General features: G+C 64.6%; 54 protein-coding genes (1 of these 54 running past the window's edge). 32 read left to right on the top strand and 22 right to left on the bottom strand.

The features are described from left to right. On the bottom strand, positions 1-693 hold the 5' portion of the coding sequence (locus HCA61_RS06930; protein WP_169687486.1) for a phosphotransferase family protein. 300 nt of this gene lie to the left of the window's left edge; the window shows 693 of its 993 coding nt (coding positions 1-693); it begins with the start codon at positions 691-693; the stop codon falls past the left edge of the window. A 26-nt stretch (positions 694-719) separates the two neighbouring features. Continuing rightward, complete coding sequence (locus tag HCA61_RS06925) at positions 720-2021, bottom strand: acyl-CoA dehydrogenase family protein (RefSeq protein WP_169687404.1); 1302 nt, start codon at positions 2019-2021, stop codon at positions 720-722. A gap of 130 nt (positions 2022-2151) precedes the next feature. Here HCA61_RS06925 and HCA61_RS06920 point away from each other — a divergent pair, with 130 nt between their 5' ends. From HCA61_RS06920 to HCA61_RS06910, 3 genes are read left to right on the top strand one after another with little or no spacing between them, the layout of a single operon-like run. Next, positions 2152-2571: a VOC family protein gene (locus HCA61_RS06920; RefSeq protein WP_240958973.1), complete on the top strand. Its 420-nt coding sequence runs from the start codon at positions 2152-2154 to the stop codon at positions 2569-2571. 43 nt (positions 2572-2614) lie between these two features. Beyond that, positions 2615-3451 carry an SDR family oxidoreductase gene (locus HCA61_RS06915; protein ID WP_169687402.1) on the top strand — a complete coding sequence of 279 codons (837 nt, stop codon included), beginning with the start codon at positions 2615-2617 and terminating at the stop codon, positions 3449-3451. Next, positions 3448-4302, top strand: coding sequence for an LLM class F420-dependent oxidoreductase (locus tag HCA61_RS06910; protein ID WP_169687401.1), 855 nt, complete (start codon positions 3448-3450; stop codon positions 4300-4302). The genes HCA61_RS06915 and HCA61_RS06910 overlap by 4 nt, the downstream gene beginning before the upstream one ends. On the opposite strand, the gene HCA61_RS06905 is transcribed toward HCA61_RS06910, so the two are convergent. After that, complete coding sequence (locus HCA61_RS06905; protein WP_169687400.1) at positions 4293-4976, bottom strand: TetR/AcrR family transcriptional regulator; 684 nt, start codon at positions 4974-4976, stop codon at positions 4293-4295. The two genes, HCA61_RS06910 and HCA61_RS06905, sit on opposite strands and share 10 nt — an antisense overlap. A gap of 135 nt (positions 4977-5111) precedes the next feature. On the opposite strand from HCA61_RS06905, the gene HCA61_RS06900 reads away from it, so the two are divergent. From HCA61_RS06900 to HCA61_RS06875, 6 genes are read left to right on the top strand one after another with little or no spacing between them, the layout of a single operon-like run. Further along, positions 5112-6410: a hypothetical protein gene (locus HCA61_RS06900; protein ID WP_169687399.1), complete on the top strand. Its 1299-nt coding sequence runs from the start codon at positions 5112-5114 to the stop codon at positions 6408-6410. Positions 6411-6415: 5 nt separating this feature from the next. After that, complete coding sequence (locus HCA61_RS06895) at positions 6416-7825, top strand: acyl-CoA reductase (RefSeq protein WP_206039690.1); 1410 nt, start codon at positions 6416-6418, stop codon at positions 7823-7825. 22 nt (positions 7826-7847) lie between these two features. Beyond that, entirely contained in the window at positions 7848-8825 is a 978-nt protein-coding gene (locus tag HCA61_RS06890) for an aldo/keto reductase (protein WP_240958972.1), read from the top strand. Between the two features lie 25 nt (positions 8826-8850). Then, positions 8851-10269, top strand: coding sequence for an aldehyde dehydrogenase family protein (locus HCA61_RS06885; protein ID WP_169687397.1), 1419 nt, complete (start codon positions 8851-8853; stop codon positions 10267-10269). Between the two features lie 43 nt (positions 10270-10312). Next, positions 10313-10759, top strand: coding sequence for a carboxymuconolactone decarboxylase family protein (locus tag HCA61_RS06880; protein WP_169687396.1), 447 nt, complete (start codon positions 10313-10315; stop codon positions 10757-10759). Beyond that, the gene (locus HCA61_RS06875) at positions 10756-11709 is read left to right on the top strand and encodes an NAD(P)-dependent oxidoreductase (RefSeq protein ID WP_169687395.1); all 954 of its coding nucleotides are present in this window, start codon (positions 10756-10758) and stop codon (positions 11707-11709) included. The genes HCA61_RS06880 and HCA61_RS06875 overlap by 4 nt, the downstream gene beginning before the upstream one ends. Before the next feature lie 81 nt (positions 11710-11790). Here HCA61_RS06875 and HCA61_RS06870 read toward each other — a convergent pair whose 3' ends face one another. The 10 genes from HCA61_RS06870 to HCA61_RS06825 form a co-directional block, all read right to left on the bottom strand. Continuing rightward, complete coding sequence (locus tag HCA61_RS06870; RefSeq protein ID WP_346777501.1) at positions 11791-12558, bottom strand: SDR family NAD(P)-dependent oxidoreductase; 768 nt, start codon at positions 12556-12558, stop codon at positions 11791-11793. Positions 12559-12690: 132 nt separating this feature from the next. Continuing rightward, entirely contained in the window at positions 12691-13485 is a 795-nt protein-coding gene (locus HCA61_RS06865; protein WP_169687394.1) for an NAD(P)-dependent oxidoreductase, read from the bottom strand. Continuing rightward, positions 13482-14297 (bottom strand): NAD(P)-dependent oxidoreductase, encoded by an 816-nt coding sequence (locus HCA61_RS06860; protein ID WP_169687483.1) that lies wholly within the window; start codon positions 14295-14297, stop codon positions 13482-13484. The genes HCA61_RS06865 and HCA61_RS06860 overlap by 4 nt, the downstream gene beginning before the upstream one ends. After that, positions 14297-15235 carry an alpha/beta fold hydrolase gene (locus HCA61_RS06855; RefSeq protein ID WP_169687393.1) on the bottom strand — a complete coding sequence of 313 codons (939 nt, stop codon included), beginning with the start codon at positions 15233-15235 and terminating at the stop codon, positions 14297-14299. The genes HCA61_RS06860 and HCA61_RS06855 overlap by 1 nt, the downstream gene beginning before the upstream one ends. Further along, positions 15232-16893 (bottom strand): OB-fold domain-containing protein, encoded by a 1662-nt coding sequence (locus tag HCA61_RS06850; protein ID WP_169687482.1) that lies wholly within the window; start codon positions 16891-16893, stop codon positions 15232-15234. The genes HCA61_RS06855 and HCA61_RS06850 overlap by 4 nt, the downstream gene beginning before the upstream one ends. A gap of 129 nt (positions 16894-17022) precedes the next feature. Next, positions 17023-18387 carry a cytochrome P450 gene (locus HCA61_RS06845; RefSeq protein ID WP_169687392.1) on the bottom strand — a complete coding sequence of 455 codons (1365 nt, stop codon included), beginning with the start codon at positions 18385-18387 and terminating at the stop codon, positions 17023-17025. Between the two features lie 19 nt (positions 18388-18406). Continuing rightward, the gene (locus HCA61_RS06840; protein ID WP_169687391.1) at positions 18407-18598 is read right to left on the bottom strand and encodes a ferredoxin; all 192 of its coding nucleotides are present in this window, start codon (positions 18596-18598) and stop codon (positions 18407-18409) included. 85 nt (positions 18599-18683) lie between these two features. Further along, entirely contained in the window at positions 18684-19544 is an 861-nt protein-coding gene (locus tag HCA61_RS06835) for a mycofactocin-coupled SDR family oxidoreductase (protein ID WP_169687390.1), read from the bottom strand. Positions 19545-19649: 105 nt separating this feature from the next. Continuing rightward, the gene (locus tag HCA61_RS06830) at positions 19650-20354 is read right to left on the bottom strand and encodes an SDR family NAD(P)-dependent oxidoreductase (RefSeq protein ID WP_169687481.1); all 705 of its coding nucleotides are present in this window, start codon (positions 20352-20354) and stop codon (positions 19650-19652) included. Further along, positions 20351-21166 carry a TauD/TfdA family dioxygenase gene (locus HCA61_RS06825; RefSeq protein ID WP_169687389.1) on the bottom strand — a complete coding sequence of 272 codons (816 nt, stop codon included), beginning with the start codon at positions 21164-21166 and terminating at the stop codon, positions 20351-20353. Before HCA61_RS06825 ends, HCA61_RS06830 begins: the two co-directional genes overlap by 4 nt. A gap of 218 nt (positions 21167-21384) precedes the next feature. Here HCA61_RS06825 and HCA61_RS06820 point away from each other — a divergent pair, with 218 nt between their 5' ends. The 11 genes from HCA61_RS06820 (at position 21385) to HCA61_RS06770 (ending at position 34245) form a co-directional block, all read left to right on the top strand. Continuing rightward, positions 21385-22884, top strand: coding sequence for an aldehyde dehydrogenase family protein (locus tag HCA61_RS06820; protein WP_169687388.1), 1500 nt, complete (start codon positions 21385-21387; stop codon positions 22882-22884). Continuing rightward, positions 22881-24086 carry a CoA transferase gene (locus HCA61_RS06815; protein WP_169687387.1) on the top strand — a complete coding sequence of 402 codons (1206 nt, stop codon included), beginning with the start codon at positions 22881-22883 and terminating at the stop codon, positions 24084-24086. The genes HCA61_RS06820 and HCA61_RS06815 overlap by 4 nt, the downstream gene beginning before the upstream one ends. Before the next feature lie 16 nt (positions 24087-24102). After that, entirely contained in the window at positions 24103-25302 is a 1200-nt protein-coding gene (locus HCA61_RS06810; RefSeq protein ID WP_169687386.1) for an OB-fold domain-containing protein, read from the top strand. After that, complete coding sequence (locus HCA61_RS06805; RefSeq protein ID WP_169687385.1) at positions 25299-26456, top strand: beta-ketoacyl synthase N-terminal-like domain-containing protein; 1158 nt, start codon at positions 25299-25301, stop codon at positions 26454-26456. Before HCA61_RS06810 ends, HCA61_RS06805 begins: the two co-directional genes overlap by 4 nt. A 270-nt stretch (positions 26457-26726) precedes the next feature. Continuing rightward, positions 26727-27680 (top strand): ABC transporter permease, encoded by a 954-nt coding sequence (locus HCA61_RS06800; RefSeq protein WP_169687384.1) that lies wholly within the window; start codon positions 26727-26729, stop codon positions 27678-27680. Continuing rightward, entirely contained in the window at positions 27677-28579 is a 903-nt protein-coding gene (locus HCA61_RS06795) for an ABC transporter permease (RefSeq protein WP_169687383.1), read from the top strand. Before HCA61_RS06800 ends, HCA61_RS06795 begins: the two co-directional genes overlap by 4 nt. Before the next feature lie 75 nt (positions 28580-28654). Then, positions 28655-30226 carry an ABC transporter substrate-binding protein gene (locus HCA61_RS06790; protein ID WP_206039771.1) on the top strand — a complete coding sequence of 524 codons (1572 nt, stop codon included), beginning with the start codon at positions 28655-28657 and terminating at the stop codon, positions 30224-30226. 103 nt (positions 30227-30329) lie between these two features. Next, the gene (locus tag HCA61_RS06785) at positions 30330-31268 is read left to right on the top strand and encodes an ABC transporter ATP-binding protein (RefSeq protein WP_346777500.1); all 939 of its coding nucleotides are present in this window, start codon (positions 30330-30332) and stop codon (positions 31266-31268) included. Next, the gene (locus HCA61_RS06780) at positions 31258-32304 is read left to right on the top strand and encodes an ABC transporter ATP-binding protein (RefSeq protein WP_169687380.1); all 1047 of its coding nucleotides are present in this window, start codon (positions 31258-31260) and stop codon (positions 32302-32304) included. Before HCA61_RS06785 ends, HCA61_RS06780 begins: the two co-directional genes overlap by 11 nt. 11 nt (positions 32305-32315) lie before the next feature. Further along, on the top strand, positions 32316-33767 hold the full coding sequence (locus HCA61_RS06775) for an MFS transporter (RefSeq protein ID WP_169686883.1): 1452 nt from the start codon (positions 32316-32318) through the stop codon (positions 33765-33767). Positions 33768-33783: 16 nt separating this feature from the next. Beyond that, positions 33784-34245, top strand: coding sequence for a pyridoxamine 5'-phosphate oxidase family protein (locus tag HCA61_RS06770; RefSeq protein ID WP_169687379.1), 462 nt, complete (start codon positions 33784-33786; stop codon positions 34243-34245). 84 nt (positions 34246-34329) lie between these two features. Here the strand turns inward: HCA61_RS06770 and HCA61_RS06765 are convergent, their stop codons facing one another. The 4 genes from HCA61_RS06765 to HCA61_RS06750 are packed head-to-tail and all read right to left on the bottom strand — an operon-like array spanning position 34330 to position 38842. After that, positions 34330-34620 (bottom strand): DUF3263 domain-containing protein, encoded by a 291-nt coding sequence (locus tag HCA61_RS06765; protein ID WP_169687378.1) that lies wholly within the window; start codon positions 34618-34620, stop codon positions 34330-34332. Between the two features lie 34 nt (positions 34621-34654). Next, the gene (locus HCA61_RS06760) at positions 34655-36082 is read right to left on the bottom strand and encodes a FadD3 family acyl-CoA ligase (RefSeq protein ID WP_169687377.1); all 1428 of its coding nucleotides are present in this window, start codon (positions 36080-36082) and stop codon (positions 34655-34657) included. Further along, a complete protein-coding gene (locus HCA61_RS06755) occupies positions 36079-37260 on the bottom strand; it encodes an amidohydrolase family protein (protein WP_169687376.1) in 1182 nt (393 codons plus the stop codon). Before HCA61_RS06755 ends, HCA61_RS06760 begins: the two co-directional genes overlap by 4 nt. 31 nt (positions 37261-37291) lie before the next feature. Continuing rightward, entirely contained in the window at positions 37292-38842 is a 1551-nt protein-coding gene (locus HCA61_RS06750) for an AMP-binding protein (protein ID WP_169687375.1), read from the bottom strand. A 164-nt stretch (positions 38843-39006) separates the two neighbouring features. Here HCA61_RS06750 and HCA61_RS06745 point away from each other — a divergent pair, with 164 nt between their 5' ends. Both HCA61_RS06745 and HCA61_RS06740 read left to right on the top strand, forming a co-directional pair. Beyond that, entirely contained in the window at positions 39007-39723 is a 717-nt protein-coding gene (locus HCA61_RS06745; RefSeq protein ID WP_169687374.1) for an enoyl-CoA hydratase/isomerase family protein, read from the top strand. Positions 39724-40011: 288 nt separating this feature from the next. Continuing rightward, positions 40012-40722, top strand: coding sequence for a M23 family metallopeptidase (locus HCA61_RS06740; RefSeq protein WP_169687480.1), 711 nt, complete (start codon positions 40012-40014; stop codon positions 40720-40722). A 64-nt stretch (positions 40723-40786) separates the two neighbouring features. On the opposite strand, the gene HCA61_RS06735 is transcribed toward HCA61_RS06740, so the two are convergent. Next, positions 40787-42754, bottom strand: a complete 1968-nt coding sequence (locus HCA61_RS06735) for a M13 family metallopeptidase (protein WP_169687373.1) — start codon at positions 42752-42754, stop codon at positions 40787-40789. A 180-nt stretch (positions 42755-42934) separates the two neighbouring features. Between HCA61_RS06735 and HCA61_RS06730 the strand changes: the two genes are divergently transcribed. Continuing rightward, entirely contained in the window at positions 42935-44107 is a 1173-nt protein-coding gene (locus HCA61_RS06730; RefSeq protein ID WP_169687479.1) for a serine hydrolase domain-containing protein, read from the top strand. Here HCA61_RS06730 and HCA61_RS06725 read toward each other — a convergent pair. From HCA61_RS06725 to HCA61_RS06715, 3 genes are read right to left on the bottom strand one after another with little or no spacing between them, the layout of a single operon-like run. Beyond that, positions 44085-45020: a PaaI family thioesterase gene (locus HCA61_RS06725; RefSeq protein WP_169687372.1), complete on the bottom strand. Its 936-nt coding sequence runs from the start codon at positions 45018-45020 to the stop codon at positions 44085-44087. The two genes, HCA61_RS06730 and HCA61_RS06725, sit on opposite strands and share 23 nt — an antisense overlap. Positions 45021-45053: 33 nt before the next feature. Further along, the gene (locus HCA61_RS06720) at positions 45054-45692 is read right to left on the bottom strand and encodes a response regulator transcription factor (RefSeq protein ID WP_169687371.1); all 639 of its coding nucleotides are present in this window, start codon (positions 45690-45692) and stop codon (positions 45054-45056) included. Next, positions 45689-46942, bottom strand: coding sequence for a histidine kinase (locus HCA61_RS06715; protein ID WP_346777499.1), 1254 nt, complete (start codon positions 46940-46942; stop codon positions 45689-45691). The genes HCA61_RS06720 and HCA61_RS06715 overlap by 4 nt, the downstream gene beginning before the upstream one ends. Positions 46943-47057: 115 nt before the next feature. Here HCA61_RS06715 and HCA61_RS06710 point away from each other — a divergent pair, with 115 nt between their 5' ends. Next, positions 47058-47594 (top strand): hypothetical protein, encoded by a 537-nt coding sequence (locus HCA61_RS06710; RefSeq protein ID WP_169687370.1) that lies wholly within the window; start codon positions 47058-47060, stop codon positions 47592-47594. Between the two features lie 87 nt (positions 47595-47681). After that, on the top strand, positions 47682-48140 hold the full coding sequence (locus HCA61_RS06705; protein ID WP_169687369.1) for a glyoxalase: 459 nt from the start codon (positions 47682-47684) through the stop codon (positions 48138-48140). A 3-nt stretch (positions 48141-48143) separates the two neighbouring features. On the opposite strand, the gene HCA61_RS06700 is transcribed toward HCA61_RS06705, so the two are convergent. Next, positions 48144-49193: a sigma-70 family RNA polymerase sigma factor gene (locus HCA61_RS06700; RefSeq protein ID WP_169687368.1), complete on the bottom strand. Its 1050-nt coding sequence runs from the start codon at positions 49191-49193 to the stop codon at positions 48144-48146. Positions 49194-49269: 76 nt separating this feature from the next. Here HCA61_RS06700 and HCA61_RS06695 point away from each other — a divergent pair, with 76 nt between their 5' ends. The 7 genes from HCA61_RS06695 (at position 49270) to HCA61_RS06665 (ending at position 57284) form a co-directional block, all read left to right on the top strand. Continuing rightward, entirely contained in the window at positions 49270-50823 is a 1554-nt protein-coding gene (locus HCA61_RS06695; RefSeq protein WP_169687367.1) for an AarF/ABC1/UbiB kinase family protein, read from the top strand. Positions 50824-50940: 117 nt separating this feature from the next. Beyond that, the gene (locus HCA61_RS06690; protein WP_169687366.1) at positions 50941-51750 is read left to right on the top strand and encodes a crotonase/enoyl-CoA hydratase family protein; all 810 of its coding nucleotides are present in this window, start codon (positions 50941-50943) and stop codon (positions 51748-51750) included. A 24-nt stretch (positions 51751-51774) separates the two neighbouring features. Continuing rightward, positions 51775-52932 (top strand): acyl-CoA dehydrogenase family protein, encoded by a 1158-nt coding sequence (locus HCA61_RS06685; RefSeq protein ID WP_169687365.1) that lies wholly within the window; start codon positions 51775-51777, stop codon positions 52930-52932. 2 nt (positions 52933-52934) lie between these two features. Then, the gene (locus tag HCA61_RS06680) at positions 52935-54503 is read left to right on the top strand and encodes an acyl-CoA synthetase (protein ID WP_169687364.1); all 1569 of its coding nucleotides are present in this window, start codon (positions 52935-52937) and stop codon (positions 54501-54503) included. Then, the gene (locus HCA61_RS06675) at positions 54500-55117 is read left to right on the top strand and encodes a TetR/AcrR family transcriptional regulator (RefSeq protein WP_169687363.1); all 618 of its coding nucleotides are present in this window, start codon (positions 54500-54502) and stop codon (positions 55115-55117) included. Before HCA61_RS06680 ends, HCA61_RS06675 begins: the two co-directional genes overlap by 4 nt. Beyond that, positions 55114-56259 carry an acyl-CoA dehydrogenase family protein gene (locus HCA61_RS06670; protein ID WP_169687362.1) on the top strand — a complete coding sequence of 382 codons (1146 nt, stop codon included), beginning with the start codon at positions 55114-55116 and terminating at the stop codon, positions 56257-56259. The genes HCA61_RS06675 and HCA61_RS06670 overlap by 4 nt, the downstream gene beginning before the upstream one ends. Beyond that, positions 56256-57284, top strand: a complete 1029-nt coding sequence (locus HCA61_RS06665) for an acyl-CoA dehydrogenase family protein (protein WP_169687361.1) — start codon at positions 56256-56258, stop codon at positions 57282-57284. The genes HCA61_RS06670 and HCA61_RS06665 overlap by 4 nt, the downstream gene beginning before the upstream one ends. Positions 57285-57335: the final 51 nt, after the last annotated feature.

Genomic DNA, 57335 nt, shown 5'->3' with positions numbered 1-57335 from the left:
CCAGCCGAGGTCGAGCTTCGGATCGCCGACGGTGCCCATCTCCCAGTCGACGAGGGCAGCGAGCTTCGCGGGTGCGCCGTGCTCGAACATCACGTTCGCGAATTGGTAGTCGCCGTGCATCAGACCCGGGACGTAGTCGAGTGGGCGATGCGCCTGCAGCCACTTGGTGGCGACATCGATTCCGTCGAGCTCGCGGGCTTTGATGCGGTCGAAGAAGCGGGTCCAGCGGTCGACCTGACGGTCGTGGAATCCGTCGGGACGCCCGAGGTCATGCAGGCCCTGCGCCTTCCAGTCGACCTTGGACAGCAGCGCGATGCCCTCGGCGAGCTGGTACGCGAGACCCGGACGTGTGGACAGATCGCTGTTGTACGGCTCGGGCCACACGCCGTGTTGATCCATCGGCGACCAGCCGTCGACGTATCCCATGAGGTAGAACGAACGGCCCAGAACCGAAGTGTCCTCACAGGCTGCGACCGCAGCGGTATGGGGGACGTCTGTGCCGTCGAGTGCCTGGATGATCCGCCATTCACGAATGATTCCGCTGTCGCGGTCGGCGGGCGCACCGGTGGGCGGGATCCGGATGACGCAGGTGAAGCCGTCGCGGTCGAGTTTGTAGATCTCGTTCTGGGTGCCGCCGGAAAGGTACTTGGCTTCGAGCGGTGCCCCCTTGCCGGGCAGGCCCTGATCGTCCATCCATGCGGCGAGTCGATCGGTGTCGATCACAGGTTCCCCACTTCCAGTTCGAGGTATTCGGCGTATTTGGCGCGGGCTTCGTCCTGCTTGCGCGGAAGCCACTGCGTGGGCCACAGGTCGTCGGTTGCGCTGTAGTCGCGCAGGACCTGTTTTGCGACGGTCGTCTTGTGGACCTCGGTCGGGCCGTCGGCCAGACCCATCACGGCCGCGCCGTGGATCATCTTGAAGAACGGCATCTCGTTGGTGACACCGAGTGCTCCATGGACCTGCATTGCGCGCCAGGCGATGTCGTGCAACACGGTCGGCATCACGATCTTTGCCGTAGCGATGTCCTTGCGGAGCTTCTTGTAGTCGTTGTACTTGTCGATCTTCCACGCGGTATGGAGCACGAATAGGCGGAACTGCGTCAGCTGCGCGTAGGAGTCGGCGATGTAACCCTGGATCGTCTGTTTGTCGGCGAGTCGGCTGCCTGCGGTCTCGCGACTCAGCGCCCGCTCGCACATCATGTCGAGGGCCTTCTGGGCGAGTCCGATCGTCCGCATCGCGTGGTGGATGCGGCCGCCACCGAGACGGGTCTGGGCGACGGCGAACGCCTGACCTTCGCCGCCGAGAAGGGCGTCGGCGGGTACCCGCACGTCCTGGTAGTGGATGAGCGCGTGGCTGCCACCATTCATCGGTTCGCCGTACAGGCCGACGTTACGCACGATCTCGATGCCCGGGGTGTCGGCCGGCACGAGGAACATCGACATGCCCTTGTGCACCGGTACCTCGGTGTCGGTCACGGCCATCACGATCAGGAACGAGGCTGTCTTGGCGTTGGAGGAGAAGTACTTCCAGCCGTTGATGACCCAGTCGGTGCCGTCCTTGACCGCTCGCGTGCGGAACTGCGCGACGTCGGCGCCGCCTTGCGGCTCGGTCATCGAGTAGGTGGAGAAGAGTTCGCCGTCGAGCAGTGGCTGCAGGTACTTCCTCTTCTGCTCGGGTGTGCCGTAGTGCGCGATGATCTCGGCGTTGCCGGTGTCGGGTGCCTGGCATCCGAAGACGATCGGTGCCCACGACGAGCGTCCGAGGATCTCGTTGAGCAGTGCGAGTTTGAGCTGTCCGTAGCCCTGCCCGCCGAGCTCGGGGCCGAGGTGTGTGGCCCACAGGCCCTGTTTGCGAACCCGTTGCTTGAGCGGATCGATGGCCTTGCGTCGCAGGCCGTCGAGGGGTACGAACTGCTCGTGTTCCCACACCAGGTCCAGCGGCTCGACCTCGTCGCGCACGAAGGCGTCGGCCCAGTCCAGTTTTTCCTGGTATTCGGGGTCGGTTTCGAAGTCCCACGCCATTGCCCGGCTCCTCTCTGATTCCAAGAATCTTAATTCGTAGTTTTCAGAATGCTATTCTTACACGACTGAAGTCGGTTTGGAACAGCCCGCGACGAAAGGCGCCGAATTGAAAGCCCAAGACCTATTCCACATGGGTGTCGTGACCGATGATCCGGTCGCGGCCAAGGCAGAGTTCTCCCAGCTCTTCGGTTACGAATGGGGCCCCGAGGTCGGTGGGGAAGTGGCGGTGACGCTGCCCACCGGCGATCATGTGGTCGACCTGAGATGCGCGTTCTCGATCACAGAACCGCGCATCGAACTCGTCCGGAGTGTGTCGGCACCCCTGTGGGAGGCGGTCCCGGGTATCCACCACCTCGGCTACTGGTCCGACGACGTCGATGCCGATCGCGACGAGTTCGCCGCCCAGGGCTACAGCACGGAAGCAACCCGACGAGCGGCCGACGGCAGCCTCTTCTTCGCTTTCATGCGAAGCCCATCCGGACTCCTCCTCGAATTCGTGACCCGCGCAGCGGAACCGGGGATGTCGCAGTGCTGGATGGCGCCGCAGTGACCCCGCAGGTCGACACGCCGACGAGGACGGAGAGAGGGAAGTAATGGGCAACGTAGGAATCGTGACCGGTGGTGGCCGGGGTATGGGGTTCACATGCGCGCAGCGGATGGTCGGCACCGTCGACACAATGCTGCTCGTCGACATCGACGAAACCTCCGCGAAGGAGGCGGCAGCGCAGCTGTCGTCGGACTCGACGGTGGTCGAACCGTTCGCCGCCGATGTCGGTGACGCCGATGCGCTGGGCAGGCTCGCCGACCGCGCGGACGAACTCGGAACGCTCCGCTCGGTCGCTCACGCGGCGGGGATCTCGCCGACCATGGCCGACTGGCGGAAGATCGTGTCGGTCGATCTCGTCGGTACGGCGTTGCTGGCGGAGGCGCTCCGTCCGCTGGCGACAGCCGGTACCGCCATGGTCTATTTCGCGTCGATGGCACCGTTGGTCGGCCGGATGGATCCGGGGTCGGAGCTGGGTGCGGTCCTGGACGATCCGCTCGACGGGGAGTTCCTGGACAAACTCCGGGAGACCGTCGGCGAATCGATCGAGCAACCCGGGATCGCCTACTCGTGGGCAAAGCATGGGGTACAGCGATTCGCGCGTGCCGAGGCCATCCGCCTCGGGCGGGTGGGGGCGCGGGCGAACTCCGTGTCACCGGGGCTGATCGACACTCCGCAGGGACGCCAGGAAGCGGCGAGCAATCCGCGCATCGCCGACATGCAACGCGCGACGCCGCTCGGCCGACTCGGCCAGGCCGACGAACTCGCGACGGTCGTGGCGTTCCTGCTGTCGGACGGCGCGAGCTTCGTCAACGGCATCGACATCCTGGTCGACGGTGGTGTCATGGCAGCAATTGCTGCCCGACGCGAAGAGTCCGCGACATGACCGACTCCATGGGAGTCGGGCTGCACTACGGCGGAACCGATACGTCTATGCCCTTGGTCGACCTCGCGCGTGCCGCGGAGGAACGTGGGTTCGAATCACTGTTCGTGCCGGAGCATTCACATATTCCGAGTGCCCGCGAAACACCCTTCCCCGGCGGCGGAGTTCTACCCGACCGTTATTTCCGCCTGTGGGACCCGCTCGTGAGCTTGTCGTTCGTCTCTGCGGCGACGGGCCTGACCGTTGGAACCTGCACGGCGCTTCCCGGTGGGCACGACCCGATTTCCTACGCAAAGGCTGTGGCCACGCTCGATGTCATGTCGGGTGGTCGCCTCGTGCTGGGCGTCGGTTTCGGCTGGAACAACGACGAGTTCGAAGATCATGGGTTCGACGCTCGCGACAAGTATGCGGTGGTCGAAGAAAAGATCGCGCTGATGAAAAACCTCTGGACCGAGGAAGAAGCGTCGTACGACGGCAAGCACGTGCGGTTGTCGCCCAGTAGGGTGTGGCCGAAACCTCTGCAACGCCCGCACCCTCCGCTCCTGCTGGGAGTGCGGTCCGGTCCGATCGGATTCCGCAGAATCGCGAAGTGGGCGGATGGGTGGATTCCCATGGGGCATCATCCCGTCGACACGCTCGAGGCAGATCTGTTGCAACTCGCTGTCGAATTCGAGCGGGTGGACCGCGATCCGGACAGTATCCGGGTGACGGTCCTGCAGGGGCTTCGCCCCGACCTCGCCGATGTGCTGGACAGGTTTCGGCAGATGCCTGTCGAGCGGGTGATCGTCGACGTCCCGACTGCGGACGACGATGTTGTGTTACCGATCTTGGACGAGATCGCGGCCTACTTGTAGGGCGCCGGACTGTCCGTCTCCGGTCGCACGCTGCGCAGGAACAAGGCGACTGCGGCACGGATGTGCTCGTCGAGATTGTCGCGGATGATCCCGAACGATGCGAGGCGCGCCGGTGCGCCGGCCGCCATGCCGAGAAACAGTTCGGCGAGGGTGTCCGGGTCTTCGGCGACGATGGCGCCGGTGGCTGCGTGCCGGCGGAGGAGTTCGGCGACCTGTTTCGTGCGCGGCCAGTACCCGGAACCGAGTGCCTTGCGGGCGATATCGGGGTAGCGGGATGCATAGGCGACCGCTACCTGTTGGAGCTTGATCATCGACGGATCGAGGGCGCGCCGCACCGCGGTCTCGGCGATCGCGGTCAGCGCCTTCTCCAGGTCGTCGAAATCTGGGAGCTCGGGCTCGGGCCAGGGCCAGTCGCTGCGCGACATCGCCCACCCGAGTACCGACCGGAATACGTCTTCCTTGGTGGGGAAGCGTGCGTACAGAGACGGTTTCGTCGTTCCCGCGGCGGAGGCGATGGCATTCATCGTCGTGCCTTCGTAACCGTTTTCGAGGAACAACCGGAGGGCAGACTCGCGGACGGCTTCGTCGAGTCGGCCCGCTTCCTCTTTGGTCGGTCGGCCACCCCGCCGCCGGCCCGCGCCCACGGCCCGCGGCGGCTCGTTCACCGATGTCATAGCTGAAGAGTGTGCCAAACAAAATTGCCTATGGACATAAAACTTTTCCGGTGAGTATGGTTATCGGTATTCGCGAACTATACCCGCAAGTCTAGTTATCTCGGACTTCCCGAAACTCAACGGCCGGAGGGCACAGTGACAGAAGCGACGATGCAGAAGGACGTCATCGGGACGCTGAACGCGTACTTCCAGGAACGGCGGGACCAAGTTCCCGTCCTGACCCAGCGCGCGAACGATCAGGGGATCACCGAGATCCGTTCCCGCGAGGACATCGTTCCGCTCCTCTTTCCCCACACCACCTACAAGAGCTACCCGGAAACACTTATTGCCAAGGGTAAGTGGGAACAGATGAATCGGTGGCTGGGATCCCTGTCCACCCGCCGACTCGACGACGTCGACGTCTCCGAAGTCACCGACGTCGACGGCTGGATCGGTGCGCTGGAGAAGGCCGGCCACATGGTGTCGAGTTCGAGCGGAACCAGTGGAAAGGGTTCGTTCCTCAACAAGTCCTACCGCGACTTCGACGTCAACAAGCAGAACCTGCTCGATTGCTTCGTATCGCTGGGAATGCCGCCCGAAAAGGTATGGCACGTCATCCCGGTCGGGCCCGACACCGGGCAGACCCAGCATGCCGCTGTGCGCGACCTGATCATCGATTCATTCTCCCGGCCCGACGCGCTTCCCCTGTTCGACGGGCCCGCACCCGAAGGGTTCCATCGCTACCTGTCCCGGTTGTCGGCGATGCGTCGCGCGATGGCCGACGGCACTGCCGCCCCCGACGACATCGCGTCGTTCGAGGCAGAGGCAGCCGAGCGTGCGGCGCTCCAGGAGCAGAAGCTGAACCACTACGCCGACCAGATCATGGCCCGACGCAACGAGAACATCCTGTTCAGTTCGCAGTTCCCGCAGCTGTACCGACTCGTCGAGGTGCTCCGCGAACGGGGTGTCAAGGACGGCGACATCACCGGAATCAACGGTCTCACCAGCGGCGGTGGCCTCAAGGGCACGAACCTGCCCGACGACTACCAGGACCAGATCTACCGGATGCTCAATATCGCTCCGGAACGCTTCCTGCACTACTACTCCATGCAGGAACTCAACAATCGCATGTTCAAGTGCCCGGAAGAGGGGCGCTACCACGTGCCGGAGGAGATCGTTCTCCTTGTCCTGAACAAGGACGGCGACGCACTCGCCGAAGCATCGGGCAACCTGGTCGAAGGGCGGGCCGCATTCGTCGACACCACCGTCGACGGGCGTTGGGGCGGCACGATCTCGGGTGACAAGATCACCGTGGATCAGGGGCGCTGCCCGTGCGGGCGCGACGGCGAGACCGTTCTGCCGAACATCGTGCGCTACTCCGACCTCGGAGACGACGACAAGATCACCTGTGCCGGAACGATGGACGCATACGTCCGCGGAATCGTCGGGGAGTGAACATCATGACCACGACTGCGCCTGCCCCCACCCGCACCAAGATCCAGGTACCGCATTTCGTCCGCGGGAAGTTGATCTGGGGCGAGGACAACGAGTATCTCTCGCGCGATTTCGGAGTCCCCTTCGTGACTCCCAAGATCGAGTACAACGAGCTGTTCGTCCCGCGCACCGAGCCGGGACCCGCCTTCGACGTCCCGGTCTCGGAGATCATCGACTTCCTCGTCGAGACCGCCGGGCAGCTGTCCCTGGAGAAGAACCCCTATCTTCAGGAATCTCTCGAGATGACGCTGCAGGTCAGCGCGTTGCCTCGCCGGATCATCGAGAACACGTTCCGTCGACCGGGACAGTTCCTGACGAAGGAGGCTCTCGAGTTCCGCCTCGAGCGCACCTTCGGAAGTCTCGATGTACTCGACGGCTGGGTCGAGAACACCGACCCCAACGGCAACGTCAGCAAGATCCGCGCGTTCCCGCCGCGATTGGTCCACATGCTCGCGGGCAACTCACCGAGCGCTGCCATGACGTCGATCGCTGATGCTGCACTCCTCAAGGCCGTCAACGTGTTCAAGATGCCGTCGGCCGATCCGTTCACCACGGTCGCGGTACTGCGGACGATGTCGGACATCGCGCCCGATCATCCGGTGCTGAAATCGATCTCCGCAGTCTACTGGCGCGGCGGCGACGAATCGGTCGAAGGTGTGCTGTATCGCTCGCAGTACTTCGACAAGCTCGTTGCGTGGGGCGGCGGCGCCGCGATCGAGAACGCCGCGAAGTATGCGGGGCCGGGCTTCAGCCTGATCTCGTTCGACCCCAAGGTCTCGATGGCAGTCATCGGCAGAGAAGCATTCGAGTCGGAGGAGACGCTGCGGGAGGTCGCCGAACTCGCGGCGGCCGACGCCACGATCTTCAACCAGGACGCATGCCTCGCAGCGCGTCACATCTGTGTGGAAGGCGATGTCGACCAGGTCGACCGATTCTGCGCACTGCTGCACGAGCGTCTCGGCGTCGACCGGGATTTCGCCTCCGCAGTGGGCCCGAAGCCGGATGCAGACATCCGCGAAGCAGTGGAAGGAATGCGCTACCTCGAACCCGACTACCGGGTGTGGGGCAAGTTCGACGGAACCGGGCTCGTCGTCCGCTCTCCCGAGATGGTCGACTTCCATCCCAATTTCAAGACAGTCAATGTCATTCCGATCGCGCAGCTCCGCGATGCTGCGTCGTACGCGACCGTCGCGACGCAGACGGTCGGTGTGTACCCACCTCACCGCAAGGCCGAGATCCGCGATCATCTCGCCACCGCCGGCGTACAGCGCCTCGTCAAGCTCGGCGGTGCATTGCGCGGCACGATGGGCAACCCCCACGACGGCATGTACCCGCTGCACCGCATGGTGAACTGGGTGGCTGATGACGATGCCTGAGCAGAATCGAAGCGGAATACCCATGCGTGTTCTCGGGCGGTCCGGTATCCGAGTGAGCGACCTGTGTCTCGGCACCATGACGTTCGGTACGGAATGGGGATTCGGTACCGACGAATCGACCAGCCGGAAGATCTACGAGACCTACCGGGAAGCGGGCGGCAACTTCGTCGACACCGCGAACAACTACACGAACGGGTCGAGCGAGGAGATCCTCGGGCGGCTCGTGGCACCGGAACGCGACTCGATCGTCGTGAGCACCAAGTACTCCTTCCCCACCGACTCCGCGGATCCCAATACCGGCGGAAACCACCGGAAGAGCCTGCGCCGCAGCGTCGAGACGAGCCTTCGGCGACTGGGCACCGATTACATCGATCTGCTGTGGGTCCATGCGTGGGATCAGTGCACCCCCGTGGACGAGACCCTGCGAGCTCTCGATGACCTGGTGCGGTCGGGAAAGGTGCTCGCGATCGGGGTGTCGAACACGCCGGCCTGGGTGGTGTCGCAGTCCGTTGCCATCGCCGAACTACGTGGATGGAACTCCTTCTGCACGATGCAGGTCGAGTACGCGCTCACTGCGCGCACTGCTGAGCGCGAACTCCTTCCGATGGCGCGGGCACTGGGGATCGAGGTCTCTGCATGGAGTCCACTCGGCCGCGGAACCCTCGCTCGACCCATGTCGGAGGAGGCCTTCGCGAAGTTGCCCGCGCCCGTGCAGCGCATCCTCACCGTCACGCGGGAGGTCGCCGGCGAACTCGGTGTCTCACCCGCGCGGGTCGCGCTCGCATGGGTTCGCAGCCAAGGGCTTATGCTGTCGATCGGTGCACGTACCGTCGACCAGATCAACGACAATTTGGCGGCATCGGACGTCGAACTCGATGACTCTCACTTGGCGCGACTCGACGAGGCATCGAAGATTCGCCTCGGCTATCCGCACGAGTTCCTGCACGAGCGCCGGGCGATGTTCACACCGGATGCTCTTCGGGCTCCGGCCCACGGGTAGCCCGCGACCGAGGAAGGCAAACACGATGGAGACCCTCGAACACTGGATCGACGGATCTGCCGCCGCACCACACGGCGGTGGATACTTGCCGGTGACCGATCCCGCGACCGGTCGCACAGTGCGACAGATCGCGGACGGCGACAGCGACGACATCGATGCAGCAGTGCGCGCTGCGTCGAGGGCGACATCGGAATGGCTGAGCATCCCGGCACTGGCACGTGGTCGCCTGATCACCGATCTCGGTCGGGCGATCCGGGCGAACAAGTCGGAACTCGCAGAGCTCGAGGTCAGCGAGACCGGCAAACCGGTCGCCGTTGCGCTCGGCGAGATCGAGAACTCCGCCGTGTATTTCGAGTTCTACGGTGGATTGGTCGGGATTCCTGTCGGCGAAACCATCGACGTGGCACCGGATCAGCACGTGTTCACCAAACGTGAGCCGTACGGCGTCATCGGCGTAATCACGCCGTGGAATGTGCCGCTCAACCAGGCGTCGCGAGCGTGTGCGCCCGCGCTCGCTGCGGGTAACACGGTGGTGCTCAAGCCGTCCGAGAACACGTCGGCAACCAGCGTGCGGCTTGCGCAACTCGCCACGGAAGTCGGGCTGCCCGATGGAGTGATCAACATCGTGCTGGGAAACGGGCGCGATGCGGGGGCCGCGCTGGCACAGCACCCGATGGTCGCGAAGGTTGCATTCACCGGCTCGGTGCCCACCGGGCGGGCAGTTGCGGGGATCGCAGCGGAACGGATCGTTCCGGTCACTCTCGAGCTGGGCGGCAAATCGGCGAACATCATCTTCGCCGACGCCGATCTCGATGCCGCCGTTGCCGGAGCGCTGGCGGCGTTCACCGGGAATGCCGGGCAGGTATGTTCTGCGGGCACCCGATTGCTCGTGCAGCGCGACGTGCACGACGAGGTGGTGCGTCGACTGGTCGAGGCCGTCTCTGCGATCCAGGTGGGACGCGATATGGGGCCCATCATCACCCGCGAGCAGTTCGGACGCGTCCAGGACTACTTCAAGGTCGCCGAATCGGAGGGCGTACGGGCGGAGACGGGCGGTACCATCTCGGCGCTCTCCGAGAAGACCGGCGGCTTCTACGTCGATCCCACCGTGTACACCGGGGTGGACAACACGATGCGCATTGCGCGGGAAGAGATCTTCGGTCCCGTCGTCGTGGTGATCCCGTTCGACACCGACGATGATGCAGTCGCGATCGCGGACGACTCGGAGTACGGTTTGATCGCCGGTGTGTGGACAAGAACCGTATCCAGGGCGCTCGCGGTCAGCGACCGATTGCGCACCGGCCAGGTTTTCGTCAACACCTGGTCGACGGCATCGGTGCAGACCCCGTTCGGTGGGTGGAAGAACAGCGGCTACGGGCGCGAGAAGGGCGTCGAAGCGCTGCACCACTACGGACAGGTCAAATGCGTGACCGTCAAGCTCTGAACACGCACTCGATGCTGCCGGCCATTTTCGGAAGGAACTTTTGATGACCCAGGACTCAGCGGTGAGCGGAGCGTCCGTCGACGACGCGCACCGCGCCCTCTTCGATGCCGGACTCGCGGTTCGCAGGGAAGTGCTCGGCGACTCTTATGTCGATGCAGCCCTCGAACGCAACGCGGGTTCCGACGGGGAGTCGCTACAGGAGTATGTCAGCGAATTCGTCTGGGGCGGTGTGTGGACGCGTGAGGGGCTCGAACGCCGCGACCGATCTCTTTCGACGATCAGCATTCTCATCGCGCTCGGCCACCTCCAGGAACTCGCGACGCATGTGCGCGCCGGGCTCGGCAACGGCCTGACCCGCGAGGAGATCACCGAGACCGTTGTCCACGCGACCGCGTATGTGGGTTGCCCCGCCGGTATTTCGGCGATGCGGGTAGTGCAGGACGTGCTGGTCGCCGAGCTCGGCCCGCGCGCTGCCGGAGACAACGCATGACCGCCGGCGCGCAGACCACATCGACTTCGGTGGTGCCGCTGCCCGGCAAGGTGGTCGGCCACATCGGGCTCGGTGCGATGGGGCGGCCCATCGCACAGAATTTCGTTGCCAGCGGACAGGCCACGGTGGTGTTCGACGCCGATTCGGCGTCCCAGGGCCGATTCCTCGACGACCACGCCGGTGTCGGCGGTGCCGCGGGCTTCGCGGATTTCGCAGCCTGCGATGTCGTGGTTCTGGTGCTCCCGACCAGCGACATCGTCGACAGCGTCGTGCTCTCGGAGGACGGATTGCTGGCGCATCTGCGGCCGGGAAGCACGATCGTCGATATGGGATCGAGCATCCCCACCCGCACGCAGGCACTTGCCGAAGCCGCCGCAGTAAAGGGCATTTCGGTTGTCGATGCGCCGGTCAGCGGTGGGGTTGCGCGTGCCGAGCAGGCCGCGCTCGCCGTGATGGTCGGCGGCGATGTCGCGGCGGTCGAAGCGGTGATTCCGCTGCTGAAGGCAACGGGCAGCGACATCATCCATGTCGGCCCCGTCGGATCCGGCCATGCAGCAAAGGCTCTCAACAACCTGATGGCCGCCAACAACATGCTCATCGCCGCCGAGGCTCTGCTCGTCGGACGCAAGTTCGGTATCGAGCCCGCCACGCTGCTGGGCGTGATCAACGCGAGCAGCGGGCGCAATCAGGCAACCGAAGCGAAGTACGAGAAGTTCGTGTTGTCGCGGACCTTCGACTCCGGTTTCGCTGCGCGTCTGATGCGCAAAGACATCGGGATCGCCCTCGATCTCGCGCACGATCAGGAGATCTCACCACTCCTCGGGGAGGCGGTGGGCCGGTTGTGGAACGCGGCGGTCGACGGACTCGACCCGGCCGCAGACCAAACGGATGTGGTGCGGTATCTGGAGGAATACCACCGGGTGTCGCTGGCGGACCCGGCCGGCCGGTGAACGAACACTGAACGACCGCTGATCGAAGAAGCCTCGCTCCCCACGGAGCGAGGCTTTTCCGGTCGAGCATGCGCGACTGTGTCAGCGCAGCACGGTTCCACCGTCGACATTGACCACCTGTCCGGTGATCCACGAACCTTCGTCGGACATCAGGTAGGCCACCATGCTCGAGACGTCCCGAGGCTCGCCGTGGCGCGTAGTGCGGTTGCGGGCCATTCCCGATTCGAGGATCTCGGCGGGTGCGCCCTCGCGGATCTCGGGTGTCACGATCAGCCCGGGTGTGATCGCGTTGGCCCGGATACCTTCTTTTCCCCATCGTGAGGCCACGTGCCGAGCGAGGGCATTGATGCCTGCCTTGGTGGCCGAATATGCAGGACGGTGCGCTTCTCCGGTGAACGAGGCGATCGACGACGTGTAGACGATCGCTCCACCGCCACTGTCGAGCAGTTTCGGGACGCTGTGGCGAGTGACGAGCATATGGCCGCGCAGATTCACGGCCACGGTGCGGTCCCAGACCTCGAGGTCGATGTCGACGACGTCGCTGTCCTTGCTGACCGACCCCATATCGCCCGCGTTGATATGAACCGCGTCGAGTCCGCCGTATGCGTCGACGGTCGCTGCGACGAGAGCCTGCACGGATGTGTCGTCGGAGATGTCCACGTGCACGGCGATCGCGGTGCCACCGCTTGCGGTGATCGCCTCAGCAGTGCGCTGTGCCCCTTGCAGGTTGATGTCGCCGACGACGACCCGCGCTCCTTCGCGGGCCAGGCGCGTTGCCGAATCGGCGCCGAGACCGGTTGCTGCCCCGGCGATCAGGATGGATTTGTTCTTCAGACCTTCCACAAGCACCTCTCAAGAATCACGATTCTGGAACCAGGAATGACATTCTGAAATCCAGGTTATCCGACCTCGGCGACGCCGTCGAGACCGACATGATGTCGAGACATTGTGATGGGAAGCGATATTCGCGAGACCGGCCGGTCAAGCTCGCGCGTCGATCGCGGTGTCCAACACACCGAGGTCGGCGCCGAGTTCGGCGACAGTGTTGCGCACCACCGATACATCCTTCGAAATGAATTCACCGACCGAGCTGCGGAACGCTTCGACTGAGCCCCGCATCGCGACGTTGCCCATGATCTTGCACGCCGAACTGCCGTGTGGAAGAGCCTCGAACAACGTCTCCGGCGCGACACCGAGTTGCCGTCCGAGCGCTTCGGCCTCTGCCAGAAGCCCGATCTGCGCGGCGAACAGCGCGTTGTTCACGAGCTTGACACGAAGGCCGCTTCCGCTCCCGCCGACATGGAGGAGCGGAGTTCCGTAGCTCTTCAGCGCGGGTTCGATGCGTCCGACAGCTTCCTCGGTGCCGCCGACGAAGAGCGCGAGGTTTCCCGCCGCGATATTGTGCGGCCCTCCGCTCACCGCCGCATCGACGACATCGATTCCCAGCGGTTCGGCCACCGAGACAAGATCTTCGATCGTCTTCGGGCTGATGGTGGTGTGAACCACGAGGGCTGATCCCCGCGGCATCGCCTTCAGGAGGCCGCGTTCGAAGCAGACCTCACGGACTTGCGCGTCCGTGAAGACACACACCGTCACGAGATCGACGTCGATGCCGACCTCGGAGACGTCGGCTACCGCCTTCGCCCCGGCAGCTTCGATCGCGGCGCGCGACTCGACAGACCGACCGAGCACCCGAACATCGTGTCCTGCACCGAGAAGACGCTCGACCATGGGCATGCCCATGCGGCCCGCGCCGACGAACCCGACCCGGCTCATCGTCGGTACCCCATCATGTCGAGCGTGGCGTCGGCAGTGCTCAGGGACACTCCCGCGGACGCTCCGGCATTGTCGGCGAGACTTGCAACGAGGGTGACGTCCTTGCGCAGGAGCTCGCCGGCATGACCTGCGATCCGTTCGAGGCCGCCGGCGGAGACGACACGGCCGAGGGCGAAACTGTTCGCTGTGCCGTGTGAGACGACCTCACCGAGCTTGGCCGGGTCGACGCCGAGCGCTTTGCCGAGGTCGAGCGTGCTTGCGGCAGTCGACAGATTTGCGGTGAAAAGCAGGTTGTTGAGGAGCTTCGCGACCTGCCCGGCACCCAGGTCGCCGAGATGGACGACGGGGTTGCCGTACGTCTCGAACACCGGCCGTGCCGACTCGACGGTCTTCTCGTCGCCACCGAGCATGACGAGAAGCGTGCCTGCGGCCGCGCCCATGCCGCCGCCGCTGACCGGGGCGTCGATGATCGACACACCCTGCGCGCGGGCAACCTCGGCGAGTTCTTTGCAGGTATCGGGATGGATGGTGCTGTGGATCGCGATGATCCCGCCTTCGCGGAGCCCTTCGAGGATCCCGTTCTCACCGGTGATCACGGCGCGGACGTCGTCGTCGCTCACCACACACAGGCACACGAGGTCGCTGGCCCGAGCGAGTTGCGCCGGAGTGTCGGCGTATCTTGCAGCTGTATCGGCGTAGGGCTCCAGCGACTCTTTCCTGCGGGCCCACAATGTCACTTCGTAGCCGGCTTCGACGATGCGGCGCGCCATGGGGCCGCCCTGACTACCGAGTCCGATGAATCCGACGCGCATCATGTGTCCTTACCCTGGTGGCCCCGCTGAGCGAGGCAGTCATCGATGAAGTTCATGACCGTCCGGTGGTATTCCGGTGCGGCATTGCAGATGCTGAGGTTGTGTCCGCCCCTGGCAATCCGGGCGGTGACGACCCGGGGGGATGCGGTGAACATCGAGGCGACGTCGTCGATGGCTTCCGGGTCGCTGCGCCACACACGCTCGTGCTCGGCCGCGGTGTAGTGGACGGGGACACGCACTCGCGCTGCCAGCGAAGGAAAAGTTTCCGTGGGCCAGATCGCGGTGACATCGGCCTCGTAATCCGGTGTGCGAGAAGAGATTGCCGATCCGCCCATTACGTCGGGTGGATAGAGGCCTTCGGCCGGAGTCCAGATCAGTTCGCCCACACCTTTTGCCTGAGCGTAGCGCTCGCGCGTGCCGAGGATCCCGGCCGCCAGTGCGTGGTGCTCGCGGCCGGTGCCGGAAATTGCGAGGCCGAGAAGGACGTGGCCGTGGTCGTCTGTAGCCATCCGAACCGCCAGTTCGCTACCGACCGAGTGGCCCCACAGGAACAGTCCGCTCTGACAGGCACCCGAGCCGAGAACGGCGTCCACCGCGGCGTAGGCGAGGTCGGCCCGGCGCTGCGAGTCGCGCAGTTCATCGGCGAACGGTCTGGACGTGCCGTAGCCCGGACGGTCGAGCGCGAGCACCGTGTATCCGTGCAGCGCGGCGGAGCGCATCATCGACAGTTCGGGGTGACCGGGGCAATCCCAGTAGGCGGAAAATGAGGCACCTCCGTGAAGGGCAACGATCACCGCCCGCGGTTCGGGGGCCTCGAGGAGCAGTCCGGAGATCGGAATGCCCTCGATATCGACGACGCGGGAGACGGGTGAGGAACTCCACGCGCCGCCGACACCGGCCTCCTCGATCGGTGAGGACTGTGGGGATGCGAAAGTCATGAGTCGGTCCGCAGAAGCATCGCGCCGCCGGGGGAGAGTCCGCCGGTCGCGGCTACAGCGACGCGCGCACCGGCAACCTGCCGCGCACCGGCTTCGCCACGTAGTTGGGTCACGGCCTCGTGAATCAGTCCCATGCCGTGTGTGCGGCCGTGTGACAGCTGGCCACCGTGCGTGTTGAGAGGGAGGATTCCGTCGCGGGCGATGTTCTTACCGCCTGCGAGGAAGTCCTTGGCTTCGCCGATACCGCAGAATCCGAGCCCTTCGAGCCACGACAGGCAGTTGAAGCTGAAGCCGTCGTAGAGCTCGGCCACGTCGACATCCTCGGGCTTCATCGAGGTGCGCGACCACATGTGGGCAGACGGCCCGAGCGAATGAGGCTCGTGGGTCAGCGTGCTCTGATCCCAGTCCATTCGTTCGATGATCTGGGTGCCGACGGCCTCGACGAGTACCGGAGTCTTCGGGAGATCATGCGCGGCGTCGATGGCCGAGACGATGACCGCGATCGAACCATCGCACGGGACGTCGCAGTCGTAAAGGCCGAACGGCGTGGTGATCGGACGGGCCGACATGTAGTCGTCCATCGTCATCGGGTCGCGGTAGATCGCGGTGGGGTTCAGCGCGGCGTTGGCGCGTTGGTTGAGCGCGATCCACCCGAGTGTTTCGCGGTCGGTTCCGTAGCGATGGAAATGCCGCTGCGCGTTCTGCGCGAGGGTATGGGCAGCAGATGTGGCACCGAACGGCATGAACCAGTTCGGGGTGCGCCCACCGGACGGGGGTGCGATCTCCCCGCGCTTCATCAGTTCGGCGTACGTCGCCTCCCACAGCGTGCGGTAACACAGCACATGCCGTGCGGCTCCACTGGCGACCGCGATCATCGCGGCGATCACCGATCCGCCGGGGCCGAATGTCTCGATACCGCCGTTGTGCCAGGTAGGGCGCAAGCCGAGCGCCGCTTCGACCTGCGTGATGCCGCCTTCGCCGAAGCCCCCGACGTTTCCTCCACCGGGGTAGCTGGCGATGCCGTCGATGTCATCCATGGTCAGACCGGCATCGGCGACCGCTCGTTCACACGCCTCGATGGTCAGATCGATGGGCGACCGCATCAGCCGCCGACCGATATCGGACATGCCGATACCGGTGAGCGCGACCTTGTCCTCGTACTTGTCCTGTGTGGCCGGAGGGCGGACGTGGAACCGGAACTGGTCCGGCTCGATCTCCTCCTGCGGGAGCGGCGAAAGCTCCCCCTGCTCTTGTGCAGGTCGGAAGAGCGGAAGCCACACATCCGCGTCCTGCTGGAACACGACCTCCATGCGCATACCGAGTTCGAGAGTTTCGGGATCGCACTCGACGATGTTGGTCGTCAGCCGCACCCGCGGATCTTCCTCGATCGCAACCTGCGCGACGACATACGGTGCGGGCATGCCAGGAGCGGCGAAGCGATGATTGACCGTGAACCCCGCGAGGGTCGCGAAGCCCGACACCTCACGAACCCCCATCCGGTGCTCCCTGCAGTACCGGCAGACCGGCTGTGGCGGATGGATGAGAGCCGAGCACGACTCACATTCCTGTATCCGCAGCACACCGTCAGTGCCTGCCGTCCAGAAGAATCGGTTCGAAGAGGTGAGTTGGGGGAGAGGACGTCCCGAGGCTTTCGCCACGGGTGTGCCTCCGGTCTGATCGACCACCGCTGTCTCGGCCACGTGCGTCGAGTTCCTTACTGTCTGAGCCGGGGACGCCGCTGCACATCGAGCTGCGGCGTCCCCGGGGCGAAAACGGTTGCTGTCGGATCAATTACCGATGTTCGCCGAATCCTTCTTCCGCGTGATCGGATCTGCGAGCCGCTGGTCGTCGCAGATCGTCTGCAGCTTCTTCAGCGTGTCGTCGAGGTTGTCGCCGAGACGCGGTCCGGGGGTGAACGTTGCAGGCAGGTGCCGCATACCCTGGATCACACCGATGGTGTCGTAGTGCACCGTGTTCTCGACGTCGACCTTGTAGTCAGGCATACGATCGAGAACCGCGAGCAGCATCCTCTTGAACACCATACGCGCCATGTTCGACCCGACGCACCGATGGATTCCGAGTCCGAAGCTGAAGTGGCGGTTGCCCCTTCGTTCGAGATCGATGTTGTTCGGGTCGTCGAACAGTTCAGGGTCGCGGTTGGCCATCGCCCAGGACAGCCACAGTCGTTCGCCTTCCTTGAACTCGACACCGTCGAGCTCGTAGTCGGCCGAGAAAGTGCGCCCGTCGCCCGGCGCCGGGGTGAAGTAGCGCAGGAACTCCTCGGTAGCGGGGTTGAGGAGCGTGTCGCGCTCCTCACTCAGGCGAGTCCGCTCATCCGGGTTGAGGCCCAGCCATTCGAGGGAATGAGCGGTGAGTGCGGTGGTCGTGTCGAATCCACCGCCGATCAGGAGACTGAGGATACCCAGAAGTTCCATGTCGCTGGGCTTCTCGCCGAGAACCTCGACGTCTGCAATCGCATTGATCAGGCCCGGGCGAGGATTCTCCCGGATCTCGAGGAGGTTCATGAGCAGGTCGAGGCCCATCGCGCGGTGCATCTCACCGATGCGCGGGATGTCCGGGGAGTCCGGCGGGGTGTAGACGGCTGCGTGCACCGGCTCGTTGTAGATCACCCACTTCTCGATGGGAATGCCCATCATGGCCAGGGTCAGGACGGCAGGCACGACGTTGGCGAGATCGTCGACGAAATCGATCTTCCCGCTCTCGATCTTCTCGTCGATCGCTGCCCGAACGACCTCGTCGACGAAAGGGATCCACCGCTCGACAGCGGCGGGGGAGAGATAAGGGTTGAGAAGGGCCCGGAACTCGTGGTGTTCAGGGTCGTCCATCTCCAGGATTCCGCCTCGCACACCGGACGCGCGCTCCATGGTCGGAATCGCGATGCCCTTGTAACCCTTGCGCTCGTTGTGGAGGTCGTGGTCGTTGGATACGTCGGCCGACCGCGCGAGGTCGAAGACCTGTCGGCTACCCGCGGCGACCCAATGGCCACCGTGGGTGTCGGACCACGCCATCGGGCACTTCGACTGCATTTCCTCGGTGACGTCGAGGAAGCGATCCCGGTAGTCCGGGGCGTGCCGATCGAAATCGTATTTGGGGGACCTGTGGGTTGCGTCGGCAACTGGGTCGACACTCATGACTGTCCTCTCGGCAAATTCAGAGAATGGTGATCGCTTGCTCAGGACACGAGCGCACGGCCTCGCGCACGTTCTCCTCGAGATCTGCAGGGATTTCGGAGTCGATGGCCGTGGCGTGGCCGTCGATATCGCTCAGCTCGAAGACATCCGGTGCTGCCATTGCGCACAGCGTATGGCCCTGGCAGCGATCGGGGTCGACTCGCACCTTCATGATGTTCCTCCCGTTCGAATGGGGATTTGTTGATGGGCTGTACATTTCGGGGAGTCGGTCCCGGCCCGAGGGCGGGGTCCCGTCATCAGATGTGGTAGTCGTACCACTTGAGATAGCCGCCGCCGTCCACACGCATCTGCATGCCGGTGACGTACCGGGACTCGTCGGAGGCGAGGAAGAGCACCATGTTGCTGCTGTCTTCGGGTTCGATGAACGGAATGCGCATGGCCTGCTGTACGCCGAAAGCGGGCTCGGCATCCGCGCGGGTCGGGTGCTCGAGATCCGGACGGAACGACCGATACATCGGCTCACTCTGCAGCATGTCGGTGTTGCAGTTGGTGGGGTGCAGCACGTTTGCACGGACACCGGCAGGTGCGAGATGGGTGGCCAAGTCGTGGATGTACTGCGACAGGGCGCGCTTCGAGAACACGTAGGCGGCACCGCCGAGGTCCTTGCCCGGCTGGTCGACCTTCGACACATCCATGAGCGCGGCGGTCGAACCGGTTGCGATGATCGATGCGCCGTCACCGAGGTGCGGCAGCGCGGCCTGCACGGCGTTGATGGTGCCGACCAGGTTGGTATCGACCACGTCGGCCCACGCCTGTCGCTGAGGCTCGCCCTTCATGCCTGCGACACCGGCCTGTGCGACGACGATGTCGATCTTGCCCAGCTCATCGATGCCCTGCTGGACCGCTGCGCGCATCTGCGCGGCGTCGCGGACGTCGGCCTTGACCGTCACGATGCGACGGCCTTCCTTCTCGACGAGCCGAGCGGTCTCGTCGAGATCCTCCTGCGACGCCATCGGGTATCCGATGGTCGAGAAGTCCTCGCACCGATCGACGGCGATGATGTCCGCGCCTTCGGATGCGAGCTTGACTGCGTGGCTGCGGCCCTGGCCCCGCGCCGCGCCGGTGATGAATGCAACCTTGCCTTGTACGCGCCCCACTGTTCGTCCCTTTCGATCGAGTTCGTGGTGTTCATAGGCCCGGTGGTGGGCCGGCAGTGTCTACGTATTGCGCAGTGTCCACGTATTGCGTTTAAGTACTGAGGTTTACGTGTTTCGTCCGCCGTTGACGCCGAGGATCTGGCCGGTGATGTAACCGGCTTCTTCCGAGATCAGGAACGCACACGCTGCAGCGATGTCCTCCGGCCGGCCGGCCCGACGGACCGGTGTGCGCTGTATGTGGTCTTCGATGGTGCCGCCGAGGAGACCTTTGCTCTCGGAGCGCCGGAGCATCGGGGTGTCGACGAATCCGGGCGGCACCGCGTTGACGGTGATTCCCTCGGGCCCGTATTCGAGTGCGAGCGACTTCGTGAGCCCGTTGACGGCGGCCTTGGCCGACACGTACGCGGACATGAACTGCTGGCCCGACTGGGCGCTCGAGGAAGATATGTTCACGATGCGTCCCCAGCCGGCTTCGATCATGTCGGGGAGCGCGGCCTGTACGCAGTGGAACACGCCGCCGAGATTGACATCGACGACCTTCTGCCAGGTGGCGTAGTCGATGTTCTTGAATCGCTTGTACAGCTCGAGGCCGGCACCGTTGACGAGAATCGTCACGGGACCGAGCTCCTCGCGGACCTGCGCGAACGCTGCTGCGACCTGCTCCGGATCGGAGACGTCGACCTGGTACTCGAGCTCTCCACCCGATGGGTTGAGATCGAAGACTGCGACCTGATGGCCGTCTTTGCGCAGTCGTTCTGCGATGGCCTTGCCGATTCCTGAGCTTCCGCCGGTCACGACGGCTGTTTTCACGCCCACGGTTCATCTCCCACGATCGTGGTGCGGCGCATGAGGCGCTCGGAGGACGGGTCGTACGGGAGTGCACGGTGGAGCATGCCGGTGTTCTCCCACACGACGAGGTCGCCGACGGCCCATTCGTGCGAATAAGTGAAGCGTTCCTGTGTGGTCCACGTGAGGAGCTCGTCGAGGAGCTCGCGGCTCTCCTCTGGACTCATGCCGACGATGCGGTCGGCCGTTGCGCCGATCGCGAGTGATCGCCGGCCGTCGCGGCGGTCCCATACGAGTGAGGTCTCGTGTTCGGGCAGCCGGCGCCATCCCGCAATCTGTTCGTCTGTCGGGTCCGGATTCACCAGGCGTTGCGCGGCCTCGAAGCTATGGACGACCCGAAGGCCCTCGTAACGCTTCTTCTCGTGGTCGGGCAGATTCTCGTATGCGGCGTAGGTGCTGGCGAATTCGGTTCCGCCGCCGACCATCGCCACGTGGCGTGCCGTGAGTGTCGTGGCCTTCGCCGGTACGTCGTTGGTGGTGTCGTCGATGTGCCAGCAGAACGTTCCCCTGAGATAGTCAGCGGACGGCGTCTTCGCGGGATCCAGTGAGACGGTGAAGATCTCCTGGCCCGGGGCAGGCTGTACGACCTCCCCGAGCCGACGACTGAAGGCCAACTGTGCTTCGTCGTCGAGGTTCAGGCCGCGGATGAGCAGCACCCCCCGCCATTTGAGTGCCTCGAGAAGTTGGGCCGCGACCGTGTCGTCGTTGATGTTGCTGCTGTCGAGGCCCGTGACTTCCACACCGAGCGACGGACTGAGTGCTGTTGTCTCAATCACAAGAATCTCCCTTCCGGATGCGAGAACCATACTCTCGTTCGATTCAGGGTTGCAAGACCGGATTTGTCCGGGTCTTGCAGGCGGCACCCTAGTTCATTTCCGTGGCGTGAATCACGTTCTGGGGTAGGCGTGAGCCGGTTGACTTGGTACAGTCGCGTCCAACAGATCTCTGATTCTCAGATGCGAGAATAATATTTCCACCAGTGTGAGGAGACGGAATGTCACCGCAGGACAACGGGTCGACTGCAGTAGTCGACGGCGCTACATCGACGGGCGTGACGAAACCCCTGCTCATCGACGGCGAACTGGTCATGCTCGACAAGACCTTCCCGTCCTACAATCCTGCGACCGGTGAGCTGTTCGGTCACGCTCCGGACGCCGGAGTGGACGAAGCAGAAGCTGCGGTCGCCGCTGCTCGCCGCGCATTCGATACCACCACCTGGGCAACCGACGCCGAGTTCCGTGCCAACTGTCTGGACCAGCTGTACCAGGCGCTGCAGGACAACAAGGAAGAGCTGCGCGAGCTGCTGATGGGCGAAGTCGGTGCCACCCGCGTGCTCACTCACGGCAATCAGCTCGAAGCGCCGATCGAGATCGTCAAGTACTACGCCGACCTGCTGCGGACCTACCCGTTGACCGAGACGCTCGGTGAGATCGAGATCCGCGGACAGCAGCACCGCCGGTGGATCGACAAGGAAGCGGCCGGTGTCGTTGCCGCGATCACCGCGTACAACTACCCCGTCCAGCTCGCGATGGCCAAGCTGGCACCCGCACTCGCCGCAGGTTGCACGGTCGTCCTCAAGGGCGCACCCGACACCCCGCTCGTCACCAATGCCCTCGGCGAGATCATCAAGGAACACACCGATATCCCAGCGGGCGTGGTCAACGTCCTGTCGTCGTCGGGTATCCCCGTCGGCGAGGTCATGACCACGCATCCGGAGGTGGACGTCGTCACGTTCACCGGCTCCACCCCGGTCGGTGCGCAGATCATGGCGGCTGCCGCGGCCACGATGAAGAAGGTCTTCACCGAGCTCGGCGGCAAGTCCGCTCTGATCGTGCTCGACGACGCAGATCTCGACATGGTCGCGCAGTTCGCCGCCTTCAGCATCTGCTCCCATGCCGGCCAGGGTTGCGCGTTGACCACCCGACTTGTCGTGCCGCGCGAGAAGCACGACGAGATCGTGGCGCGCGTCGCGGGGTTCATGGCCAACGTGCCGTTCGGCGATCCGACGAACCCCAAGATGTACATGGGGCCGCTCATCAGCGCGAAGCAACGCGACAAGGTCGACGGACTCGTGCAGCGCGCGATCGAGGCCGGCGCCACACTGGCAACCGGCGGCAAGGCCGTCGAGCCCGGCTACTTCTACGAGCCGACGCTTCTCGCCAACGTCGACCCGTCGAGCGAGATCGCCCAGGAAGAGGCGTTCGGCCCTGTTCTCGCGGTGATTCCGCACGATGGCGACGACGATGCCGTCCGGATCGCCAACGATTCGAAGTACGGACTGTCCGGCGGTGTGCTCACCGCCGACGACGAGCGCGGCATCGCGATCGGACGTCGCATCCGCACCGGTACCTTCAGCATCAACGGCGGCAACTACTTCACCCCCGACATGCCCTTCGGCGGATACAAGCAGTCGGGTATCGGTCGCGAGATGAGTGCGCACGGTTTGGAGGAGTTCCTCGAGACCAAGGCCTACGCAGCCGTGGTGAAGGCATGAAGCCCCTGGACGGGGTCCGCATCCTCGAGGTCGCGATGTACGGGTTCGTTCCCTCGGCGGGTGCAGTGCTCGCCGAGTGGGGCGCCGACGTCATCAAAGTCGAACACGCGGTCACCGGCGATCCGCAGCGTGGCCTTCGCCAGATCGGCCACATGCGCGTCGAGGGCGATCCGAATCCGAATGTCGAACATGCGAATCGGGGAAAGCGCAGCATCGGCGTGGATATGAGTACGCCCGAGGGCAAGGAACTCCTCCACGACCTCGCGCGCAACTGCGACGTGTTCCTGACGAGTTTCCTCCCACAGGCCCGGACGAAGTTCGGTATCGACGTCGACGATATTCGAGCCGTGAACCCGAAGGTGATCTACGCCCGCGGGAGCGCGCTCGGTCCTCGTGGCGAAGAGTCCGACAAGGGCGGCTACGACATGACCGCCTTCTGGGCGCGAGGCGGAATCGCTGCGACGCTCACCCCGCCCGGGACCGAAGGCATGATCACTCCGCCGGGGCCTGCCTTCGGCGACACCATCTCCGGTACCAACCTCGCGGGCGGAATTGCTGCGGCATTGTTCAAGCGCGAACGTACCGGTGAGCCGTCCATCGTCGACGTGTCGCTGCTCAGCAGTGGCGTGTGGGCGATGGGGCATGGGATCGCGTTGTCGGTGCACATGAACGATCACATGGTGGCTCCGGTGCCCGGCGGACACGGCGCGGTCACCAACCCTCTGTCCGGGTTGTACGAGACTGCGGACGGACGCTTCCTGTCGTTCGTGATGCTGCAGCCGATGAAGTACTGGGCCGAGGTGTGCACCCTCATCGAGCGTCCCGAGTTGATCGACGATCCCCGATTCGCCGATTCGGAACAGATTGCCGCCCACACGGCCGAAGCCGTCGAACTCCTTCGTGAGGCCATCCGCACCCGCACGCTCCCCGAGTGGACCGAGCGTTTCGGAAGTCTTTCCGGCCCGTGGGCGCCCGTGCAGGACTCTCTGCAGGTCGCGAGCGACCCGCAGGTCCGGGCGAACGAGTACATCGTGAAGGCGGGTGAACTCGAGCTGGTCAGCAATCCCGTCCAGTTCGACGTCTCCGCACCCACCACCGCAGCGGCACCTGAATTCGCCGCTCAGACAGAGGAAGTCCTGCTCGAGCTCGGACTCGACTGGGAGCGGATCATCGCCCTCAAGACAGCGGGCGCAGTCACCTGATCTACCGGGAGTCCCCATGCCATACATCGCTTCGATCGGTACGTACCTGCCATGCTGGGGTACTTCCGACTCTCGGGTACCGGGAGATGACGAGGACGCGATCACGCTTGCTGTCGAAGCAGGTCGCGCCGCACTCGAATCCGGAGGATCGGTCGAGTACGTCGTGCTCGTGAGCCGCGATCTGCCGCTCACGGAGAGCAGCAATGCCGCGGTGCTCCTCGCCGGGCTCGGGCTCGATCCGGAGCTCGAAGTCATCGAGCGATTGGGTGGGGCTCCCGCGACTCTCGACGCACTCGGTTCGGCGAGACCCAGAACGCTTGTGATCGGGGTCGACATCGACGCTGCCGGCGCGGCGGCTGCGCTCACTGCAGAACGTGGATTGCAGGTGCGTACCGCCGCGCGGGTCTCGCGGAGCCTGCCGGTTCGGACACGGAACAGCTCTGGAGACGTACACGACTACGGTGATCCGCGACTGCTCAAGAAGCGCGGCTATCTCGCGTCTCTCGCGACGGCGTGGGTGGACACGCCCGTGGTCGTGGCAGGTGTGGGTCGCAAGGACGCAGAACTGCTCGCCGGTGATCCGGTGAAGCTTCCCACGACCGGCGCGAGTGCCAGTCTGTTCGCGTTGGCGGCCATGGCCGAAGCAGGGACGGTCGGCCCACTGGTAGGGATCGAGCAGGCGAGTCTGTCCGGGATCACGGTCGCGGACGGTTCGGCTTCGGTCCTTCGCCGCGAGCCGACCGCGCAGCCATTGCCTGAATCCGGCCACCTCGCAACCGGCGACATCCCCATCTCCCTTGCCGCCTACGAGCGGGCCTTCGAAGCGAAGGTGCGCTGGGAGGCAGGGAAGTTCTCCGACAGCGACGAACTGGATTTCCCTCCCCGATACCGGGTGGACGGCGATGGAACATTGAAGACGGACTACACCTTCGTCGAACTTCCTCGCACCGGCACCGTGTACACCGAAGTGACCGTGCACGCCCCGGTGCCCGGGCTGAAGACGCCGTACACACTCGTGATCGTCGAACTCGATGACGTGGGTGTGCGGGCGCTGGTGCGGGTCACCGGTGTCGAGGCAGGCACCGTCGATATCGGTGACCGAGGCCGACTGGTGCTCAGGCGCGTGGCCGTCCGCTCGGGTGTGCCCGACTACGGCTATGCATTCGAGCCCGACACCGCGGGTGCGGTCGGTACAGGAACGGAGGATGCGGCATGAGGAACGTAGCGATTGTCGGTGCGGGAATGACGCCGTTCGCGGAGCATTTCGCATTGGGCATCAGAGACCTTCTGCCGATGGCGTTCTCCGAGTGTGCGGCGAGCATCGACAAAGGACTCGATCTCTCGGACCTGCAAGCCGCCTGGTTCGGCTCGATGGGTACCACCGACGGCTTCCCATCGGGGATCCTCGCCGACACTCTGGGCCTACGCGACATCCCCGTGACCCGAGTCGAGAACTCGTGTGCCACGGGGCACGACGCGATTCGAAATGCCATGTTCGGCATCGCATCCGGAGCCTACGACGTTGCTCTCGTGGTGGGAGCCGACAAGCTCCGAGAAACGGCGTCGAAGGGGATGCTGTGGGAGTGGGAGGCCATGTCCCGGGACATGGCGTGGGACTACCCACTCGGGCTCGCACAGGCGGGATTTGCGTTGCACGTGCGCAGATACCTGCACGAATCGCCGACGACCCGTGAACACATGGCGATGGTGGCCGTCAAGAACCATCACAATGCGATGAGCAATCCCAAGGCGTGCCGACGATTCGAGCTCACGGTCGAAGAGGCGCTCGCAGCGGACACCGTCGTCACGCCCTTCGGGGTCTACGACTGCGCACCGCAGAGTGATGGTGCTGCCGCGGTGGTCCTTGTCGCCGAGGACGTGGTTGACAGGTTCACCGATCGTCCGGTCTGGATACGTGGAAGTGGCGTCGGACTCGATTCCGTTATGCATCAGCACAAGCGAGACATGACCTCTTTCCCTGCGACAGTGCGCGCGGCGAAGCAGGCGTTTGCGATGGCCGGGATGACTCCATCCGACATCGACGTGGCGGAGGTACATGATTACTTCACGGGCATCGAGCTGATCAGTTACGAGGATCTCGGCTTCGTCGAGAAGTTCGAGGCGTTCAAGCTCATCGAGTCCGGCGGCGCGGGTGTCGGAGGAACCCTGCCGGTGAATCCAAGCGGGGGGCTCAACACCAAGGGGCACCCGCCCGGCGCCACCGGAGTGGCCCAGTGCGTAGAGCTGTTCGAGCAACTGCGTGGCGATGCAGCCAACCAGGTCGACGGAGCTCGGATCGGGCTGGCACACAATGTCGGGGGTCCCACGGCTGTTGCGGCCGTGACGATTCTGGAGGCAGCAAGAGGCTGATGGCCTGCAACGGAAACCTGCGCACACGCATTGTGTGACGCGGGTTTTCGTCGCACTGTGGGCCCTTTCGTCATACCCGATCTGCCCGGATCGATGAATTGTTGCCGGGGTGCAAGATTGCCGTTCTGTAATTTGAATACATTGGTTCTTTTTTATGTGAACTGATATTGCCGTTGACGCGAGAAGGTCCTACTGTGGGAGCCGTCACAAGTACTTCGTCTCTTGTTCTGGGCGGCACGATTCCTGTATCGCGATGAAAGTTGAGTTCGGATGATTTCCACGGTTTCCAAACGAGTGGGGCGCAGTCTCCTGGTTGTCCTGCTGGTGACGATTGCGGTCGTTGCCCTGCTCAGTTTCGCACCGGGATCGGTTGCCCAGGTCATCCTGGGCGAGAACGCGACCCCCGAAGCGGTCGCGAAGATGAATTCCGAACTCGGCCTGGACGAACCCTTCTGGGTGCGGTACATCGACTGGCTCGGCAACGCCGTCCGCGGCGATCTCGGAACCTCTCCGCTCACCGGCCAATCAGTGAGCGAGGCAATCGTCGAGCGCCTCCCCGTCACGCTGCAGCTCGCGGCCATGGGCCTGATCATCGCGCTGCTCGTGTCCCTCGTGATGGGTATCGTCTCGGCATCGCGCCCGGGTAGCAAGGTCGACCGCGGTATCAACGCCCTGTCTGCCGTCTTCCTCTCGGTGCCTGCCTTCATCGCCGGCCCGGTGCTGATCTACTACTTCGCTATCCAGCTGCAGATCTTCCCGGTGATGGGCTGGTCGCGAATCAGCGAAGGTCTCGGCGACAACCTGCGCGGTGCAATTCTCCCCGCGATCGCGATTGCGCTCACGGAGATCGCCGCATTCCATCGGCTGTTGCGAACCGACCTCATCGGCACCCTTCGCGAAGACTTCGTGGCCTCGGCGAGAGCCAAGGGGATGCCGTCCTGGTACGTGATGATGCGGCACGCGCTGCGACCCTCGTCGTTCTCACTCATCACGGTCGCAGGCATCAACCTCGGTCGCCTGATCGGTGGCACCGTAATCGTCGAAACACTCTTCGGTCTACCGGGGCTGGGCCAGCTGGTTGCCTCGTCGATCACGTCACGTGACGTAATCATGGTTCAGGGGATCGTCGTCTTCATCGCGGTCGTGTACGTCGGTATCAACACCCTCGTCGACCTCAGCTACCAAGTCATCGACCCGCGGGTCAGGAAGGTGGTCGGAGCATGACGCAGGTCGCGCTCGAGAAGCGCGGGGACGATGTCTCCGCAGGAAAGAGCGCCGCGACGTTACCCGACGTCCCGGCCGTCAAGAAGCAGCGTTCGATCCTGGTCTACCTGTCCATCGTCTGGCTGGTGGTCATCATCGGCGCGGCGATCCTCGCGGGCGTGCTTCCCATCGCGCCGTACGATGTCCCGATCGGATCGCCCCGCCAGCCACCGTCGTTCGAATCCCTCGACATGCTTATGGGAACCGACACGCTCGGACGATCGATGCTCTCGCGCATCATCTACGGCGCGCAGGTCTCGCTGGTCATCGGTGCCGTCGCCGGATTGACCGGCTTCGTGATCGGCTCCTTCTTCGGCCTGATCTCGGGCTACTTCGGTAAGAAGCTCGACTCCGTGATCACCCTGATCACCGATGCCATGCTTGCGTTCCCCCCGCTGATCCTGCTCCTCGCGCTTGCTTCGATCCTGACCCCGAGCGTGCCGACCATGTTGCTCGGCCTGGGATTGATGGCTGTTCCATCGTTCATCAGGTTGTCCCGCGCAAACACGCTCGCATGGTCCTCGCGCGAATTCGTAAGGGCCGCCAAGAACATGGGAGCCGGGAACGGCCGCATACTGTTCCGGGAGATCATGCCCAACGTGATTGCGCCCCTGGCCTCCTACCTACCCATCGTGATGGCGGCACTCATCGTCGCCGAGGGCTCCCTGAGCTTCCTCGGTCTCGGTATTCCGCCGCCGCAGCCCAGCTGGGGCGGGATGATCAACGACGGCAAGGACGCGCTGTCCACCTCCCCGCACCTGGTGATGGTCCCCTCACTCGTCATTTTCCTCACGGTGTTCGGCCTCAACCAGGTAGGCGATCACCTCCGCACGAAGTACGACCGCACGCTGCACGACTGAACACGTTCAGCGCGCACCGGTCGTAGTCCTGAAGCACATGAAAGTATGAGGTCGAGAATGATCCGACACAGACGTATGGTGGTTGCGTTCGCAGCCGCCTGCTCCGCGGCACTGGTTCTGGGTGCATGCGGCTCCGGAGGAGATTCCGGGTCTGCCAGCAATTCGACTGCGGCCACAGTGGAGGCCGGCGATCCCGTCGCGGGTGGCACTGCACGCATCCTGCAGATGGGTGAACCGCGGTCGCTCGACCCCGCGCAGCTATCCAACACGTGGGCACACCAGCCGCTTCTCGGCAACGCGCTCTACGGCACGTTGATGGTCACGAACAACGACACGTTCGAACTCGAATACAAGATGGCCACCGATTTCTCGAGTGAAGACGGTGGCAAGACATTCACTCTCACTCTGCAGCCCGACCTGGTCTTCAGCGACGGCACTCCACTCGATGCCGCCGCAGTGAAATACAACTGGGACCGGCTCAAGGATCCGGCGCTGGGATCCACGACCATTCGCCAGGCGGTGGAAGTGGAGTCCACCGAGGTGGTCGATCCGGTGACGCTGCGCGTGACAATGGTCGAGCCGAACCCGCAGTTCGGGCAGGCCATCGTTGCCGGTGCCCTCAACTGGGTCGCCGCCCCGGCTGCGCTCGAGCAGGGACGTGAAGCATTCGACCAGAACCCGATCGGTGCCGGCCCGTTCACCCTGGTCAATTGGGCTCGCCAGGATGTGGTGGAGCTCGAGAAGAATCCTGAGTACTGGGATGCGCCCAAGCCCTACCTGGACAGGCTCGAAGTACGAACGGTGGCCGATGCCAGCCAGCGGTCCAACACGATGACAACCGGTGGCGCCGACCTGACCGCGGAGACGAGCTGGACCAACGTCAACAAAGCCGAAGCTGCGGGCCTCCAGTACGTCGTGACCTCCACCGGTGGCGGCCAATTCGCGGGCATGAACCAACGTCGTGCGCCGTTCGACGACGAACGCGCGCGGCGTGCGGTATCCCTCGCTGTGGACCTCGAAGCTGTCAACACCGTCGTATACAACGGTGAGGGCGATGTGCCCACCACCTTCTTCCCGGAGGATTCGCCGTACTACGCGGACATCCCGCTCGGCGAGACCAACACCGAAGAGGCACAGCGCCTGTTCGACGAGCTCGCTGCGGAAGGGAAGCCGGTCAAGTTCACCTTCTTGTCGTACCCGACAACTGAGAGTCGTGTCCTCGGAGAAGCGGTCCAGGCACAGCTCAGTGCCTTCGAGAATGTGGAGATGAATGTCGAGGTCACCGACTTCGCAGCTGTGACAGCGCGAGCGGGTGCGCGCGACTTCGACATGCTCATCTCGTCGGCCGTCACCCAGGATCCCGACTACGCCTTGTCGATGGCGTTCACGTCGGACTCCACAGGAAACTTCATGGGCGTCAACAATCCTGAACTGGATGCAGCGCTGGAGCGCGGCAGGTTCGGCGCAACCCAGGAGGAGCGTAAGGCTGCATACGACGAGGTGCAGCAGATCCTCGCCGACACCGCTGTGGGTCTTTGGTACACCAGAGCGCTGCCGTCGGTGACGTTCAGCGAGGAGACGCACGGAGTGCAGCTTTTCAGCCTCGGGGCCGCACTGCCCGAAGAGCTCTGGATCAGTAGTAACTAGCCGACACGACTGAAAGGGCCGGCTCACCGTGAATGCTCAGCCGCTTCTCGAAGTGAGAAATCTACGTGCCTACATCGGCACGCCGCGAGGCACCGTCCGCGCTGTGGACGATGTATCGCTGACCCTGGACTCCGGACAGGCGCTGGGTATCGTCGGTGAGTCCGGCTCCGGCAAGTCGGTCATGGCCCGCGCCATCATGGGTCTGATGCCGCCACGGTCGGGTCGCTCAGGGGAGGTCACCTTCCAGGGACGCGATCTGCTCTCCTTGAGCAAGAAGGAGAACCTGGAGGTCTGGGGAAAGCAGATCGCCATGGTCTTCCAGGACCCCGGTCGTTCGCTCAATCCAGTTGTGCGGGTAGAACGTCAGCTCACCGAAGGCATGCTACGGCACCTCGGAGTGAGCAAGTCCGAAGCCCACGACCGCGCGCTGAAACTCCTGGACGAAGTCGGTGTACCCGATCCGGAGCGGAGACTGCGCAACTATCCGCACGAGATGTCCGGTGGCATGCGCCAGCGTGTGATGCTCGCGATCGCCCTGGCATGTGAGCCGGACCTTCTGATCGCGGACGAGCCGACCACAGCTCTGGACGTGACGGTGCAGCGTCAGATCCTCGACCTGCTCCGGCGCGTGCAACGCGATAGGAACATGGCGATGATGCTCATCAGCCACGACCTCGCCGTCGTCGCCGGTCGCACCGACCGGGTGGCTGTCATGTACTCGGGCCGGCTCGCTGAGATCGGGTCCACCCGAGAAGTGTTCGACGCGCCGATGCATCGCTACACCCATGCGCTCCTGGGCGCGACACCCTCGATCGATCACGAGCGGCATTCTCCTCTGCGCCTGATCGAAGGGTCGCTTCCCGACCCGATCTCGCCCCCTGAGGGGTGCAGGTTCGCCCCTCGCTGCTCGCACGCGGAGGACGCATGCTCGGCTGCGCCGATCGAGCTCGAATCATTCGGCGTCGATCACGACGTCGCGTGCACGAACCCCGTCAAGGTTCCGGTGGGGTCTGTAACCGGAGGTGAATCACATGGCAGGTAGTGGTACCGCGCATCTGCGCGGAGATGAAGCTTTGCTTTCGGTGCAGGACCTCGTCGTCGAGTACCCGTCGAAGGCCGGCACGGTGCAGGCGGTGTCGAAGATCAGCTTTGATCTGCTTCCCGGCGAAACGCTGGGAATCGTCGGCGAATCCGGGTGCGGTAAGTCGACCACCGGCCGTGCGGTTCTCCGCCTCGACCGGGTGACGGCAGGCCGGATCCGGTTCGGTGAGGAGTGGATCGAGGACGTGAGCGAGAAGCACATGCGCTCGCTGCGGCGCGACATGCAGATGATCTTCCAGGACCCGGTGTCGTCCCTCAATCCGCGTCGCGCGGTCAAGGACATAGTCGTCGAAGGCCTGACGGTTGCCGGCGCGGATGCCGAGGAGCGCGGGAAGAAGTCTGCGTCGATGCTCGAGCAGGTGGGACTTCCGGGCGACCGGTTTGCTGAGATCCTTCCCCGGCAGCTGTCAGGTGGCCAGGCGCAGCGCGTCGCGATCGCACGTGCTCTCGCGCTCGGGCCGCGCCTCCTGATCTGCGACGAGCCGGTCTCGGCGCTGGACGTATCGGTCCAGGCACAGATCCTCAACCTCATCGAAGAACTCAAGGCGGAGTTCGACCTGACGGTAGTGTTCATTGCCCACGATCTCGGTGTGGTTCGCACTGTCAGCGACAACGTGATGGTGATGTATTTGGGCAAGGTCTGCGAGTTCGGTGACTCCATCGAGCTCTACGACGATCCCGCGCATCCCTACACTCGCGCACTGCTGGACTCGGTTCCATTGACCGATCCCGACAAGGCTTTCGCGGGGCCGGCGCTGGCCGGTGATGTGCCCTCGCCGCTGTCCCCGCCGACGGGGTGCCGCTTCCGGACACGGTGCCCGCACGCACAGGACCGATGCGAGAAGGAAGAACCGGAAATGCGGGAAGTGCGTCCGGGACAGTACGCTGCGTGCCATTTCCCGCTGCCCTCCGTCGTGGGACGCAAGAACCTGTTCGAGATCGAGACGATCGACCTCGAGGAAGCCGAGGCGTCGTAGGCGGCGTGCCGGTGGAGAGCACTGCATCGAAGGGTGGTGCAGTGTCGGACGGTGGAGCCGGTCCGACCATCTGGGTGCTGGTCTTCGCCGGCACGGTCACGACCCTCATGTCGACGCTGGTGGTGCCCCTTCTGGGCGAACTGCCGACGATTCTCGGGACCGGTCCGTCCAATGCGTCCTGGGTCGTGACGGTGACATTGCTGTCCGGCGCGATCGCGACTCCGGTGACCGGCCGACTCGGCGATATGTACGGGTCGCGCCGGATACTCCTGCTGTGCACAATTCCTCTGATTATCGGGTCGTTCGTGTGTGCGATGTCGTCCACCCTCGGCCCGATGCTCGTGGGCCGCGCGCTGCAGGGCGCCGGTTTCGGAGTGGTCCCGTTGGGAATCAGCGCGCTACGCGCTGCGGTCCCACCGGAACGCCTCGGTTCGTCGATCGCCATGATGAGCGCATCACTCGGGGTCGGTGGTGCCCTGGGACTGCCTCTCGCCGGGATCATCATTCAGACCATGAGCTGGCGAATGATGTTCTGGGGAGTGGGAATTCTGAGCATCCTGGTTGCAGTTCTCATCGTGTGGATAGTCCCGGCCACTCCGGTCTACGGGGCTCGCGGCCATTTCGACGTGTTCGGGGCCGTGGGCGTTTCCATGGCGTTGGTGTGCCTTCTGCTGCCGGTATCCAAGGGTGGTGACTGGGGGTGGGCGAGCCCGATCACCATCGGATTGTTCGCGTCGGCGGTCGTCATGTTCGTCGTATGGGGATGGTGGGAGTTGCGAACCCGGCATCCCCTGATCAATCTGCGAATATCGGTGGGGCGACCTGTCCTGGTGACCAACGCGGTCACGATCCTGATCGGCTTCTCCATGTATTTCCAAGCGCTGCTCGTTCCGCAGATGCGGCAGCTTCCCGAAACCACCGGATACGGACTGGGACAGTCGATGATCGTGATGGGACTGTGGAGTGCCCCCGCAGGCCTGGTGATGATGGCCGTTGCACCGCTCGGGGCCCGCCTGACGACGGCGCGTGGACCCCGGAGTACGTTGCTAGCAGGATGTCTCATGATGGCGGTTGCCTATGGCTGTTCGGTATTCGCGATGAGCAACACCTGGGGGCTGTTACTGATCACCTGCGGCGTTGCCGCGGGAATCGGGTTCGCCTACGGTGCAATACCGACACTGATCATGGGCGCGGTGCCTCAGTCCGAAATATCGTCGGCGAACAGCGTCAACACACTGCTGCGTTCTGTGGGTGGTACCGCGTCCGCTGCTGTCGCCGGTGTGGTGGTGGCCCAGATGAGCGTCGCGTTCGCGGGGAAGATCATCCCCAGCGAACAGGGATTCTTGACCGGGCTGATGATCGGTGCCGTCACCGCGCTGGTCGCGGCGGCAGTGACCCTCGCTATCCGCGTCCGATATTCGGACGACACGAACCCGGATGACGTAATGAGTACGGCTCGATGATGAGGAACGAGGATTGATGACCAGCCAACGACGAGGTACCGCAATCGCGATGTCCGACGACGAACGCGACGAGTTCCTGCAGAATCAGCCGGTGTGCCGGGTTGCGACCCTCGGCTCGGGTGGACCACACCTGAGCGCACTCTGGTACGTCTGGGACGGAAAGGCGTTGTGGCTCAACTCCCTGGTCCGTAGCCAACGCTGGACCGACATCGATCGCGATGCACGGCTTGCCGTGATCGTCGATGACGGGGGCTCCGACTTCATGAGCCTTCGAGGTGTCGAACTACGCGGACGCGCAGTGATGGTCGGTGAAGTGCCGCGTCGCGGAAATGATGTCGACGAACTTGCCGAACCCGAAAGGCTTTTCGCGGACAAGTATGCCGGCGGGCGAGGTTTCTCCTACGACGGGCGGCATGCGTGGCTGAAGCTCGTGCCGACGAAGCTCGTGAGTTGGGATTTCGGCAAGATGCGCAAGTAAGGCCGGGTGAGCGTTGCTCCGGCGTGGCGGTGCGCTACCGGAGGCGAGACTGCGGTGTCGTACGGACCGTACCGGAGCAACGCGTCAGGCCGAGAGCTTGCTGAGTGGGTGCTGGGGCGAGACGAACTTCGCCCGGTCGCGGTCGGCGACCGACCGGATGTCGATAGCACCGATCCGCTCGTCGCAGACCTTGACGAGTTGGTCGAGGATCTCCGGGTCGAGCCGATTCCACCGGTCCCGTGTCAGAAGCACGCGTAACCGGTGGAAGAATTCCGTCGGGGTGATGCCGAATTCGACGAAGATGTCTTCGTCGGGACCGCCGTTCCAGTGCCTCCACTTCAAGGCGAAGGCCAGCATTGCAGCTTCGTCCCTCATCGTGCCTCCTCCTGTCGTGCGGTGGTGATTCGACCTACCGCAGTTGATCTTTCATGACTTTGCCGGTGGCGCCCAGTGGCAGTGCATCGAGGTACTCGACGTAACGGGGTGCCTTGAATCCCGCCATGCGATCGCGACTCCATGCGATCAGGTCGTCGGCAGGGACCGGATCGCTCGAGACGATGAATGCTTTGCCGACCTGACCGAGCCGGTCGTCGGGCACACCGATGACGGCGACCTGGTCGACCGCGGGATGTTCGAGCAGGAATCCTTCGATTTCGGCGGGGTAGGCGTTGAACCCCCCGACGATGAACATATCCTTCTTGCGGCCGACGATGCGGAGCCTGCCTTCGTCGTCGAGTGTGCCGAGGTCGCCGGTGTGCAGCCACCCGTCGTCGTCGATCGCCTCGGCGGTGCCCTGCGGATCGTCGAGGTAGCCCTGCATGACGTTGTAGCCGCGGATGAGCACTTCACTGTCGTCGGCGATGCGGACTTCGATTCCGTCGCAAGGTTTTCCGACGGTGGTGGCGATCTGTTCGAATGTGTCGCCGCGCCGCGACGCGGTTGCCGTCCCGCCTTCACTCAATCCGTAGCCGGTCATGATCGTCTCGAAGGGCAATTCGTTGCTGATGCGCCGGATGAGCTCGACGGGAATGTCGGCAGAGCCGGTGACGGCAGCGCGCAGAGACGAGAGATCATGTGAGGTAGGGGAGTTCAGCAGCGATTGGTAGAGAGTCGGGGGTCCGGGCAGCATCGTGACCTGCTCGCGCTCGACGAGTTCGAGCACCCGGTCGACGTCGAGTACGGGGATCGGCAGGATCGTGGCGCCGCGGATCATCGAGGCGATCAGTCCGGCCTTGTAACCGAACATGTGGAAGAACGGATTGACGATCATGTAGCGGTCGCCTCGGCGGAGATCGGCGAGATCGCACCATTCCGAGAACATCCGCAGGGTCTGCTGGTGGTTCATCATGACGCCCTTGGGGCGTCCTGTGGTGCCGGAGGTGTACATGATGTCGGCGATGTCGTCGCCGCGCACTGCTACTTCGAACGGTTCTCCGCTGGAAAGGAAATCGGATTTCAGGTCGAACACCGGGACGGGTTCGGTGACCGTGAAGTCCTGGCCGAGAAAGCCCTTCTCGACGAGTACGGCCTTCGCCCCGCTCCGGCGGATGATGTCGGCGGCCTCGTCCTCCCGGTACCGGGTGTTGATCGGGACGAGTATCCCGCCTGCGGTGAGGAGGCCGAACGCGGCGATCGCCCATTCGGCCGAGTTGGGACCCCAGATCGCTACTCGATCGCCTTTGCGGATGCCGATGTCGGCGAAAGCGCCTGCAGCGCGACGTATCCGGTCGGTGAGATCGGAGAAGGTGATCCGGAGGTCCCCGTCGACGACCGCTTCGGCATTGCCGAAGCGGTCGCCCGAACTCAGGACCATCTCGGGGATGGTCTGCCAGTTCATACCTTCAGGAGCCTCGCAAGGTTGCCACCCATGACCAGCTTCTGATCCTCGAAGGGGAGGTGCTGGATGTGATTGATGTAGGTGGTCGGCTCGGCCAGGCCTTCGGGGTGCGGGTAGTCGGATCCGAACAGCACGCGCTCCGCTCCGATAAGGGCGGTCAGCTTGCTGAAGTCCTCTTCCCAGAAGGGGCTGACGTGGATGCTCTTCTTGATGGCAGCGACCGGGTCCTGCATGCCGAAGCCCTCGGGCGCCTTCTTGAAGGTGTCTTCGAGGGTCTGGAGGACGTGCGGGAGCCAGGAGGCGCCGTTCTCGATGACCGCGATCCGCAGTTCGGGGAAGCGGAAGAGCGCGCCGTGGCACACCCAGGAGCAGACCGCGTCCTGAATCGGGCGCCACTCGCTGACCATGCGGAACGCGTTGGTCACGAACGGGAGCATCTCCGCGCCCGTGCCGTCCCACTCCTGGTTGTAGCGGGCGTAACCGCTGTCGGAGGAGTGCTGGGTGACCAGGACGTCGAGTTCGACGACACGCTTCCAGAACGGGTCGAACTCGGGGAGGGCGAACGACCGCGGCCCCTTGAATCCGGGCACCGGTGCGGGACGCACGAGAATGGCCTTCGCGCCACGCTCGACACACCACTCGAGCTCCTCGATCGCCTTCTCGACGATGGGGAGGCTGATGACGGGAACGGTAAAGATACGTTCCTTGTAGTTGAATCCCCAGGTCTCGTACAGCCACTGGTTGAGCGAGTGGACTACCGCGTGGATCAGGTCCGGATCGTCACGCATGCGCTCTTCGACGAGGCTGGCGAGCGTCGGGAACATCAGGGTGCGCTCGATCTGCAGCTCGTCCATCAGCTCGAGACGTGCGGCAGGCTCACGGAAGGCCGGGATCGACTTCATCGGCTTGCCGAAGATCTCCCGCTTGCTCTTGCCTTCGGGGTTGCCGTTCTTGAAGTAGTCCTCCATGGCGCCGGGTCGGGCGACGACCTCGAAGGTGGGGTTGGGGATGTACTCGCTGATCTGATTGCGGATCGCGATCTTGGTGCGGCCATCGACCTGAACGTACTTGATCGCACCCTTGTACTTGTCCGGGAGGAACTTCGTCAGCGCCTCTTCGGTCTCGTACAAGTGGTTGTCCGCATCGAACAGCTGGTACGGCAAGTCTTTCGCTGTCATCAGAAATGCTCCTTCTCTCGTTGTGAGAATACTATTCTCTTCCGATGCGTGCCGCAATATCCTTTCGAACCAAGAACTTCTGGATCTTGCCGCTTGCGGTGCGGGGGAAGTCTGTTACTTTGTGCAACTCCTCGGGCCACTTCTGCTTCGCGATGCCTGCCTGCGTGAAGTGGGCTCTGACGTCGTCGAGCGAGGGCAGCGCATGCCCCGAGTGCAGCCGAAGGACCGCCGCGGCGTGCTCGCCGAGGCGCTCATCGGGAGCGGATACGACCGCGGCTTCCGCGACCGAGGGCAGGGTGAGTAGAACCTCCTCGACCTCGAGGGCGCTGATGTTCTCGCCACCGCGGATGATGAAGTCGGCCTTGCGGTCGGTGATGGTGAGATAGCCGTCGTCGTCGAGCACTCCGATATCACCGGTGTGATACCAGCCCTCGTCGTCGAACGCCTTCGCGGTCAGCGCCGGGTCGGTGTAGCCGGCGCACAGGTCCGGTCCGCGGCTGAGGATCTCGCCCTCGTCGGTCAGCCGGATCTCCACGCCCGGCGTCGGGTTGCCGTCGGTGTAGAGCCGTTTGTCCTCAGGATCGGTCGACAGCGAGCTCGTGATCGACGGGTGCTCGGTGCTGCCGTATGCGCGGAAGACCGTGATGCCGTAGTCGGCAAGCCGCCGCGTCACCGCAGCCGGGACCGTGGATCCGCCGAGTCCCGCATATTTCATGAACGGAATGTGTCGCTCGGGTGCGAAGTGGGGATGGTCGACGAGGCTCGTCATGAAGTACGTGGCACCGCCGCCCACCACGAGCGCGTCGCTCTCCATGAGTTCGAGAGCACGCTGGGGGTTCCACACGTCCAGCAGATTGATCGGGCTGCCGTCGAGGATCGGGATGAGGAAGGCATTGACCATTCCGATGAAGTGGCCGACCGGCGCGGCCGTCAGCTGCTTGCCGCGGTCGGCAGGGTATCGCGCGGCGAGCTGCCGGGTTTCGCATCCGATGGTCCGGTGGGTGTGGATCACGCCCTTGGGGTTGCTCGTGGTGCCGGATGTGAACGCCAACAGGGCAGGACCGGCCGTATCGGCGGGCAGCACACCCTCGAACGGCTCGTCATCGAGCAGATCTTCGAACGAAGCCTGGCCCACGACACCGACGATCGGGATATCGGCGCAGAGATCGGGCTGGAACTCCATGTTGCCGAAGCGCTCCGCACTCACGAACGCCTTCGGTTTCGCCTCGCCCAGGATGTAGGACAACTCCTTGCGCCCGTAGAAGTGGACGATCGGCACAACCGCGGCACCGAGGAACGACGAGGCCCAGAACACCGCCGCGGCCTCCATCCAGTTGGGAAGCTGGAACGCGACCGTGTCGCCGGGGCCGACGCCGCGCTTGTGCAGTCCCGACGCGAGGCGCCGCGCCACGAGGTCGACGTCGGCGAACGTTCCCTCCCACGGGCGTACGTCGGAGAAGACCCGGAACTCGGCGTCAGGAGCGGATTTCAGGCCGCGAGCGAGGAGATCACCGAGTGTGTCGCGCGTCCACCACCCTTCCTTTTCGTAGCGTTCGACAAGTTCGGGTGGTATCTGCCGCATCTGCTGTGCTCCAGGTGGTTGCGGAGCGTGGTGCTCCGGAGTGGTCAGGAGCCGCCGCCGAGGTACACCGCGGCGTCGGCGGAGTTCCTGCCGGTCTTCACCGGCATACGAGCATGTTATTCTCCGTAAGCAAGAATTCCAATATCACCTGGGAGAATTACCCTATGGTCGAGCTCGAACTGGACGACGGATTGGCGGTCCTCACGATCGATCGTCCGCAGGCACGCAACGCGATCTCGCTCGAGACGATGGATCGGCTGGACGAAGCGCTCGACAAGGTGGGGGATGCTCGCGTCCTGGTCATCACCGGCGCGGGCGACCGCGCCTTCGTCTCCGGAGGCGACCTCAAAGAACTGGCCAAGCTGCGCACCCTGGAGCAGGCTGCGGACATGGCAAGGCGCATGCGGACGATCTGCGACAGGATCGCAGCCTTCCCGGGGCCCGTGGTCGCGGCGCTCAACGGTCATGCGCTCGGGGGCGGTGCGGAGTTCGCCGTAGCGGCCGACATCCGAATCGCTGCCGACGACATCAAGATCGGATTCAACCAGGTGTCGCTCGCGATCATGCCTGCGTGGGGAGGGGCCGAGCGCCTTGCCGCCCTCGTGGGTCGTGGTCGGGCGCTCATGCTCGCGGGTTCGGGAACGATCCTCGGCGCAGAGGAAGCTCGCCGTGTCGGTCTCGTCGATCAGGTGCTGCCTCGCGAATCGTTCGACGACGGTTGGCGCTCGCTGGCGCGCTCGCTCGTCAACGAGTCGTCCGGTTCGATCAAGCGCGTCATCAGCGGCGCGTCACCCGATGAGGCGATCGATGCGTTCGCCGAGTTGTGGGTCGCCGACGCTCATTGGGAAGCCGCCGACAAGGTGATGAACCGCGGAAAGTAACGGCTCGGCTCGTGAGGCCGCACACACTTTCGATGTCATGGATGAGGGTGGGTGGTGTTCCTGTGACTCATGTGGGGAAATTTCGGACATTTTGCTGACCGGAAACCGGGCGACGTCAAATCGACACGCCGCGGGTGATTGAGCAACACGTACTCTGTGATGGATTTGTAATCCTTTCGTTACCGAGAGGCCGCTCAGAGGAACGCTGTTTTGTCTTTCACTGCCCAGAACCATGCTTCGTCCGTTGCCTCCCGAGGCCGCCCCGCTGCCGTGCGCGTGGGGAGGTGGATATCGCTCGTACTCGTCACCGGGGCTGTGACGGCAGCCGGAACGACGGCTGCCCATGCCGACAACACGACGCCCCGCGCGCAGGCCGGGATCTCGTGGACCGGAAGCAGCGAGGCGCTGTCCACGGCGCCGCAGGTGCTCTCCGTTCCGGGAATCGACACGTCGAGCTACTCGGAGAAACTCCGCAAGGCCACCGAGCGGGAACAACAGCGCATCGCCGAGGCAGCAGCGGCACACCAGGCCGAACTGGATCGCATCGCGCGTGAGGCCGCGGAGCAGGCTGCACGCGAGGAAGCGGCGCGCCGACCCGCATCGGTGTTCCCTGCCGCGGGAATCTTCACCTCCGGCTACGGTGCCAGGTGGGGCACGAACCACAACGGTATCGACATCGCAGGCCCTATCGGAACGCCGATTCTCGCCGTCACCAACGGTCACGTGATCGAGACCGGCCCCGCATCGGGATTCGGGCTGTGGGTCCGAGTGCAGCAGGACGACGGCACCGTCGGTGTCTACGGCCACATCGACCGGTCGCTGGTCTCGGTCGGCCAGCCGGTCAGCGCCGGCGACCAGATCGCCACGATGGGAAATCGCGGGCAATCCACGGGGCCGCACCTGCACTACGAGGTTCACCTCGCCGACGGCACCAAGATCGACCCCGCTCCGTGGCTCATGCACCGCGGAATCCCGATCCCCGGCGCACATCTGTCCTGAGGCGCCTGCTCCACGATTACGGCCCCGCACACCCGGCCGGGTGTGCGGGGCCGCGATCGTTCGATCACCAGATCTTCACGCGCTCCTCGGGTTCGAGGTAGAGCCCGTCGCCCGGCTTCACGTCGAACGCAGAGTGGAACGCATCGATGTTGCGCACGACACCGTTGCACCGGAACTCGGGCGGGGAGTGCGGGTCGACAGCGAGCCGGCGCGTCGCTTCCTCGTCGCGCACCTTCGTGCGCCACACCTGTGCCCACCCGAAGAACACCCGTTGCAGACCGGTCAGTCCGTCGAGGATCGGCGGTTCCTTCTCCCCGACGGCAATCTCGTAGGCCTTCAAGGCAATCGACAGTCCGCCCAGATCGCCGATGTTCTCACCGATGGTGAAGCTGCCGTTGACGTGCTTGCCGGGAAGCGCCTTCGGTTCGAACTCGTCGTACTGGGCGATGAGAGCGGCAGTGCGCTTGCCGAATTCGGTGCGGTCCGAGTCGGTCCACCAGTTCTCGAGGTTGCCGTCGCCGTCGTACTTGGCGCCCTGATCGTCGAAGCCGTGACCGATTTCGTGCCCGATCACCGCGCCGATCCCGCCGTAGTTCGCGGCGTCGTCGGCATGCAGATCGAAGAACGGTGGCTGCAGAATCGCCGCGGGAAAGACGATCTCGTTCATGCCCGGGTTGTAGTAGGCGTTGACAGTCTGGGGAGTCATGAACCACTCGTCCCGGTCGACGGGGCCGCCGAGCTTGGCGAGTTCGTGGTCGTACTCGGCGGAGTAACCGCTGCGGTAGTTGCCGACCAGGTCGTTCGGGGTGATCGTGACCGCCGAGTAGTCCCGCCACTTGTCGGGATAGCCGACCTTCGGGGTGAACTTCTCGAGCTTACGGAGCGCCGCCTGACGGGTCTCCGGGCTCATCCACTCCAGATCGGTGATGCTCTGCCGGTACGCCTCGGTGAGGTTCTCGACGAGCACCTGCATCCGGGTCTTCGCCTCGGCCGGGAAATGGCGTTCGACGTAGAGCTTCCCGACGGCCTCACCGAGAAGGTCCTGCACGAGCGACACGCCGCGCTTCCAGCGTTCGCGAATCTCCTCGGCGCCCGTGAGAGTGCGGCCGTAGAACGCGAAATTCTCGTCGACGAACGCGTCGGTCAGATACGGGGCACGCGCACGCAAGATCCGCCACGACGCCCACGCCTTCCAATCCTCGAGCGACTCGCTCGACCACACCTGCGCGAACACTTCGAGGAAGCTCGGCTGCCGCACCACCATCTCGGCCCACTGCTGTGCGGTCGCCCCCGTCGCGGCAATCCAGCCGGACCAGTCGAAATCGGGGAGGTCGGCGAGCACCGAGTCGAGGGTGACGAGGTTGTACGTCAGGTCGGCATCGCGACGCTTGACGACGTCCCAATGCCCCGCGGCCAACTTCGACTCGAGCGCGAGCACACGCTGTGGATCGTGGTCGATGCGTGCGAGCGCGAACATTCTGCCGATATGCGCGACATACTCGTCGCGGATCTCGGCGTACTGGTCCTCGCGGTAGTACGACTCGTCGGGCAGCCCGATGCCGCCCTGTGCGACATGCATCAGGTAACGCTGGGAGTTCTTCGAATCAGTATCGACGTAATGCCCGAACGCGCCGCCCACCCCCACTCGCTGCAACTGTCCGAGAACGGACGCGAGTGCGGTGCGGTCGGAGGCGTCCGCGACAGACGACAGTTCGCCGGCGATCGGCCCGAGCCCGGCGGCCTCGATCGTGTCGGTGTCCATGTAACTGGTGAACAGGTCGCCGATCTTCTGTGCATCGGTTCCAGGTGCGGCGTCCGACTCGGCTGCCTCCCCGATGATCGTTCGCACATCCACCTCGGCCTTGTCGGCGAGGGTGCGGAAGGCGCCGTCGAGGGCGCGGTCGGCCGGGATCTCGTGTTCGGTGAGCCAACGGCCGTTGACGTGCTCGAACAGGTCGTCCTGGGCGCGTGTGCCCTCGTCGACGTGGTCGAGATCGATTCCGGATCGGGTCTCCGAGTGCGCAGTGGTCATACCAACCATCCTTACACCTCGTAACAGTCCGGACGCAGTAAGCGCTCCGACGCCGGAGAACGTGCGCACGTCGTCCGGGCGATCCCTACCATCGGGTCGGGAACCTACGGACAGGAGAAGAACACGGTGGCCAGCGGTGACGAACGGGCGTCGGCGTCGAACGCGACGGTGCGCACGGAAATGCTCGTCGACAAGCGATTCCTGCCCGTCGCAGACCTCTTCTTCCGGATGTTCGACAAACCCAGCCAGGGTGGCGGCGCGATCGCCGCGTACCTGCACGGTGAACCCGTACTCGATGTCTGGGCGGGGTGGGCCGACAAACAGCGGCGCTGGGCCGGCGACACGATCGCGCTGTCGTTCTCGACAGGTAAAGGTGTCGCCAGTACGGTGCTGCATCGACTCGCCGAACGTGGCCTGGTCTCGTACGACGCGCCGGTCGCGCAGTACTGGCCCGAATTCGGTGCGGCCGGAAAAGAGGCAATCACCGTCCGCGAACTCATGTCGCATCGCGCGGGTCTGCACAAGATCCGCGGGCTCGTTCCGGGACGATACGGTCTGCTCGACTCCGAGAAGGTCGCCGCTGCACTCGCGGCAGCGTCACCGGACGCGCGCAGGCGCACCGGCCCGGGCTACCACGCTGTGACCTACGGAAACCTCGTTGCGGAGGTCGCCGCGCGGGTCTCGGGCGTACCGTTCCAGGATCTCGTCGGGCAGGAGATCGCCGAGCCGCTCGGTGCAGAGGAGTTCGGAGCAGCGGAGTACTGGTACCGCGTGCCCCCCGAGCAGCGGCACCGCATCGCGCGAGTGTTCCCCAAGGTCAACTTTCTTCCTGCGCCGTGGGCGACCGCCAGCGCTGTGATGTCGCGGATGCCCGGCATCAAAGGCCTCGCCGAGGCCGGAATGGCCGAGGGGTTCGACGAGGTGATGCGCAGCCCCCGCGCCCACGACGCAGTGATGCCCGGCTGGAACGGAGTATTCACCGCACGCTCACTCGCCCGGATGTACGGTGCGCTCGCAAACGGGGGTGCCCTCGGCGGTGGCGACCACCGGCTGCTGAAAGACGAGACCGTCGAACAATTGCTCGAAACACAGACGCGTCGCCGCGACTACGTCCTCGGCTTCCGGCCCAACTGGCGGCTCGGCTACCACCCCGCTTGGGTCGCGGTGCGACAGCAACCGCTCAGGTCCATCGGGCATTACGGATTCGGAGGTTCCGGTGCGTTCGCCGATCCCGAGACCGGACTGTCGTTCGCCTTCGTGACCAACCGGCTGGGCAACGCGTACACCACGATCTCGGACGGACGGTTCCCGCGCCTCGGGGGCGCAGTGGTCACCGCTGCTCGGATGACCTAGCGAACAACTGCACGCTCGCGTACGCCCGAACGTACACGGTGCCGTCCTCGCCGGTCAGCAGCGTTTCCAGCGATGCGAGCCGCCGTCCGGCCCGCACCACGTCGGACCGCACCTGCACGGGCGGTCCCGGCACCGCGGGCGAGCGCAGGTAGTCGAGGGTGATCTGAAGCATCCGGTACTGGCCGCCTGCTTCGGTGAGGCTCTGTGCTGCGAGGCCGGTGACGCTCTCGGCGATCGAAAGAAGCACGCCGCCCTGGATCGAGCCGATGAAGTTGGTCATCCATTCGCTCGGCGTGACGGTGGCGCGCACCGCACCGCGTTCGACGGTGTGCACCCGGAGGTCGTGCATCCCGGCGAGCGGGCCTCTCGGCAGAGTGCCGGCAGCGATGCCGCTGACGACGTCGAGGCCGGACGTCGAGTCGAGGACATGTCCGTCGATCCACGGTTCGTACTCGTCCGGGGCGGTGGGGAACGGGTCGGCCGCCGAGCCGGCCCGGTCGGTGGGTGTGCGCCCGACCACGATGGTTCGTCCGGTCAGATGCAGGACGAGGTTGCCGTTCTCGTCGAGGATCTCTGCGGACGACAGACCGGAGGTGTCGTCGAAATGCATGCTGCGTCCGACACCGGAGACCTGTCCGGCGTGCGGGAACGGATTCGCGGTCGACGCCGTGAGCTGCGCGAGCACAGCCTGTGCGACGACACCGGTGGCGTGCTGACGGGCGACGCCGGCGGGAGCGGCTCCGACGATGTCGGACAACGCGCCGAACGCCGAGATCGTGACCTGTCCGCGGTGGTCGAAGAACTTGGGGCCGACCGTTTGCGTCACCGACACCGAGTCGGGTGACACGCTCACTCCGACCCCCGAGTACGTGGCCGGTCGGTCGATCGGGAACGTGGCGATTTCGAGCGTCATACCCAGATTCTCGCTCAGAGGCCGGTGGGCGGCTCAGCGGGACTCGTGCGCGAGGATCGCGGCCTGAATCCTCGACTGCAGATCCAGCTTGTGCAGAACCCGCGCGACATGCGTCTTGACGGTGGTTTCGCTCACCCCGAGGCGAGTGGCGATCTGCCTGTTCGACAGACCCTCAGCGATGAGGTCGAACACTTCGCGCTCGCGGCCGGTGAGAGTGTCGAGAGCGGGAAAAGGCGCGGGCGTGGGCTCGCGTACGGCAGCGAACGCGTCGATCACCGTTCTGGTGACCTCAGGCGCGAGCACCCCGTCGCCCGCATGGACCGAGCGGATCGCATGCAGGAGGGCATCGGCCGATGCAGTTTTGAGGAGGTAGCCGCCCGCGCCCGCCCGAAGACTGTCGAACACGTAATCGTCGATCTCGAAGCTGGTGAGCACGAGGACCCGGCTATCGGTTTCCGAGGTGATGATGCGCGTCGCGGCGATGCCGTCGGTCCCCGGCATCCTGATATCCATCAGCACCACGTCAGGTTTCAGAGCGCGCACCTGCGACACGGCGACCGAGCCATCGGCTGCTTCACCGACCACCTCGATATCGGGGTCGGAGTCGAGAATCATGCGCAGGCCGCTGCGGATGGCGGTGTGGTCGTCGGCCAGCAGCACCGTGATGGTCATCGAGGGCCTCCGTCTCGCAGCGGCAGATGTACTTCCGTTCGCCACCGCTTCCCCCCGTCGCTTTGCTCGGCTGGATCCGTCCCGTCGCTGCGCTCGCCTGGTGCCTTCCCGTCGCTTCGCTCGCCTGGGTCCTCGACGATCTGCGACCGGGCTCGGCCACCGATGGCTGCGGCGCGTTCGGCGATGTTGCGCAGACCGTGCGAGTCACCGTGTCCCACGCGGGCGGGCTCTGCTCGACCCCGGTCCGGGGGGAGCGGGTTCGACACCCGGATCGTGAGTTCACGATCGTCCATCCCGAGTTGCAGGAGGACCGGGAGTCCGGGGGCGTGTTTCATTGCGTTCGTCATGGCTTCCTGGATGATTCGGTAGGCGGTCACGTCCACGTCGGCATCGAGTCCGGTCAGGTCGGGGGCCTCTACGGTAACGATGCTGCCGCTCGCCTCGGCCGACGCCACCAGAGCGGTCAGATCGGTAAGCCGCCCCGCGGTAGCGGCCGCATCCCGGACGTCGTCGCTACGCAGCAGGGTGACCATCGATTGCATCTCCCGCAGGGCGTCGACACTGTTGGCTCGCACCGATTCGAGTACCGACATCGCCTTCTGCGGATCGTGGTCGCGCAGCCGCAACGCGGCCTCGCTCTGGATGGCGATCGCCGACAGGTGCCCGGCAACGATGTCGTGGAGATCGCGTGCGAGGTGTGCTCGTTCGGAGGCGATCGCTGCCGCTCGGTCGAGTTCAGCGACCTGGGCCAATGCCTGGGATTTGGTGCGCTCGGCCTCGGCGGCGTCACGGTGGGTTCGCACCGATCGGGCCCACCACACCGGCAGTGAGATCAGGAGCACGCCGATGGCCGCGACGAATACCGCAGACCTCAGCTCGCCCGTGTAGATGCCGAAGCCGACGGCGAGTACTGCGATCGAGACGATCGGTGTCCGCTCCAGGAACACGCTCGTCCGCGCACTCCCGTACAGCGCGGCTGCGAACAGCAGGTCGCCGTATGCGATCCAGACCGGTAGGGAGATATCGAGCGCGAAGTCGACGGCGATGGGCACCGAGGCCAGCACCAGACCGAGTAGGGGGTGCGACCGGCGCAGGAGGATCGGTGCGCACACGGCAGCGAGAAGCAGCAGTCGCACCTGAATCGAGGTTTCGTCGTGCGCAACCAGGGCGCCGAGATCCAGCAGATACAGCACCGCGCCGCACACGAAATATGTGAGTGCGATGAGAGCCGGTGCATATCGGTCGATCACGATGCCATTCGATCACAACGACCTGCCCGAACAGGCCGGCGTCATCCGAAGTGATGACGCTCTGCGACCCGATCGGCGGACGCGGAGACGAGTCGCCCGACGACATGCTCGAATCATGTTCGCCAGCCATATCACCGCATTCATCATCGCCAGCGAGGTCGGGTTCTGGGTGGTCCTCGCTCTGGGGCTCGTCGTCCGTTATCTGCTGCGCCTGCCGAAGGCAGGTGCGGTGGTCCTCGCGCTGATTCCCGTCATCGACGTCGTGCTGCTCGTTGCGGTTGCACTGGACCTACGGAACGGCACCGAGGTCGGCTACATCCACCGCATCGCCGGAATCTATCTGGGAGTGAGTGTCGCGTTCGGACCCAGCATCGTCCGCTGGGCCGATCGTCGGTTCGCCTACCTGTTCGCCGGCGGCGAGAAACCCACACCTGCGCCGAAGGAAGGGCCAGAAGCGTTCCGGCACGAGACCGCGAGCTTCGGGCGCTGGCTCATCGCAGCCGGTATCAGCGGCGCGGCCATCCTGGGACTCGGTGCGACAGTCGCGAACGATGCGCAGAGCGCCGCCCTCAACGCCGTGTTCCCGACGCTCGGAATCATCACCGTCATCTGGCTGATCACCGGGCCGGTATGGGTGCTGAGCAAGATCTGATCATCGCGATGAGATTTCCGTCGGCCGTGGGTCTGACTACTTCGAACGCTCACCGACACGATGCTCACTGACCCCGAGGAGACCCCGATGTCCCGAATGCTCTTCGCCAACCTCGCCGTCGAGAATGTCGCCGCGACCCGCGCATTCTTCGACAAACTCGGCTTCACCTTCAACGACATGTTCTGCGACGAGAACACGGCGTGCCTGGAGATCAACGAACAGTCGTTCGTGATGCTGCTCGAGAAGCCGCGATTCCGCGATTTCATCAACGACGACATCTGCGACACCTCGACTGCACGTGAGGTGCTGATGTGTGTGTCCGCGGACAGTCGTGAGGCAGTGAACCAGCTGGTCGACGGAGCGGTCGCCGCGGGCGGCAGCGAGTGGGTCACGGCCGGATCACAGCAGGCGAACACAGAGATGGGCGAGTTCTCGCACAGCCGCGCGTTCCGCGATCTCGACAACCACGTCTGGGAGGTCATGTGGATGGATGTCGAGGCCGCTGCCCAGCAGTGGGCGCCCGAGGAGAAGGGTGCTCAGGCCTGAGTGTCAGGACTGCTCGGACACCCGGCTTCGGGCTACCGGAGACTCCGGTAGCCCGAAGCGCGCGAACAACCCGACAAGGTCGTCGCTGAAGAAGACCGTCGCGTGCGCGACCTTGCCGTCGACGATATCGAGCACCTGGAGTTGAAACGGACGATGCCGCCCATCTTCACCGCGCATATAGAGTCCGAGGGCCGGCTGTCCGTTCGCCACCGTGGGGAGCAGGACCTGATCGCCCGGCCCGTTTGCCGGGCAGTTGCACTTGATCAGAGTCACGATGGCGTCGGCACCTTGATACCAGCCGTCGAACGGCGGCATTTCCCAGATGGCGTCCTCCGTGAGCATCGTGACGAGCGAATCGATGTCGTACTTCTCGAATCCTTCGACCCACCGCTTCACGAGCGCGCGGGTCTCGGCGCTGTCGGGGGCGCTGAGTTCTTCGTTCGCGGACCGGGCGTCGCGTAGTTGCGCGCGGGCGCGTTGCAGCAGGCTGTTGACGGCGGCGGTAGTGGTGTCGAGTGCGGCAGCGACTTCACTTGCACGCCAATGCAGTACATCGCGCAGCAAGAGTACTGCGCGTTGCCGCGCCGACAGGTGCTGTAGCGCGGCGACGAATGCGAGCCGGATCGAATCGCGTGACGCGGCGATCGTTGCGGGATCGCTCGGGTCGTCGGTGCGGCCGTCGTCGGTGTAGCTGCCGGGAATCGGCTCGAGCCAAGGGACTTCCTGACGCAGCACGAGGTCGTCCGTCGGATCGGAGCTCGGTGCACCCAGCCCTGTGGGCAAGGGTCTGCGCTTGCGTCCCTCGAGCGCTGTGAGGCACACGTTCGTGGCGATGCGGTGCAGCCACGTGCGCAACGACGAGCGCCCACCGAAGTTGTCGTATCCGCGCCACGCCCGCAGGTACGTCTCCTGTACCAGGTCTTCGGCGTCGTGGAGGGAACCGCTCATGCGGTAGCAGTGCGCGAGCAATTCGCGCCGGTACGGTTCGGCGGCATCCATGAATGTGGCATCGCCGAGGCCACTCGTTGTCGTGTCAAGGAGCTGCTCTGTCATGGGTCCCCGCCCTCGGTCGACTTCCTGAACAACTACCTGCCCGAGCGTAGTACCGGGCACCGACACACAACAGACCATGAAGTCTTACGAAGCAGGTTGCGGGCACTTCGATTGTGGCGGTTCTCCGGGTAGCGTGCACGAAGCCGTGTCCTGGTGGGGGGCACGATGGGATGGATTGGGGCGGGTGTTGCACGAGAACACCGGACGGAACGGTGCGTCGGACGGGGCGGGGCCGGTGGGTCCGTTCGCGGGTGGGCCGCCTCCGGATGCGCTGCATGTCGAGACTCCGCCGCTCGAACGGTTCGGACTCGCCGAACTCGGACGCGCGGTCGTCGTCGCCTGTGCCCTCGTCGCCTTCGTGACGTGGGCGATCCTGCGGTGGTCGGTGCTGCGGCCGATGGGGCGTGCAGACTGTCGTAGCCTCGTCGACGCCGCCGCACACGGCACGGTCGACGCCTTCGAACATCTCGGACCCACGTTCGTGAAGCTCGGGCAGCTCGTCGCGTCGTCGCCGGGGCTGTTTCCCGCTCCGCTCGCCGACGCTTGCCTGCGCATGCTCGACGACGTGCCCACCTTCCCGTCCGAGCAGGCCCGCGCGGTCATCGAGGAAGACCTCGGGCATCCGATCGGGGAGATGTTCTCGTCCTTCGACGATGTGCCACTCGCGGCGGCTTCGGTGGCGCAGGTCCACGGTTGTGTGCTCCGGGACGGGCGCGAAGCCGTGATCAAGGTGCAACGGCCCGGGATCGCGCGGCGCATGCTCGTCGACCTGCGCGCGGCGTACGTCGGCGCCAAGATCCTGCGGATCTTCGAGTTCTTCCGGATCGCCAACACTCCCGCGATCATCCGCGATCTCTACAACGCCACGATGACCGAGCTCAACGCCGCGGTCGAAGCGGACCGGCAGGATCGCTTCCGCAACAATATCGGGGCGTTCGGCGACAACCGATTCGTGACTGTGCCCGAGGTGTACTGGCAGTGGTGTGGTCCGCGGGTGATCTGTATGGAGCGACTGAAGGGAACACCCCTCGATCGTGTCGTGCGGGAGGACGACGGTCTCGACACCGCTCTGCTGGTTCGGCGCGGCGTGAAGGTGTGGATCGAGGCGGTGCTGATGCACGGCCCGTTCCACGGTGATGTGCACGCCGGAAACCTGTGGTACCTCGACGACGGCCGCGTTGCGCTACTCGACTTCGGGATCGTCGGCGAACTCCCCGACCAGTGGCGGACGGTGCTGCGTGAGCTGTTCCGCTCGGCGCTGCTCGACGGTGACTTCTCCTCAGTTGCGAGGAGCATCCGGGAGCTTGGCGTCGCGGAGAACCTCGATGTCGACGATGTGGAGGTCGGACGGCAGGTGGCGGAGACTTTCGGGCCGTTACTGGGACGCGATCTCTCGGAGCTCCGGCTCAGTGCGCTGATCGGTGCGCTCGTATCGCTGGGACGACAATGGAACACCACCAGTCCCGAGGAAATGGTGCTGTTCGGTAAGCAGATCGGCTACTTCGAGCGTTATGCAACCGCGCTTGCCCCGGGCTGGGTGCTCGGCCGAGATCCGTTCGTCTTCCGCAATGTCTTTCCCGAGGAAGTGGCCATAAGAATTGCCGAATCGGGCGTAAGCCTGCCCGACTGAGCGAAATCGGCGGGGACTCTTTACAGTCTGTTGCGCACACCGTAGTTTAACGATCGTTCGACCCAAGAATTTGGGTTCGGCAACCGTCGACAGCATCGCTACGGAAGGACTACGCCCATGAGCGCCTCGCAGGATGTCGTACTCGCCGAACGGGACGGCCACGTCGTCACGTGGACGATCAACCTTCCCGAGGCGCGGAACCCCATCTCGGGAGACGACGTCGTCGAACGCCTCGTCGCACTCGTCGACGAGGCGAACGCGGACGTCGACACCCGCGTCGTGATCCTCACCGGTGCAGGCTCGGCGTTCTCCGCGGGCGGCAATGTCAAGGACATGGTCGATCGCGCCGGCATGTTCGCCGGTGCCCCGCATGCGCTCCGCGACGGCTACCGGCGCGGCATCCAGCGCCTGCCCAAAGCGATCTTCCACTGCGAGGTGCCCATCATCGCGGCTGTCAACGGGCCGGCCGTGGGTGCGGGTTGCGACCTCGCGATGATGTGCGACATGCGGGTCGCGTCGACCAAGGCGTTCTTCGCGGAGAGCTTCGTCAAGCTCGGCATCATCCCAGGTGACGGCGGCGCGTGGCTGCTCCCACGCGCGATCGGTGCCGCTCGCGCCGCCGAAATGGCCTTCACCGGCGACCGCGTCGACGCTGCCACCGCACTCGACTGGGGCATGGTTTCCCAGGTCACCTCACCCGAAGAGCTGCTCGCCACCGCCCGCGCCCTCGCCGATCGCGTCGCCGTCAATCCGCCGCACGCACTTCGCATGACCAAGAAGCTGCTCCGCGAAGGACAGCGCGTCGACCTCGACACCCTCCTCGAACTGTCCGCCTCGCTGCAGGCGCTGTCGCACCACACCGAAGACCACCGAGAGGCTCTCGCCGCGTTCATGGAACGCCGGCCGGGCAACTTCACCGGTAACTGAACTCCGAGACCGAAGGACACAGCTGTGAAGAGGACGATCCTCACAGAAGAGCACGACGCGTTCCGCCAGATGGTGCGCGACTTCATCGAGCGCGAGGTTGCCCCGCACCGAGAGGAGTGGGACGAGCTCGGGCATCCCCCGCGTGAGTTCTTCCGGCGACTCGGCGAACTCGGCATCCTCGGTATCCAGGTACCCGAAGAATTCGGTGGCGGAGGAGAATCCAGCTTCATCTACAACACGATCGTGTTCGAAGAGGTCGCGCGCGCCGGCGTGTCCTTCGGTGGTTACACCGTCCACGCGTGCCTGATCCTGCCGTACCTGCTCGAGTACGCCACCGAGGAGCAGCGCAAGCGCTGGCTCCCCGGCTTTGCGGACGGTTCGATCATGACCGCCATCGCGATGACCGAGCCGGGCACCGGTTCCGACCTCGCGAACATCGCGACCACCGCGAAGCTGTCGGAAGACGGCTCGCACTACATCGTCAACGGCGCCAAGACGTTCATCACCGGTGGCGCCACCGCCGATCTGATCCTCACGGTGTGCCGCACCTCGCCGTTCGATCCGGAGAACCGGCGTGGTGGCCTGTCGATCATCGCCGTCCCCACCGCGACCGAGGGTTTCGCCGTCGGCCGCAAGCTCAACAAGATCGGTCTGCACCAGCAGGACACCGCCGAGCTGTCCTACAGCGACGTCAAGGTTCCGGTCGAGAACCTCCTCGGTGAGGAGGGTGCCGGATTCGGCTACCTCGCGCACAACCTTCCCCAGGAGCGCCTCGCCATCGCACTGAACCAGGTCGGATTCGCGGAGGCCGCGATCTCGCATGCGATCGCATACACGCAGGACCGCAAGGTGTTCGGCAAGCCCGTCGCCTCGTTCCAGAATTCGAAGTTCGTGCTCGCCGAGTGCTCCGCCGAAACTCAGGCCGCGCGCGTCTACGTCGACCACTGCCTCGAACTGCTCGACCGCAAGGAACTATCGGTCGCCGACGCCGCGCGCGCAAAACTGTTCTGCACGGAAGTTGCGGGCCGGGTCATCGACAAGTGCCTGCAGTTGCACGGTGGCTACGGCTACATCACCGAGTACCCGATCGCGCGGCTCTACGCCGACACGCGTGTCACCCGGATCTACGGTGGCACCAGCGAAGTCATGAAGACGATCATCTCCAAGGATCTGGGGCTGTAATCATGTACCCGGGCCGCTACGCAGCAACGCACCCGGATCGGCCCGCGGTACACGAGGCCGCGACCGGACGGGTGATCACCTATCGTGAACTCGAAGATAACTCCGTCCGGTTCGCGCATTGGTTGCGTGCGCACGATGTGGGTGCCGGTGACCACATCGCAGTGATCACGGTCAATGACGCCACGGTGTACGAACTGTATTGGGGTGCAATTCGTTCGGGTGTCTACATCACATTCGTCAATTCGCATCTCGCGGCTGCGGAGGCCGCGTATGTCGTGGACGACTGCGACGCGAAGATCCTCGTTGTATCGGCGCCTCTCGCGTCGCTCGCCGCGGAGGTCGTCGACTCGACACCGAAGGTGCAGCATCGCATCGCCTTCGGCGGTTCGATCCCTGGTCATCTCGACTACGAATCCGAGGTCGCCGGCCTCCCCGCTGTGCCGCCCACCGACCAACCGCGAGGCAGCGACATGCTGTACTCGTCAGGAACCACGGGGCGTCCCAAGGGAATCAAGCCCCGACTCAGCGGTGTGCAGATCGACGAGGACCCGGGTATCCCCCTCATCGGAATGATGCGGCATCTCGGATTCGGTGACGACACCGTCTACCTGTCGCCCGCACCCATCTATCACTCCGCGCCACTGCGCTACAGTGTGCTCACTCAGGCACTGGGCGGCACCGTCGTACTGATGGAGCGTTTCGACGCGGAACAGGCGCTGGAACTGATCGAACGCTATCGCGTTACGCACAGCCAATGGGTCCCCACACATTTCGTGCGACTACTTCGTCTCCCTGAAGAGGTGCGGAACAAGTACGATCTGTCGTCGCTGCGGTGCGCTGTCCACTCGGCGGCGCCGTGCCCCGTCGAGGTCAAACAGCGCCTCATCGAGTGGTGGGGCGATATCGTGTACGAGTACTACTCGGCCACCGAGGCGATCGGCAGTACCTTGATCACGCCGCAGGAGTGGCTCCGCAAGCCCGGAAGTGTCGGGCGCACAGGGGGGCCCGGAAGTAGCGGAATCGCACACATCTGTGACGGTGACGGAACCGAGCTGGCTGCGGGCCGAGCGGGGACCGTCTACTTCGAGAAACCCGTGCAGAACCTCGAGTATCACAAGGACCCGGTCAAGACCGAATCGGCGCGACATCCGTTCGAGAAGAACTGGGCAACCAACGGCGACCTCGGCTATCTCGACGCGGACGGCTACCTGTTCCTCACCGGTCGCGACAAGTTCACGATCATCTCCGGTGGCGTGAATATCTACCCGCAGGAGATCGAGAACATTCTTGCTCTCCACCCGGTGGTGGGTGATGTCGCGGTCGTGGGTGTGCCGGATGCAGACCGTGGTGAACGGGTCGAAGCGTTCGTGCGACCGGCAGACGGCGTCGACCCCAGCGATGAGCTCGAACGGGAGATCATCGATTTCTGTCACGAACGGCTGTCGAAGTTCAAGTGCCCGAGAAAGGTTCGGTTCGTCGACGCCCTGCCGCGTACGTCGACCGGAAAGATGGTCAAGGGTGCATTGCAAGACCTCATTGCGGATGCTGCCGGTGCGGGGACGTCGGGATGACTCCGTCTCCCAAACAGCGGCTGTTCATCGATGTGGGGCGCAAAGAGTTCGTGCGCAACGGGTACGGTGCCTCTTCGATCCGCACCATCGCGCAGGAAGCGGGCGTGAGCCTGTCGGCGCTGTACTACCACTACAAGAACAAGCAGGATCTGCTGCTCGCGATCCTGCTCGACGGTGTCGACACGTACGACGCGGTGTGCGATGCCGAACTCGCCGGTGCGGGAGATGATCCCGTAGCGCAGTTGCGAGCATTCGTCCGGGGCAACGTCAAGTTCCGCACGCAGTACCCGCTGCAGGGGCAGTTGATCGCGACCGAGGTGCGCAACCTGGAACCCGACGGAGCACGGCAGTACGACGAGCGCCGTCGAGCGGGTCGCAAGCGGATGCGAGGCATCATCGACGAGGGCGTCCGCCAGGGGCTCTTCACGACGAAGTATCCCGACGATTGCCGTAGATCGATCCTGGCGATGGTGTCGGCGATCGCGAACTGGTATGACCCCGCAGGCCCTGATGGTCCCGACGCGATCGCCGAGCGGTACGCCGACATGGCGATGGATTTGTTGTGCCCGAGCGGGACGAGCATTGCCCCGCACGACGGAAGAGAATCACGATGAGTACACGATTGGTCCCGCAGGCGGAGGCACCCGACCCGGCGCTCGCCGAACTACGCGCGCAGGTGCGGGTATTCCTGAGGGAACAGATCGACGCCGGTGTGTTCACACCGGGAATCGATACCTGGCTGACCCAGTGGAACGTCGATTTCACCCGGGCACTTGCTGCGAAGGGGTGGGTCGGCATGACGATTCCCACCGAATACGGTGGCCACGGGCGCACCTTCATGGAGCGGTTCGTGGTTACCGAGGAACTCCTGGCTGTGGGTGCTCCGGTGGCGGCGCAGTGGGTCGCCGACCGGCAGGCCGCGCCGTCGCTGCTGAAGTACGGCACCGAGGCACAGAAGCAGCGATTCCTTCCCGGCATCGCGGCGGGCGAAATCTGCTGGGCCATCGGGATGTCGGAGCCGGAGTCGGGGTCGGACCTGGCCAGCGTCAAGACCCGCGCCGTGCAGGTCGACGGCGGCTGGAAGATCACCGGCACGAAACTGTGGACGTCGGGCGCGCATCACGCCGACGCGTTCTTCGGACTCGCCCGCTCCGCGCCCCTCGATCCCGCTCACCGTCATGACGGTCTGAGCCAGTTCATCGTGCTGCTCGACTCGCCAGGGGTGACCATTCGTCCGATCCTGTCGATGTCGGGCGACCACCACTTCAACGAGGTGCTGCTCGAGGACGTCTTCGTTCCCGACGACCTCGTGCTGGGGGCAGTCGGGTCGGGCTGGGAGCAGGTCACGAGCGAGCTCGGCTTCGAGCGGAGCGGACCCGAACGCTTCTTGTCGACGTTCGGTGTGCTGGAGGGCCTCGTCCGCGGGGTCGGAGCCGGAACTGTCGAAGCCGACACCGGGCTCGGCGCGGCCATCGCCCGGATCGCGGGACTGCACCGGATGTCCACAGCGGTGTCGGAATCGCTCGAACGCGGTGAGAATGCAGAACTTGCGGCATCGGTGGTGAAGGTGCTCGGCACCAAGACCGAGGGCGACATTGCAGACCTCGCCGACGAACTCGCGGGGTATACCGCGAGCGACGAGTATCTGGCGAAACTCATCCGGGCGGGAGTCATGCAGCGTCCGGGCTTCACATTGCGCGGGGGCACCAGCGAGATCCTGCGCGGCGTCATCGCACGAGGATTGGGATTGAGATGACCGACGAGACCAGGGACAACACCGAATTGCGTGACTTCGAGCGAATGCTCGCCGAAGTCTTCATCTCCGGTGATGACCACCGCATCGGCGAGGTCATCGAGTTCGACCGCGCCCTGTGGAACACGTTGAGCGAGCTGGGGCTCGCCCGCCTCACAGGTGACGAATCCGCCGGGGGCAGTGGCGCAGGCTGGACGGAGGCGGCGCTGCTCCTCACCGCGGCCGGGGCAGCGGCAGCGGCGGTGCCTGTCGCCGAGAACGACCTGCTCGCGGGGTGGCTGCTCGCTACCGCCGGACTCGAAGCGAGCGACGGTGTGCGCACCGCCGCCGTGCTCGATGTCGACGGTGAGGCCCGATTCGTGCCGTGGGCGCGCGACGTGGACTCGATCGTCGTGCTCTGGCAGGACCGCGCAGATGCGTGGCGGGTCGCCGATGTGCCCCGCGCTCGGATCGAACTCACCGAGGGTGTGAATCTCGCGTCGGAGCCACGCGACCACGTCCATGTCGATGTCGCCGCGCTCTCGGGTGCGGAGGTGCCCGCGTCGGTGGCCGCGGAATTTCGGTACCGGGGTGCACTGGCGCGCACACTGTCCTCGGTGGGTGCGATGGACCGGATTCTGCAACTCGTCGTCGAACACGTCACGGCACGCGTCCAGTTCGGACGTCCGCTCGGAAAGTTCCAGGCAGTCCAGGCCCTCGTGGCCGATATCGCCGCGGAGTCGGCTCTTGCACGCGCCGCTGCGGACGCGGCGGTCGCAGCGGCCTCCGCGAACGGGTTCGACAGCAGTGCAACGAGATTTGCGATTGCCGTCGCGGCATCCTGCACAGGCCATGCGGCGGCCGTGGTCGCCCGAAATGCGCACCAGGCCCTCGGTGCGATCGGCTTCACGATGGAACACGAACTGCATCGGCACGCGAACCGCGTCCTCTCGTGGCGGAGCGAGTTCGGAACTGTGTCGTCGTGGGACGCGGAGCTTCTCGAGGCGGCTGTCGCGGCCGGGGATGTGTGGTCGGCGATCACCGAGTGACGCAGGTAACAACCTCCTGATGTCGTCGGTGTGGCAACGTCAGGAGGTCCG

The sequence above is a fragment of the Rhodococcus sp. HNM0563 genome (assembly GCF_012726195.1).
Classification (GTDB): domain Bacteria; phylum Actinomycetota; class Actinomycetes; order Mycobacteriales; family Mycobacteriaceae; genus Rhodococcus.
The sequence above is the reverse complement of the archived record's forward strand: the minus strand, read 5'-3'. Positions and strand labels throughout refer to the sequence as shown.

Coding starts and splice junctions, on each gene's coding strand:
- HCA61_RS06725 (WP_169687372.1), bottom strand. CDS start 45,020: ATGACGCTCGAAATCGCCACGTTCCCGATCGACCGACCGGCCACGTAC.
- HCA61_RS06890 (WP_240958972.1), top strand. CDS start 7,848: ATGCGTGTTCTCGGGCGGTCCGGTATCCGAGTGAGCGACCTGTGTCTC.
- HCA61_RS06675 (WP_169687363.1), top strand. CDS start 54,500: ATGACTCCGTCTCCCAAACAGCGGCTGTTCATCGATGTGGGGCGCAAA.
- HCA61_RS06670 (WP_169687362.1), top strand. CDS start 55,114: ATGAGTACACGATTGGTCCCGCAGGCGGAGGCACCCGACCCGGCGCTC.
- HCA61_RS06855 (WP_169687393.1), bottom strand. CDS start 15,235: ATGACTTTCGCATCCCCACAGTCCTCACCGATCGAGGAGGCCGGTGTC.
- HCA61_RS06810 (WP_169687386.1), top strand. CDS start 24,103: ATGCCATACATCGCTTCGATCGGTACGTACCTGCCATGCTGGGGTACT.
- HCA61_RS06745 (WP_169687374.1), top strand. CDS start 39,007: ATGGTCGAGCTCGAACTGGACGACGGATTGGCGGTCCTCACGATCGAT.
- HCA61_RS06845 (WP_169687392.1), bottom strand. CDS start 18,387: ATGAGTGTCGACCCAGTTGCCGACGCAACCCACAGGTCCCCCAAATAC.
- HCA61_RS06885 (WP_169687397.1), top strand. CDS start 8,851: ATGGAGACCCTCGAACACTGGATCGACGGATCTGCCGCCGCACCACAC.
- HCA61_RS06920 (WP_240958973.1), top strand. CDS start 2,152: ATGGGTGTCGTGACCGATGATCCGGTCGCGGCCAAGGCAGAGTTCTCC.
- HCA61_RS06895 (WP_206039690.1), top strand. CDS start 6,416: ATGACCACGACTGCGCCTGCCCCCACCCGCACCAAGATCCAGGTACCG.
- HCA61_RS06915 (WP_169687402.1), top strand. CDS start 2,615: ATGGGCAACGTAGGAATCGTGACCGGTGGTGGCCGGGGTATGGGGTTC.
- HCA61_RS06765 (WP_169687378.1), bottom strand. CDS start 34,620: ATGAGGGACGAAGCTGCAATGCTGGCCTTCGCCTTGAAGTGGAGGCAC.
- HCA61_RS06700 (WP_169687368.1), bottom strand. CDS start 49,193: ATGACAGAGCAGCTCCTTGACACGACAACGAGTGGCCTCGGCGATGCC.
- HCA61_RS06800 (WP_169687384.1), top strand. CDS start 26,727: ATGATTTCCACGGTTTCCAAACGAGTGGGGCGCAGTCTCCTGGTTGTC.
- HCA61_RS06860 (WP_169687483.1), bottom strand. CDS start 14,297: ATGCGCGTCGGATTCATCGGACTCGGTAGTCAGGGCGGCCCCATGGCG.
- HCA61_RS06665 (WP_169687361.1), top strand. CDS start 56,256: ATGACCGACGAGACCAGGGACAACACCGAATTGCGTGACTTCGAGCGA.
- HCA61_RS06695 (WP_169687367.1), top strand. CDS start 49,270: ATGAAGTCTTACGAAGCAGGTTGCGGGCACTTCGATTGTGGCGGTTCT.
- HCA61_RS06755 (WP_169687376.1), bottom strand. CDS start 37,260: ATGACAGCGAAAGACTTGCCGTACCAGCTGTTCGATGCGGACAACCAC.
- HCA61_RS06720 (WP_169687371.1), bottom strand. CDS start 45,692: ATGACCATCACGGTGCTGCTGGCCGACGACCACACCGCCATCCGCAGC.
- HCA61_RS06910 (WP_169687401.1), top strand. CDS start 3,448: ATGACCGACTCCATGGGAGTCGGGCTGCACTACGGCGGAACCGATACG.
- HCA61_RS06790 (WP_206039771.1), top strand. CDS start 28,655: ATGGTGGTTGCGTTCGCAGCCGCCTGCTCCGCGGCACTGGTTCTGGGT.
- HCA61_RS06780 (WP_169687380.1), top strand. CDS start 31,258: ATGGCAGGTAGTGGTACCGCGCATCTGCGCGGAGATGAAGCTTTGCTT.
- HCA61_RS06875 (WP_169687395.1), top strand. CDS start 10,756: ATGACCGCCGGCGCGCAGACCACATCGACTTCGGTGGTGCCGCTGCCC.
- HCA61_RS06880 (WP_169687396.1), top strand. CDS start 10,313: ATGACCCAGGACTCAGCGGTGAGCGGAGCGTCCGTCGACGACGCGCAC.
- HCA61_RS06705 (WP_169687369.1), top strand. CDS start 47,682: ATGTCCCGAATGCTCTTCGCCAACCTCGCCGTCGAGAATGTCGCCGCG.
- HCA61_RS06795 (WP_169687383.1), top strand. CDS start 27,677: ATGACGCAGGTCGCGCTCGAGAAGCGCGGGGACGATGTCTCCGCAGGA.
- HCA61_RS06925 (WP_169687404.1), bottom strand. CDS start 2,021: ATGGCGTGGGACTTCGAAACCGACCCCGAATACCAGGAAAAACTGGAC.
- HCA61_RS06905 (WP_169687400.1), bottom strand. CDS start 4,976: ATGACATCGGTGAACGAGCCGCCGCGGGCCGTGGGCGCGGGCCGGCGG.
- HCA61_RS06750 (WP_169687375.1), bottom strand. CDS start 38,842: ATGCGGCAGATACCACCCGAACTTGTCGAACGCTACGAAAAGGAAGGG.
- HCA61_RS06865 (WP_169687394.1), bottom strand. CDS start 13,485: ATGAGCCGGGTCGGGTTCGTCGGCGCGGGCCGCATGGGCATGCCCATG.
- HCA61_RS06735 (WP_169687373.1), bottom strand. CDS start 42,754: ATGACCACTGCGCACTCGGAGACCCGATCCGGAATCGATCTCGACCAC.
- HCA61_RS06760 (WP_169687377.1), bottom strand. CDS start 36,082: ATGAACTGGCAGACCATCCCCGAGATGGTCCTGAGTTCGGGCGACCGC.
- HCA61_RS06680 (WP_169687364.1), top strand. CDS start 52,935: ATGTACCCGGGCCGCTACGCAGCAACGCACCCGGATCGGCCCGCGGTA.
- HCA61_RS06730 (WP_169687479.1), top strand. CDS start 42,935: ATGCTCGTCGACAAGCGATTCCTGCCCGTCGCAGACCTCTTCTTCCGG.
- HCA61_RS06805 (WP_169687385.1), top strand. CDS start 25,299: ATGAGGAACGTAGCGATTGTCGGTGCGGGAATGACGCCGTTCGCGGAG.
- HCA61_RS06815 (WP_169687387.1), top strand. CDS start 22,881: ATGAAGCCCCTGGACGGGGTCCGCATCCTCGAGGTCGCGATGTACGGG.
- HCA61_RS06690 (WP_169687366.1), top strand. CDS start 50,941: ATGAGCGCCTCGCAGGATGTCGTACTCGCCGAACGGGACGGCCACGTC.
- HCA61_RS06710 (WP_169687370.1), top strand. CDS start 47,058: ATGTTCGCCAGCCATATCACCGCATTCATCATCGCCAGCGAGGTCGGG.
- HCA61_RS06820 (WP_169687388.1), top strand. CDS start 21,385: ATGTCACCGCAGGACAACGGGTCGACTGCAGTAGTCGACGGCGCTACA.
- HCA61_RS06840 (WP_169687391.1), bottom strand. CDS start 18,598: ATGAAGGTGCGAGTCGACCCCGATCGCTGCCAGGGCCATACGCTGTGC.
- HCA61_RS06770 (WP_169687379.1), top strand. CDS start 33,784: ATGACCAGCCAACGACGAGGTACCGCAATCGCGATGTCCGACGACGAA.